We start from the raw sequence: 56482 nt of genomic DNA, 5'->3' as shown, positions 1-56482 counted from the left end.
TGAGTGACACCCTGAGCCGCCTGGCCGAAGTGCTGGAGGCGCGCAAGGGCGCAGCCCCCGACAGCTCCTATGTCGCCAGCCTCTATCACAAGGGCCTGAACAAGATTCTGGAAAAGGTCGGCGAGGAGTCGGTGGAAACCATCCTCGCCGCCAAGGACGCCGCAAGCAGTGGCGACAGCACGGACCTGATCTACGAAACCGCCGATCTCTGGTTCCACAGCCTGGTCATGCTCGCCGCCCTCGGTCAGCACCCGCAGGCCGTGCTGGACGAACTGGATCGCCGTTTCGGCCTCTCCGGCCACGCGGAAAAAGCCGCGCGCCCGCAATCCGAATAACTTTCACAACGGAGAACTCATCATGGGTTTCGGCGGTATCAGCATCTGGCAACTCCTGATCATCCTGCTCATCGTGGTCATGCTGTTCGGCACCAAGCGCCTGAAGAACCTGGGCTCGGATCTGGGTGATGCGATCAAGGGCTTCCGCAAGTCGATGGACAACGCCGAGGCCGACAAGCCGGGCGTGGAAGACGCCAAGGGCCAGACCATCGACGCCCAGGCACGCAAGGTCGAAGAGCCAGCGAAGAAAGACTGAGCCATGTTCGACATCGGTTTCACCGAACTGCTGCTGGTCGGCCTGGTTGCTCTGGTGGTACTGGGCCCCGAGCGCTTACCAGGGGCCGTGCGCACGGCCGGCCTGTGGGTGGGGCGAATCAAGCGCAGCTTCCACTCGATCAAGGCCGAAGTGGAGCGGGAGATCGGCGCCGACGAGATTCGCCGTCAGTTGCACAACGAGCGGATTCTCGAACTGGAGCGGGAGATGCAGGCAATGAAACAGGGGTTGACCGGCTCGCTGGTCGACAAGCCTGATCAGCCTGCCGCACAGCCCCCTGCCGAAACGCCTCAGCCGCCCCAGGACAAGACGCCCCAGCCATGAGCCGACATACGGACGCTGACCAGGAAATGCCCCTGGTCTCCCACCTGACCGAACTGCGCACGCGCCTGTTGCGTTGCGTGGTGATCATCCTGCTGATCTTCGCCGGCCTGTTCTACTTCTCCCAGGATATCTACGCCCTGGTGGCAGCGCCGCTGCGCGCCTACCTGCCAGCCGGGGCGACCATGATCGCCACGGGCGTCGCCTCACCCTTCCTCACGCCCTTCAAGCTGACGCTGATGTGCGCGCTGTTCCTGAGCATGCCGGTGATCCTGCACCAGGCCTGGGGCTTCATCGCGCCGGGGCTGTACACCCACGAGAAACGCATCGCCGTACCGTTGCTGATCTCCAGCATCTTTCTGTTCTACGCCGGCATGGCCTTCGCCTATTTCGTGGTGTTCCCCATCATGTTCGGCTTCTTCGCCAGCGTGACCCCGGAAGGGGTGGCGATGATGACCGACATCGGTCAGTACCTGGATTTCGTCCTCACCCTGTTCTTCGCCTTCGGCGTGGCCTTCGAGATTCCCATCGCCACCTTCCTGGTGATCTGGATCGGCCTGGTCGACGTGGCCACCCTGCGCAAGAGCCGCCCCTACGTGATCGTCGGCTGCTTCATCGTCGGCATGGTGCTGACACCGCCGGACGTGTTCTCGCAGACGCTGCTGGCCGTGCCCATGTGGTTGCTGTTCGAGAGCGGCCTGCTGGCTGGCGCGCTGGTCAAACGCAAGCGCGATGAGCAAGAGGCCGAGGAAGAAGCCAAGCCCGAAGACCAGCCACCCGCACCGCTGTCGTGAACCTGCTGCTGCTGGAAGATGCCGACTTCGTCGGCGTCGATCGGGTGCGTCTCAGTGGCCGGCGTCTCAAGCACCTGCATGAAGTGCACCGCGCCGAGGCCGGCGACCGCCTGCGGGTCGGCCGCCTTGGCGGGGCGATGGGCGAAGGGCACTTGCTCAGCCTGGATGCCGACAGCGCAGAAATCGCGGTCGAACTGAACCAGGCGCCCCCCGCCAAGCTGCCGCTGACCCTGGTTCTCGCCCTGCCCCGGCCGAAGATGCTCAAGCGCACCCTGCAGACCATCGCCAGCATGGGCGTGCCGCGCCTGGTATTGGTCAACAGCTACCGGGTGGAAAAGAGCTTCTGGCAGACGCCTTTCCTGCAGCCCGAGGAGATTCGCGAACAGTTGATCCTCGGCCTGGAGCAGGCGCGCGACACCGTGCTGCCCGAGGTGAGCATCGAGAAACGCTTCAAGCCCTTCGTCGAGGATCGCCTGCCGGCACTGGCAGCCGGCACCCTCGGCCTGGTCGGCCACCCTGGCGACTACCCGGCCTGCCCGCGCGCCGTACAGGAGCCCGTGACATTGGCCGTCGGCCCGGAAGGCGGCTGGATTCCCTACGAGGTCGAGCTGCTGCGCGAAGCCGCAGGCCTGCAACCAGTGCAGCTCGGTGAGCGCATTCTGCGCGTGGAGACTGCAGTGCCGGTGCTGCTGGCCAGGTTGTTCTAAACCCCATAGGCGCGAGCTCTGCTCGCGAAGCTCTTGGGTCTGCGCTATAGGGCGGTCCGGAACGCCGGCCGCTCGTAGCGCCAGCGAACAGTCCGCCAGGCACGCCCGGAGAAATCAAACCTCCAGCAGGAAGGTCACCGGCCCATCGTTGACCAGATGCACCTGCATATTGGCGCCAAAGCGCCCGGTCGCGACCTGCGGGTGCTGAGCGCGCGCCAACTCGACCAGCGCATCGAACAGCGCCGCCCCCTGCACCGGTGGCGCCGCGCTAGAGAAGCTGGGGCGCATGCCGCTTTTGGTATCGGCGGCCAGGGTGAACTGCGAGACCAGCAGCAGGCCGCCGCCGACATCCTTGAGCGAACGATTCATCTTGCCCGCTTCGTCACTGAACACCCGGTAGTTGAGCAGCTTGTGCAGGGCGCGCGTCAGGCTGGCCTGATCGTCCTGCGGCTCGATGCCGACCAGCGCCAGCAGGCCCTGGTCGATGCTGCCCACCACCTCCTCTTCGACTTCGACCCTGGCAGCACTGACGCGCTGGATCAGCAGCTTCATGCGTCCACCGGCGGCAGGTCGAGCAGGCGCTGAGCCATTTGCTCGGCAGCCCGCACCAGGGCATCGGTGATACCCGGCTCGGCCGCCGAGTGACCGGCATCGCGGATGATCTGCAGCTCGCTGTTGGGCCAGGCCTGGTGCAGTGCCCAGGCATTGTCCAGCGGGCAGATCACGTCGTAACGGCCATGCACGATGATGCCTGGCAGATGGGCGATCTGCGCCATGTCACGCAGAAGCTGGTCGGGCTCGAGGAAGGCATCGTTGACGAAGTAGTGACATTCGATGCGAGCGATGGACAGCGCCCGGTGCGCCTCGCTGAAGCGGTCGACCACCTGCGGGTTGGGGCGCAGGGTCGCGGTGCGGCCTTCCCAGGTCGACCAGGCCTTGGCTGCGTGCATCTGGGCGATCTGGTCGGCGCCGGTCAGGCGCTTGTAGAAGGCCTGCATCAGGTCGCCGCGCTCCTCGACCGGAATGGGCGCCACGTAGTCCTCCCAGTAATCGGGAAACAGGCGGCTGGCGCCCTCCTGGTAGAACCAGTGAAACTCCTGCGGCCGGCACAGAAAGATGCCGCGCAGGATCAAGCCAAGCACGCGCTGGGGATGCGCCTGGGCATAAGCCAGCGCCAGGGTCGAGCCCCAGGAGCCGCCGAACAGCACGAATTTGTCGACGCCCAGGTGCTCGCGGATGCGCTCGATATCGGCGATCAACGCTTGCGTGGTGTTGTTCTCCAAGCTCGCGTGCGGCGTGGAGCGACCACAACCACGCTGGTCGAAGGTAACGATGCGGTAGAGATTGGGGTCGAAATAACGTCGGCTGGCCGCATCGCATCCGGCACCTGGGCCGCCATGGATGAACAGCACCGGTAACCCGTCCGCCGAGCCGCTCTCGTCGACATAGAGCACGTGGGGGGGCTCGACCGCCAGTTCATGGCGGGCATAGGGTTTGATCTCCGGATACAAAGTCTGCATGGTGGGCTCCTGGCTGATGGACGCGACTACCGTGTTCCGCTATGCCAGGCATCATAACCATGAAAAGGACGTTCAGCATGTCAGCCAGACTTCTACTCGCCCCTCTGCTGCTTTTCTGCACATTTCTGCTTGCCGCCTGCGGCGCCAAGGAGGATCCACAGGCCGCCCTGGAAGCAGCCGTTCAACAGCTCCAGGACAACCTCGAGGCCAAGCGCAACGGGGCGGTGCTGGAGCAATTGCACCCGGACTTCAAGGCCCAGCAGGAACTCGATCGCGACTGGGCCAAACGCACCATGACCTTGCTCTTCCTGCGCCACAAGAACGTCAAGGTGATCGCCCTGGGCAAGAATAGCTGGATCGACCCGGCCATCAGCAGCAAGGGTTACACCGAAGCGCAGGTCGGCCTGACCGGAGCCGAAGGCTTGATCCCCGACAGCGCGCGGCACTACTCGGTGAAGCTGGAGTGGTGGCTCGATGACGGCGAATGGAAGCTCGCGCGCCTGAATTGGGAGTGACCACCTAGCCCGGATGCAATCCGCGGATCGTTCCCGGATTGCATCCGGGCTACCCAGCTCTCAATCAGCCTTGCGCCAGATCAGCTCGGACGTGTCGTAGCCCTGCTCGCGGGCCACGCTGAGCAGTTTGTCGCGAGTCGCCTGATCCACTTCGGGGGTGCGTGACAGCAACCACAGGTACTTGCGCTCAGGATGGCCGACCAGCGCCACGCGGTAGTCATCGTCGTGGTACAGCACCCAGTAGTCACCCTTGATCGGCAGAATCTTGCTGACCCAGTTGTCGAAACGCACCCAGAGCTTGTCGGTACGGCCCGGAACCTGCGGCTCGGCCGTGCCCTTGGCCTCGATCCACTCGCCGTCCGCGTCGCGGCAGCGGTTGGTGACATCGATGCGGCCATCCTCGCGCAGGTCGTAGTGGGCCTCGGACTGCACGCAATTACGCTGGAAGAACATCGGCAGTCGCGCCAGCTCGTACCAGGTGCCCTGGTAGCGCTGCAGGTCGACCTGCACGGTTTCGGGTGGCTCGACGGCCGCCGGGCCGGTGCCGGAATTGGCGCAGCCGACGAGGGCCAGCATGGCGCCGGCAATGAGGATGGAACGCATGAGATCTCCTGTTACTTGAGCCCCTTGCCGGAGAACATCATCACCTTGTCTCCGGCGTACTGGACGCTGATATAGGCCTTGTCGTCGCCCCAGGTGCAACTGGTCATCCCCAGTGCGCCTGCGCATTCTTCCGGTGCGCCGAGCAGGTGCTCCACCTCGGCCTTGCTCATGCCGGCCTCGAGCTTGGCGTAGTTTTCCTGGTTGACCTTGTTGCAGGCAGCGAGCAGACAGCAGGTGAGCAAGACGAAAGCACGCTTGGACATGGGTGAAACTCCTGATGGGAAGATGCCAGCAAGCTTGGCATAGCCTGCGGCGACTTGCCCGCTTGGAGTTAGAAACTCGAACCGGGTTCCCGCAGGAAGGCCAGTTCCGCGTCCGTGGAAGCGCGACCGAGGATGGCGTTGCGATGGGGGAAGCGGGCAAAGCGCTCGATCACGCGCAGATGGCGTTCGGCATAATCGAGAAAATCCGCGAAGGTGGCCCGCTCCGCTCCCTCGGCCTGCTCCAGCAGCGCGCGAAACAGCGCCACCGCGCGCTGCTGCAGATGCAGGTCTTCGGCATGCTCGAACACCAGATAGGCGAACACCCGCTGGATCGGTGTCAGCTCGCCATCCCAGCCTCGCGCCAGCCCGGCCTCCAGCAAGGGACGAGCCAGGGCGTCGCCGGCAAAGGCCCGCGGCGTGTCGCGAAAGATCATGCGCGGGAGCTGGTCGAGCAGGATCAACTGCGCCAGCCAGCCCTGCGGATTCTCGTCCCAGCCGTGCAGCTCAGCGGCCAGTGCCTGCTCGACCCAGGCGCCAAAGCGCTCGCTGGCCTCGCGATCCTGGCTGTCGCGCTTGCCGAACCACAGGCCTCGGCGCGCTGCCGCCACCTCGCTGGCCGGGGCATCAGCGGCACCGAACCACCAGTCGAGCAGCGGCTGCCAAGCGTTCATCAGCTGCGATGGTAGGCGGTGATGCGCAGCACTTCTTCCTTGGAGCCGAGGAAAACCGGCACCCGCTGATGCAGGGAAGTGGGCTGAATATCGAGGATGCGCTGGCTGCCATCGGTGGCGGCACCGCCGGCCTGTTCGATGATCATCGACATCGGGTTGGCCTCGTACATCAGGCGCAGCTTGCCCGGTTTGTCCGGCTCACGAGCATCCCACGGGTACATGAAGATGCCGCCACGGGTGAGGATACGGTGCACGTCAGCCACCATCGAGGCGATCCAGCGCATGTTGTAGTTGCGCCCCAGCGGGCCGGTTTCGCCGGCCAGCAGTTCGGAGACGTAACGCTGCACAGGCGCCTCCCAGTGGCGCTGGTTGGACATGTTGATGGCGAATTCCTTGGTGGATTCCGGCACCTTGATGTTGTCGTGGGTGAGCACGAAGCTGCCCAACTCGCGATCCAGGGTGAAGCCCTTGACGCCATTGCCCAGGGTCAGCATGAGCATGGTCTGCGGGCCGTAGATGGCATAACCGGCACAAACCTGCTCGGTGCCCGGCTGCAGGAAGGCTTCTTCGCCCAGATCGCCGGTGTCGCCATTGCGCTCGGGGCAGCGCAGCACGGAGAAGATGGTACCCACCGAGACGTTGACATCGATGTTGCTGGAGCCGTCCAGCGGGTCGAACACCAGCAGGTAGGCACCTTTCGGATACTTGCCGGGAATCTGGTAGGCGTTGTCCATTTCCTCGGAGGCCATGCCGGCCAGGTGGCCGCCCCACTCGTTGGCTTCGAGGAGGATCTCGTTGGAGATCACGTCGAGCTTCTTCTGCACCTCGCCCTGCACGTTCTCGCTGTCCAGGCTGCCCAGTACACCGCCAAGGGCACCCTTGGAAACCTGGTGGCTGATCGCCTTGCAGGCCCGCGCCACGACTTCGATAAGGAAACGCAGGTCGGCCGGGGTGTTGTGGCTGCGAGTCTGCTCGATCAGGTAGCGGCTGAGGGTGACACGGGACATGGATGGCTCCGGAAAGGGAAAAAACCCGCGCAGTTTAACCCGAGTCGCCGGGCAATGCTGCCTGCTGGGATGGATGGTGGGATTCGCCGCCCGGCAACTGGCAGCAGACCCGGTTGCGCCCGCTGCGCTTGGCTTCGTACATGGCGGCATCGGCCACCTGCAACAGCTCGTCCAGACGCTGCCCTTGCAATGGCCAATGTGCCAGGCCGGCAGACAGGGTGACACGCTGATCGCCCCCTCGGGTTGGCAGTGCTCGGCTGGCTAGCTGCGCGCAGAGCTGCTGCAGACGCGAGCGAGCCTCGCCGGGGTCGACGCCGGGCATGATCAGCAGGAACTCCTCGCCGCCAATACGAAAGACCGCGTCGGTACTGCGCAGGTTCTCCAGCAGATGCTGGGCGACCGCCTTGAGTACGTCATCACCGACCAGGTGACCGCATTCGTCGTTCAGCCGCTTGAAATGATCGAGATCGATCAGCGCCAGCGCCAAAGGAAGCTTCTCGCGCTGCACCCGGGCGTGTTCACGGTCGAAGAACTCGTCCAGGTAGCGGCGGTTGTAGAGGCCGGTCAGGGGGTCGCACAGTGCCTGCTCGCGCAATTGTTCGTGCAGCAGCGAGATGGTGCGCAGACGTTCCTCGCTCAGCGCCAGCGCCTCGGCCAGCTTGAGCTTGGCCAGATGGCGCTGGGTCACGTCGCGCACGTAGAGCATGCGCCCCAGCAGCACCGGGCCATGACGGGTGATGCGTTCGATGCCGCGCACGCGCACTTCGTAATAGCGCGCGGCGCTGGTCAGGGTCAGCATCTGCTCGCTGGCCTCGCCGCCCTGCGCTTGCAGCAGGTGATGCAGGTCACAGCCGAACACCGGCCAGTCGGCCAGAGCGCGGCCCTGCCAACCCTGTGTCAGGCCAGCCAGTTTCAGCGCAGCCGGGTTGGCCTCGATCACCCGCCCGCGTGGGTCGATCACCAGTACCGGGTCGATCAGCGCCTCCAGCAGCAGATGGCGCGCCACCGGCAGCAGGTCGAACAGACGCACGCCGAGAATCAACCAGGCGAAGGCCAGCAGGGTGAAGGCGAAGCAGAAGGGAGTGGGATCGACACCGAAGAGGGTCCAACCGAAGCCCACGTAGGCCACGTTGGCGACCCAGGGCGCGGCCGTGACCAGCACGAAGCCCAGATAATGACGGCGATGCAGCCCCTTGCTGAGCAGCGCCGCACGCACCACCACCCCCATGCAGAAGGCCATCAGCAGGTAGACGTAGGCCGCTGTGGCATAGAACAGCGGGCCATGCACGTAGCGCACCGGCGCGCCTGGCGTATCGCCGATGGGGGCACTGCTATCGAGGTAGAACAGGCCATGCCAGGGGTTGCTCAACGCCGCGCCCCACACCAGCAGCGGCATCAGGCTCAGCGCCAGCATGCCCAGGCGCGGCATCGGCCGACGCACGCTATTGACGTACTGCCAGAGGAACACCGCCCAGAAGGTGGGCGTGAAAATAATCCCCAACCAGGCGACAGAGGCCCAGAACATCTTGCAATCGGCGGCCATCACGCTCAGTTCCAGCGATGCGCTGGCCATCCACCAGAGGCTCGACAAATGCAGCAGGATGAAGCTGTCGCGCCCCGGAAAGTCACGCTGCCGACTCATCCAGTGCGCCAGCAGGATGACGCCGAAGCACACCAGCGAGGTGACCAGAACGGGGGGCGAAGGCGACCAGCCCGAGGTCATGCAGGCGTACATCAGCGCACCTCTGCGAAATGGCAGCGGCCAGCGATGCGAGCGAGGGTGCGAATCAACGTGGACAAGCTGGCTTTCCAGACCGAAGGATGAAGGGCGCAACGCCCGGAACGGTTTTGCAGATCAACGCCGGTAGCGACGACCTGCAAGCATGATCGCGAACGCCGCCTAAGATACTGCAAAAGCGCCGGCCAGGCAGGTGCTGTTTGCCATAGCCGGCTCAGCTGTCGGGCGCACGCCTGAGCAGACTGAAGGCCATGCCAGCCAGCAGAGCGACCCCTGCCAAGAGCAGGCCCCAGAGCCCCCAGCGGCGCAGGTCGCCCGCGTGGCCATCGGCCTGGCTGGCCGCCTCCGACACGGCTGCTTGGCTGTCATCGGCCTCGGCCGTGCCCAGCATCGCCAGGCGCTCGGGTCGGTAATCCGGAATCAGCATGGTCAGCGGCAGGGCAGCCGAGCTGGCCCCGGCGTTACCCACAGCCAGGGTAAACGGCGGCTCGCCACGGGCCAGGAACACCAACTCGCTGGCGCGCAGGGCAACCTGCAACCGTGGTGGCTGCTGGCCCAGCCCACCTCCACGGGCATCCACCTGCAGGCGCAACTGGCTGACCGGCCAGCCCGGCAGGGCCATCTCGTCCTGGCGTAGCTCGCGGGCACCATCGCTCAAGCGATAGAACAGTCCCGTGGCCAGGGGCTGCCAGCCCGCCTGCTCGTTGGCCCGCCCCTCGAAACGCACTGGCGCCAGGGTATTGGGGGCATCCAGGGTCATACGCAAGCGCTCCAATGGCATGGCCTGGGGCAATTGCCACTGGTACTGGTTCTTGCCCAGGGCCCGTGCCGGCAGCACCGCTGACCACGACAATGGCGCAGCCTGGTTGGCCTGCTGGCGGCTGCGCAGGGTCACCACGTCCAGCGTGGGCGCCTGCCGCGGGCTCTGCCAGAGCAGGCGCAGATAGCGGGCGCGCTGGCCCGGCAGCTCGACCTGGCGCTGGTCGATGCGCTCGCCGGCAAAGCTCAGCCGTGCCACCTGCCCTTCCCCCCAACTGCGCCAGTGTTGCAGGTCGTCGCTGGCCTCGATGCTGAAGCGCTGAAAACCTTCTTCGGCGCCACTCCAGCTCAAACTCAAGCGTACCAAGGGGATCTTGATGCTGCTGGCATCGAGCAGCCAGCCACGCAGTTGCCGCTCGGCCGCTGTCGGTGTCTGATCGCTCAGCTCGATCAATGTACCGTCGCTGCTGCGCTGCACCCGTAACCGCGGCGCGGCGCCGGGCTCATCCTCGGCATACAGGGGGAACCAGCGCACGCCATGTTCCTGGAACTGCTCCTGCGTCTGCGCCTGTCCGGGCAGCAAGGCGTAGGCCTGCGCCTGCCCCAGGCCATCGAACACGCGCACATCGCGCAGGTCGCCATGGCGGGCGGCAAAATAGACGCTGGCGGGCAACGCCAACCGATACCAGGGCCCCTCGCCCTGCAGACTCAACGGCAGATGCTGACGGAAGTCCTGCGCCTGCTCTTCGGCCTGCGCTGCGCCGGCCATGGCCAGCAGCAGGGTCAACAGCGCGGTGCTGATTTTCACGATAACGACTCCTCGTTCGCGGTGGTGGCCTCCTGACCACGTGGCGGCAGCGGCGCGAAATAGCCCACCACCAGCAGCAGTACGCCAACGCCGATGAACGACACGATGCGTTCCAGGCCACCGCGATTGCCCAGCTCGATGAAGAACAGCTTGGCCACCACCAGGGCGATCAATGCAGCGCCCACCAGCCACAGCTCACGGCGTGCACGCAGGTGGCCGAAGAGCATCAGCGCCAGGGCGATCAGCGTCCAAACGATGGACAAACCAGCCTGCACCAGCATCGACTCGAACAGCGCAGCACTCTGCCAGGGTACGCCGCCCCAATGGTGGACGGCGCGCATCACCATCACCGTCAGCAGGGCGAACAGCGACGCCCCGGCCACGACCTGCACCACCTGCAGCGTGCGACTCGGCTGAACGCCAAAACGCGGCAGGGCAAAGCGGCTCCAGACCAGCAGCGCACCGAGGCACAGCAACAGGCCCAGCTCCAGTGGGTTGAACAGGGGCAGGTAAGGCAGCGGATCGCTGTCGCCGGCGCTGTTGGCATTGGCCAGCCAGAACCAGGCGAGCATCAGCGCCGCCAGCGGCGCCGCCGCCCACAGCCGGTACTCACGCTCGAAGCTGAGCACCGGCCAAGGTAGCCGGCGGGCCTGGGCCATCACCCACAAATAGGCGGTCGGCAACAATGCCCAGCCCAACCAGCGCCAGGCGTTGTAGTGTTCGGCCAGGCTCAGCAGCAGATAGCGCAACTCCAGCGCCAGCACGCCAATCAGCAACCAGCAGCCAAGCACATGGGCGACACTGGCCGCGGTGCTCGGCAGCAGTTCGGTGAGCCGCTTCAATATCAACAGGTGCACGACCAGCACGGCAGCCCAGCCCAGCCAGGCGAAATTCGCCAGTGGGTGGTAGTAGGGGTGCCAGGCGAAGGCCAGGATCAATCCCGCCACGGGCGCCAGCAGGCTGCACAGGGTCGCCAGTTCGCGCCAGCGGGTACGCAGGGCCAGCCGCATCCAGACCAGCGCCGACAATGCGGCCAGCACCAGCAATGCACTGCCCTGCAGCTCCGGCGCCATGAAGCGCAGCACTTCACTGGCCAACGCCAGGGCCCACCAGGCTGCGCCCCAGCCCAGCAACAGTTGGCCCAGGCGCTGCAGGCTCACACTGGCGATGCCCGTTTCCTGGCCATTGTGCACCAAGCTATGCAGACGCCAGGCGCCAATCTGCGCGGCCAGGCCAAGCACGGCGGGCGTCCAGAAGCCGGTATGCGCCAGCGGCGACAGGCCCTCGCCACTGATGCCCGCGAGCAATAGCGGCCCGGCGGCGAGGAAGGCCAGGCCGGCGAATACCTGCAGCACCAGGCTGAACAGGAACGCCGCGCGCTGCTGCAGGTAAAGCGCCAGCCAGAGAATCAGCAGCCCCGTGCCGCCCCACACCGCCGCTGCGGCGACCCAGGGCAGCACGAACAGCACCGCCAGATTGATGAACACCAGGCCCACCAGCATCACCATCGACAAGGCGCCGAGCAGGCGGCGATTCTGGCGAATCAGCGGATCACGCGCCGCCAGCAACATGCCGGCGATCAATCCCAGGCCAACCATAGACGCCGCCAGCAGGCCGAACCAGCCGGCACTGAAACCACCACGGCCGAACAGCGAATCCAGGGCCATCTGGCCGAGGAACAACAAACCACCGAGCAACTGAATGGCGAAAGCGCTGTAGACGAAGCTTGGCGCGGCGAGGCGCAGGCCAACGAACAAGGTCGCCAGCCCGGCCAGCGCCCAGGCAATCGCGGTACCGGGTGCCTCGAACAGCAGCGGAGCAATCAGATAGAGAAAGGCCAAGCCGGCCAGCCCCAGCCAGGGCAACAAGCGGTTTTCCCTGGCACTGGCGAGCCCTGGCGCCTGGCGCAGTTGCCAATAGCTGAACAGCAACGCCGCACCGAGCATCAGCGCGCCCAGCGGCGAGCCATCGAGCAGGCTGTCGTAGCCGAAATCCAGGCCAGTGACGAAGGCCAACGCCGCGCCCACCTGTAGCAACAGGGCGAACGCACGTGCCAGCGGCCGCCCTTGACGCAGGCCCAGCCAGAAGATGCCGGCGCCTTCCACGGCCCAGGCCGCACTGGTCCAGCGCGCATCGAGGCCGAGCGGGATGGCCAGGCTGGCGAACACCACGCCGAGTGCCAGGCAGGTTTCCACCAGCAGCAGCGCGCGTTCACCTGCACGTGCCTTGAGCACCCGCGCCAGCAGCAGATAGAACAGCCCCAGGCCGAGGGCGCTGAATGCCGCAGCGAACTCGATATGCCGTACCAACGCCACCTGCAGGCCGAAGCCCACCAGCGGTGGGCCGAACAGCGTGGTGGCATCGACGTAATCGCCACGCCGTAGCGACCAGCGCAGCAGCTCGTCACGCGTCTCGGGCGCGCCCGCCGCGTCGCGCAGGGTGCGGCGGGCGAACAGCAGGCCGATGGCCACGTACATCAGGAAGAACAGCAGCAGGAACGGCTCGGTGCTCCACAGCAGCTCCGGCGTGTAGGAACGCAGGCCCCAGGCGAAACCGATACCGAAGGTACCGACGAAGCCGATCAGGTTGAGCAGGCGCCAGGCCTTGAACCAGGCGATGGCGAAGATGCCGGCGTTGAGCAGGGCGAAGTAGGAGAACAGCGCGACATGGTTGCCACTGCCGGTAGAGGTGAGAATCGGCGCGGCAAAGCCGCCGATCGCCGCCGCAGCCGCCAGGCTCAGCGCATTCTGCTGCACGGCGAGGATGGCCGAGAACGCCGTCACCGCCACCAGCAGGCCGAGGGCCATGCCCGGATCGAGCAGCGGGTGCAGACGCATGGCGGCGAATACCGTCAGGTACAGCACGGCAATGCCGGTACCCTGCAGCACCAGGGCGTACCCCCGATTGCGCCGACGCAGCCACCAGCCCAGCCCCAATAGCGCCAGGGCACTGGCGGCAACGCCCATATAGCGCAGCTCCACCGGCACTTCGACCCCTTCGGTGGCGTAACGCAGGAGGAAGGCCAGGCCGAGAAACAGCAGCACCACGCCGACCCGCAGCACGGTATTGCCACCCAGCAACCAGGCCTTGGCCGCCGCGATACCGCGCTCGAGCAGATTCGGCTCACGTGGCACTGGCTCGCGCCAGGGGCTCTGTTGTGGAGCGGGCTGGGGCTGATGTGCAACCTGGGCAGCCAGCGGTTCCGCCTCATCGGCAGGCCGCGGCGGTTCTATTTCCGGCAAGGGCTCGAGTGTCCAGTCCAGTTCCGGCACAGGCTCTTCGGCAACGATGGGCTCGGACTGAGGTTCGGCCGGCAGATCGACGGCGGGCTCGGCAGGCGCAGGAACCGGCTCGGGCTCGCGGCGCTCGCCCTGCTCCACCTTGAGCAAACGTTCGTGAATGGCCTGGGTGCCGCGCTCGAAGCGTTCGGCGAAGTCCTTGAGCTGCGCGGCCAGTTGCGCGTTACGCGCCTCCAACCCTTGCAGACGTAGCGCCTGGCCCAGCACGAGGCCGAGCAAGGCTCCGAGCAGCGCGCCCGTGACCGATTCACCAGCGCCCGCCCCGAGCACCAAACCGACCAGCATGAAGATCCATTGCATGCGTTATGTCCCAACCCTGAGAAAGAAGTCGCCTCGCGTTCCAGCAGGCCGAGACGGGCACCCAGTATAGGAGTCGCATCGACCAACACACAGAGAGACGACTGCCAAGCCGTTCACAGGCACAACGCAAAGTGGCCAACCGCCAGCCGGTGCTTCACAAACGCCACGCGCCCGCTATCATCGCCGCCCCGTGATCGACGCGGCATAGACCGCCCCAAGCCCACCATGCTCAAGCCCCGCCTGATAGCCGCTGCAGAAATCGACCGCCTGGAAACCTGGGCCAAATACACGGCCGACATGTGCCATAGCTGCATGTCCAGTTGCTGCACCCTGCCGGTGGAAGTACGCCTGAACGACCTGATCCGCCTGGAACTGGTAGACGAGTTCGAGCGCAGCGAGCCGCCGAAGAACATCGCCAAGCGCCTGCAGAAGGAGGGTGTGGTCGAGCGCTTCAACCAGAAGTCGGGCATCTTCACCCTGACGCGCATGTCCAACAACGACTGCCTGTTCCTCGACCGCAAGACGCGCCTGTGCAGCGTCTACGAGAAGCGCCCGGACACCTGCCGTCATCATCCCAAGGTAGGCCCACGGCCGGGATATTGCGCATACAAGCCCAAGTGAGACTCAGCGCCGCAAGCCGATGACCCGCCCCACGCAGGCGGGTTGCGCCAACGCCTGATGCTCCGCAGCCAACCGTGCCACGCTGCCCGCCACTTGCTCATCGAACGGCGCGCCACGACCAGCGGCGCTATCGATGTTCATGAGCATCTGCTCGCTTTCCGCCAGGCTGGCCGCTTCGCCGGGCCGATACAGTGCATGGTGAATATGCAGGCGCTTGGCGTCATGCGCCAGCAACTGGCTGCGCACCTCGACTTGTTCGCCCTCCTTCACTTCCGCCAGGAAGTTGAGGTGGCATTCCAGGGTGTACAGCGTGTGCCCTGTGCGGTCGCGACCGGCCTCGTCCAGGCCCAGCAGGTCCATCAGCGCATCGGTGGCATGGCTGAAGATCAGCAGATAGAAGGCATCGCGCAGATGGCCGTTGTAGTCGACCCAGTCGGAGGGGATGGTGGTTTGGTAGCTGGTCAGCGGCTTGGCTGGCATACAGGCGACTCCTGAAATGCCCCTCTCCCCCAGCCCCTCTCCCGCAAGCGGGAGAGGGGGGCGGTTCGGAGTCGTTGGATATCTCCGCGTAGGGTGCGCTATGCGCACCGAGAATGACTCGGTTACTCGGCAAAGAATGGCTCGGCTACTCGGCGAACTCGAAGCCATGCTTGGCCTTGGTCTGGCGAATCGCCTCCAGCACCGCCAGCAGGCAATCGTCGCGGTAGCGTTCCAGGGCATCCAGGCTGCGCTCGCCCTGCTGCTCGGCCGTGCCTTCGACCACCGCGTCGATCAGTCCCTCGGTCAGTTCCGGCGCCTCCAGGTAAGTCCAGGGCAGCTTCAGCGCCGGGCCGAACTGGGCCATGAAGTGGCGCATGCCGGCCGGGCCGCCGGCCAGGGTGTAGGTGAGAAAGCTGCCCATGAACGACCAGCGCAGGCCGGCGCCGAAACGGATCGCGTCGTCGATCTCGCCGGTGGTCGCCACGCCATCGTTGACCAGGTGCAGTGCCTCACGCCATAGCGCTTCGAGCAGACGGTCGGCGATGAAACCCGGCACTTCCTTGCGCACGTGCAAGGGGCGCATACCCAGCGTTTCATACACCTGCATGGCCGCCTGCAGCGCCTCGGGCGCGGTCTTGGCACCGCCCACCACCTCCACCAGCGGCAGCAGATACACCGGGTTGAAGGGATGGCCAACCACGCAGCGCTCGGGGTGGGCGGCGTCGGCATAAAACTCGCTGGGCAACAGGCCCGAGGTGCTGGAGCCGATCAACACCTCGGGACGGGCGGCAGCGCTGATCCTGGCGTGCAGCTCGCATTTGAGGTCGAGGCGTTCGGGCGCGCTTTCCTGGATGAAATCGGCGTCACGCACGCAATCTTCGATGCTGCTGACGAAGCGCAGGCGCTCCAGCGAGGCGCCGGGTGCCAGGCCCTGCTTCTCCAGCGCGGGCCAGGCATTGGCCAGGCGCGTGCGCAGCGCAGCCTCGGCGCCGGGAGCCGGATCCCAGGCGATCACGTCGAGGCCATGGGCCAGGGCGCGGGCTATCCAGCCAGCGCCGATCACGCCGGTGCCAAGGGCGGCAAAGGTCTTGATATGGGTGACGAAGGTCATCTCGGGTTCCTTGCTGATGTAGCCCGGATGCAATCCGGGGAAATTTCACCTGCCAATCCCCGGATTGCATCCGGGCTACGGGGGATGCTCAAAGGCCCTCTCCCCCGGCCCCTCTCCCATGAATGGGAGAGGGGGAGAAAATCGCTAGCGACGCTTGAGCTTCATCTTTTCCCGCCCCTCGGCCGGGGTCAGGGCGCGGCCGCCGAGGCGTTCGATGATCTCGATGGCGCGCTCGACCAACTGGCCATTGCTGGCGTGTACGCCACGATCCAGCCAGATGTTGTCCTCCAACCCCACGCGTACGTGACCACCGAGCAACATGGCCTGGGCGACCATGGGCATCTGCATGCGACCGATGCCGAAGCCGGCCCAGGTGATACCCGGCGGCAGGTTGTCGGCCATGGCCTTCATGCTGGTGGTGTCGGCCGGCGCGCCCCAGGGAATGCCCAGGCACAACTGAATCAGCGGGTCGTCCAGCAGCCCTTCCTTGATCATCTGCTTGGCGAACCACAGGTGGCCGGTGTCGAAGATTTCCAGCTCGGCCTTCACCCCCAGCTCGTTGATGCGCTTGGCGCCGGCGCGCAGTTGCGCCGGGGTGGAGACGTAGATGAAGTCGCCGTCGCCGAAATTCAGGGTGCCGCAGTCCAGCGTGCAGATTTCCGGCAGCAGCTCCTCGACATGAGCCAGACGGGTGATCGGCCCCACCAGGTCGGTGCCAGAGCCGAACTCCAGCGGCTGCTCGCCGCGGCCGATCTCCAGATCGCCGCCCATGCCGGCGGTGAGGTTGATGATCACGTCGGTGTCGCTCTCGCGGATGCGCTCGACCACCTCGCGGTACAACGCCACGTCACGGCTCGGCTTGCCGGTGTGCGGGTCACGCACGTGGCAGTGGGCGACGGTGGCGCCGGCCTTGGCCGCCTCGATGACGGCGGCCGCGATCTCCTTGGGGGTGACCGGGATCGCCGGGTGCTTGCCGACGGTGTCGCCGGCGCCGGTCACCGCGCAGGTGACGATAACCTCGTAATTCATCTTGGCTGTCCTGTTCAGGGCATGTGGAGGCCTACGGCAGGGCCGCAAGCGTTGAGAGTCAGGGAAGGGGCGCCGACCATGAGCCGGCGCCAAGGGTCAGTTGCCGGCCACCAGCGCCGCGTTGGCCGGTTTGCCGTCGAAAGTGGTGACGCCTTGCAGCCAGGTATCGACCACCTGCGGGTTGGCCTTGATCCAGTCGCGGGCCACCTGCTCCGGAGCCTTGCGTTCCATGATCGGCTGCATCAGCGCAGCCTCCTGCTCGCTGGTGAAGCGCAGGCCGGTCAGCAGGCGGTTGGCATTCGGGCAGCGCTGGGCGTAGTCCGGCGCGGTAACGGTGGACACGGTGGCCGCGCCATCATTGGGGCCGAACACGTCTTCGGTGCCGGTCAAATAGGTAATCTGTATGGACAGGTTCATCGGGTGCGGTTTCCAACCGAAGAACACCACCGGCTTGTGGTTGCGCACGGCGCGACCGACGGCAGCGAGCATGCCCGCCTCGCTGGACTCGACCAGTTTGAAGCCGCCCAGGCCGAACTGGTTGCTGTCGATCATCTTCTGGATCGCCGTATTGGCCCCGGAGCCGGCCTCGATGCCGTAGATCTTGCCGCCCAGCTCGTCCTTGAATTTGGCGATATCGGCCAGGGTCTTGAGGCCCTTGTCCGCGGTGTAACTGGGCACCGCAAGCACTGCCACGGCATCGCTCAGCGACGGTTCGGCGGCGACCTTCACGGCGCCGTCATCGAGGAAAGGCTTGATGTTGTCGTCCATGATCGGCTTCCAGTAGCCGAGGAAGGCGTCGAGCTGCCCCTTCTGGATGCCGGCGAAAATGATCTGCTGCGAGGCCTGGGTCTGCTTGGTTTCATAGCCAAGGCCATGCAGCAGCTCGCTGGCGACGGCGGTGGTGGCGACCACGTCGGTCCAGCCGACGGCGCCGATACGGACGGTCTTGCAACTGGCGTCATCGGCCAGCAGGGAGGTACTGAACAGGCTCAGGGTGCAGCACGCGACCAGCGCGGAAAGACCTTTCATCTGGGTGCTCCTCATCGTGTCACAGCGGTTTTATTTCGTTTTTCTAGAGGCCTTAGAACCTGTTCACGATCTCGCGAGCTAGAGCGATACAAGGCAAAAACAAGTGAGGAACGGTCGGAGTCGCGCTCGACTTTACGAATGGTAAATGAGCATGACTCGCTCCACTCGCCCCTACGGGGCCGCACCATAGGTGCGTTAGCCGCAAGCGGCTTTCCGAACTTGTTTTTAACGCAGTAGCGCCGACGCGCAGCAGATCGTGGATGGGTTCTCGGCCCCCACCGTGCTCGGGGATTTTCCTCCCGCGATGAAAACACCTTACGCTTGGCTTCGGCGCCTGATTCGCACTTTTTCGACCATTCGTTGACCTATACCGACTTTCTGCTTAGATGAAAGCCATGTCTCGGCATGCGTAGCCCGGATGCAATCCGCGAATCCCGCTCCCGGATTGCATCCGGGATACCCGCCATCCTGCAATCTGTCCTGACCTCTATGCCCCAGACCTTCTGCTTCCTGTTGCTGCCCGGCTTCTCGATGATGGGCCTGATGTCGGCCATCGAGCCGTTGCGTGTGGCCAATCGTTTTCGCGGCGAGCTGTATCGCTGGCGCCTGCTCAGCCAGGACGGCAACGCCGTGCAGGCCAGCAATAGCATGTCGCTCAATGTCGACGACAGGCTGCAACTACCGGATGACACCTATGCGCTGTTCGTGGTGGCCGGTTTCGAGCCGCTGGCGCACTACGACCACCACCTGGCGCACTGGCTGCAGCGGCGCGAGGCCGAGCTGGCCGTGCTCGGCGGTATCGATACCGGCAGCTTCGTCCTGGCCGAGGCCGGGCTGTTCCAGCACCAGCGCCTTACCCTGCACTGGGAGGCCATCGAGGCCTTTCGCGAGCGCTACCCGGCGCTACTGGTCACCCAGGAGCTGTTCGAGATCGACGGCAAGCGCATCACCAGCGCCGGTGGTACCAGCAGCCTGGATCTGATGCTGGGGCTGATCGGCCAGGCGCACGGCGAATCACTGGCGGTGCAGGTGTCGGAACAGTTCGTGGTCGGCCGCATCCGCACGCGCCTGGATCACCAGCGCATGCAGGTGGCCAGCCGCTACGACCTGCACAACAAGAAGCTGGTACGGGTGATCGGTGAGATGGAGCGCGAGTGCGAGCAACCGCTGTCCAGTGAGGCCCTGGCCAACAAGGTCGGCATCAGCCTGCGCCAACTGGAGCGGCTGTTCCGTCATCATCTGCACACCACACCATCGGCCTTCTACCTCGGCCTGCGCCTGGACAAGGCGCGCCAGTTACTACGGCAGAGCGATCTGAGCGTGCTGGAGGTGAGCCTGGCCTGCGGCTTCGAGTCGTCGAGTTATTTCTCGCGCTGCTACAAGGCGCATTTCGACGTGACGCCGAGCGAGGACAGGCACGAACGCCTGCCCCACGGCTGAAAGAAGCGTGCCCGGAACCGGGCACGCACTGGTATCAGGCCGAGCGGCCCATCTCGGTAAGCGCCGACTGCACCAGAGGGTGCAGGTTCTCCCCCCGGCGCTCCAGTTGCCAGGCCATCAGCTCGATGCGCATGGCTGGCGTCCAGAAGCTCTGAATGTGCTGCTGAACGCCCTTGACCGCCTGTTCCTGGTCCGGCTCGGTGGCGAAGAACTGGGCGATCTGATTGGCCATCTTGACCAGGTTTTCCGCACTCATCGACGCACCTCGGCTTTCTCTCGTTTACGGCGCTCGCTGAGCAGACGCTGCTGCTCGTCGCTGAAGGCCTGGTAGCGTTTCTGCCATTCCGACGGCTGGTACACGCGCGTCACTTCCACCGCCGTGACCTTGTATTCGGGGCAATTGGTCGCCCAGTCGGAGTTGTCGGTGGTGATCACGTTGGCACCGGACTCGGGGAAGTGGAAGGTGGTGTACACCACCCCCGGCGCCACCCGCTCGCTGACCTTGGCGCGCAGCACGGTCTGCCCGGAGCGGCTGCCCACGCCGACCCAGTCGCCGTCGGCGATGCCGCGGCTTTCGGCGTCGCTCGGGTGGATCTCCAGGCGATCCTCCTCGTGCCAGGCGACGTTATCGGTACGCCGTGTCTGCGCGCCGACGTTGTACTGGCTGAGGATGCGGCCGGTGGTGAGCAGCAGCGGGAAGCGGCTGTTGACCTTCTCCTCGGTCGGCACGTAGCCGGTGAGCATGAAGCGCCCCTTGCCACGCACGAACTCTTCGATGTGCATGGTCGGCGTGCCGTCCGGCGCCTCGTCGTTGCACGGCCACTGCAGGCTGCCGTGGCGATCCAGCTTGTCGTAGCTGACGCGGGTGAAGGTGGGCGTCAGGCTGGCGATCTCGTCCATGATCTGCGACGGGTGCTGGTAATCCATCTTGTAGCCCAGCGCTTCGGCCAGGGCGATGGTGGCTTCCCAGTCGGACTTGCCCGCCAGTGGCTCCATCACCTTGCGCACGCGCGAGATGCGCCGTTCGGCGTTGGTGAAGGTGCCGTCCTTCTCGAGGAAGGAGCTACCCGGCAAGAACACGTGGGCGAACTTGGCGGTTTCGTTGAGGAAGATGTCCTGCACCACCACGCATTCCATCGCCGACAGCGCGGCCGTGACGTGCTGGGTGTTGGGGTCGCTCTGGGCGATGTCCTCACCCTGGCAGTACAGCGCCTTGAAGGTGCCGCCGAGCGCCGCCTCGAACATGTTGGGGATGCGCAGGCCCGGATCGGGCTGCAGGGTCACGCCCCAGGCCTGCTCGAACTGGGCACGCACCTCGTTGTTGGACACGTGACGATAGCCCGGCAACTCGTGCGGGAAGGAGCCCATGTCGCAGGAACCCTGCACGTTGTTCTGCCCGCGTAGCGGGTTGACGCCCACGCCTTCGCGGCCAATGTTGCCGGTGGCCATGGCCAGGTTGGCGATGCCCATGACCGTGGTGCTGCCCTGGCTGTGTTCGGTGACACCCAGGCCGTAGTAGATGGCCGCGTTGCCGCCAGTGGCGTAGAGGCGTGCTGCCTCGCGGATCAGTTGCGGGTCGACGCCGCAGATCGGCCCGAGCACTTCCGGCGAGTTCTCCGGCTGGCTGACGAAGGTGCTCCAGCGGGCGAAATCGGCCGCCTCGCAGCGCTCGTCGACGAACGGCTGGTTGACCAGGCCCTCGGTGACGATGACGTGGGCCAGGGCGTTGAGCATGGCCACGTTGGTGCCCGGGCGCAGTGCCAGGTGGTAGTCGGCACGAGCGTGCGGCGAGTCCACCAGATCGATGCGCCGTGGGTCGATGACGATCAACCGTGCGCCCTGGCGCAGGCGACGTTTGAGCTGCGAGCCGAATACCGGGTGCGCGTCGGTGGGGTTGGCGCCCATCACCAGAATCACGTCGGCCAGCATCACCGAGTCGAAGCTCTGGGTACCGGCAGACTCACCCAGAGTCTGCTTGAGGCCGTAGCCGGTCGGCGAGTGGCAGACGCGCGCGCAGGTGTCGACGTTGTTGTTGCCGAAGCCGGCACGTACCAGCTTCTGCACCAGGTACACCTCTTCGTTGGTGCAACGGCTGGAGGTGATGCCACCAATGGAATCGCGCCCGTACTTGAGCTGGATGCGGCGGAACTCGCTGGCGGCGTAGGTCACCGCCTCGTCCCAGCTGACTTCCTGCCAGGGGTCGTTGATGCTCTTGCGGATCATCGGCTTGGTGATGCGATCCGGGTGGGTGGCGTAGCCCCAGGCGAAGCGGCCCTTGACGCAGGAGTGGCCATGGTTGGCCTGGCCGTTCTTGTCCGGCACCATGCGCACCAGTTCGTTGCCCTTCATCTCGGCGCGGAACGAGCAGCCGACGCCACAGTAGGCGCAGGTGGTGATCACGCTGCGCTCGGGCTGGCCCTTCTCGACCACGCTCTTTTCCATCAGCGTCGCCGTCGGGCAGGCCTGCACGCAGGCGCCGCAGGACACGCACTCGGAGCTGAGGAAGTCGTCGCCGCCGGCAGCCGCCACGCGCGACTCGAAGCCACGGCCCTCGATGGTCAGGGCGAAGGTGCCCTGGGTTTCCTCGCAGGCGCGCACGCAGCGGTTGCAGACGATGCACTTGCTCGGGTCGTAGTCGAAGTAGGGGTTGGAAACGTCCTTGGCTTCGCTCAGGTGGTTGGCGCCGTCGTAGCCGTAACGCACCTCACGCAGGCCAACCTGACCGGCGACTGTCTGCAGTTCGCAGTTGCCGTTGGCCGAGCAGGTCAGGCAGTCCAGCGGGTGGTCGGAGATGTACAGCTCCATCACGTTGCGGCGCAGGGTGGCCAGTTTGGAGGTCTGGGTGCGTACCACCATGCCTTCACTGACCGGCGTGGTGCAGGAGGCCGGGTAGCCGCGCATGCCGTCGATCTCCACCAGGCACATGCGGCAGGAGCCGAAGGCTTCCAGGCTGTCGGTGGCGCAGAGTTTGGGGATGGTGGTGCCGAGCATGGCGGCAGCGCGCATCACCGAGGTGCCGGCCGGCACGCTGATGCTACGCCCGTCGATGCTCAGGCTGACCTGCACCTCGCTCTCGCGAGCGGGGGTGCCGAAGTCGGTGTCAGTGGCGGGGTCGAAATAGCTGATCATTGTTCTGCCTCCGAGGTCTTGAGCCCGAAGTCGCCAGGGAAGTGCTTGAGCGCACTGCTGACAGGGAAGGCGGTCATGCCGCCGAGTGCGCACAGCGAGCCGTGCGTCAGGGTATCGCAGAGATCCTTGAGGATGATCACCTGCTCGTCGCGCGCGGCATCGTCGGGCGCCGCCAGCAGGCGGTCGACCACCTCGACGCCACGGGTCGAGCCGATGCGGCAGGGGGTGCATTTGCCGCAAGATTCCTCGGCGCAGAACTCCAGGGCGAAACGCGCCATCTGCGCCATATCCAGGCTGTCATCGGCCAGTACCACACCACCGTGACCGAGCATCGCGCCCATGGCGGCGAAGGCTTCGTAGTCCAGCGGGGTGTCGAACTGCGAAGGCGGCACCCAGGCGCCCAGCGGGCCACCGATCTGCGCCGCCTTGATCGGCCGGCCACTGGCGGTACCACCGCCATAGCCTTCCACCAGCTCGCGCAGGGTCAGGCCGAAAGCGCGCTCGACCAGGCCACCCTGGCGGATGTTGCCGGCCAATTGGAAGGGCATGGTGCCCAACGAACGGCCCATGCCGAAATCACGGTAGAACGCCGCGCCACGTGCCAGGATCACCGGGATCGAGGCCAGGGTGAGCACGTTGTGCACCAGGGTCGGCAGGCCGAACAGGCCTTGCAGAGCCGGCAGCGGCGGCTTGGCGCGCACGGTGCCACGCTTGCCTTCCAGCGATTCCAGCAGCGAGGTTTCCTCACCGCAGATATAGGCGCCAGCGCCGACACGCACTTCCATGTCGAAGGCGCGACCGCTGCCGGCCACATTGGCACCGAGCAGACCGGCCGCGCGGGCGACTTCGATGGCCTCACGCAGCGCCTGCACGGCTTGCGGGTATTCGGAACGCACGTAGACGTAACCCATGGTGGCTTCGACCGCCAGGCCGGCAATCGCCATGCCCTCGATCAGCACGAAGGGGTCGCCTTCCATCAGCATGCGGTCGGCGAAGGTGCCAGAGTCGCCTTCGTCGGCGTTGCACACCACGTATTTCTGCGCGGCCTGGGCGCCGCGCACGGTGCGCCATTTGATGCCGGCCGGGAAGGCAGCGCCGCCACGGCCACGCAGGCCGGATTCGAGCACTTCGGCGACGATGCTGTCACCGTCCATGCCGATGGCGCGGGTCAGCCCCTCGAAGCCGCCCGTGGCGCGGTAATCGTCCAGCGCGGTGGGGCGGGTGATGCCGGCGCGGGCGAAGATCAGGCGCTGCTGGCTCTTGATGAAGGGTAGTTCCTCCACCAGGCCCACGGCGCTCGGGTGTTGATTACCGCCATTGGTCAGGGCATCTAGCAGACTACCGGCCTGGTCGGCGCTCAGCGGGCCGAAACCGAGACGGCCTTCGCCGCTGTCGACTTCCAGCAGAGGCTCCAGCCAGTACATGCCGCGCGAGCTGGTGCGTTGGATCTCGACTGCCAGTTGCCGACGTTCGGCCTCGTCACGCAGGGCGTCGGCCAGTTGGTCGGCACCCACGGCGCGGGCGATGGAGTCGCAAGGTACATAGAGCTTCAGCATGGCGTTTTCTCCAGGCAGCCCTCGACCAGTTGCTGCAGGCGCTCGGGGGTTACCCGGGCGTGTAGTTGGCCGTCGAGCTCCAGGGCCGGCGAGCAGGCGCAGGCGCCCAGGCAATAGACCGGGCGCAGGCTGATCTGGCCGTCCTCGCTGGTGCCGTGGTCATCCAGCCCGAGGTGCTCGCGCACCTGTGCGGCCAGTTGCTTGGCACCGCGGCTCTGGCACGACTCGGCCAGGCACAGGCGCAGGATATGCTTGGCCGGCTCACTGGTGCGGAAGTCATGGTAGAAGCTGATCACCCCACGCACTTCGGCCTGGGTCAGGTTCAGGGCATGGGCGATTTCGGCGATGGCGACATCGGGCACATGGCCGATGCCTTCCTGGATGGCATGCAGGACGGGCAGCAGGGCACCGGGGGTGTCCTTGTGTTCGTCCAGCACGCCTCGAATCAAAGGCAGGTGAAGCGTCTCATCAGGCATTACAGCGTTCCTCGGTCACAGGCCATGCGTGGCGTCATCGCAGCCTGGAGGTTTCGGCTGTGGCGATCCGGCTTGCCACGGCAGCAGCGCGATCACCAACTAGAAAGGCCAAAGCCGGGCGTCTGCGCGCACGTGCCTGGGCATTAGCGGAGCTTGCCATTCCCGCGCCAGAAAAATTGCACTCCTGCGACGCCATGCATACTGAAACCGACGCCGCAGACGAACAGCGCCCCCTTCATCCTTTATAGACCCTCGCGCTTCGACTCACCGCCCGGGCGCCCCACTTCGCCCAAATGACAGGCAGCCTGCGTACCCTGAGCGGGCACGAAAGCGACGTACCGAAGCCCACATGTCCATCCGCGACCGGCTTGACGTTTTCGGCAATCCCCCAGTCGTTTTTGCACGATAGCGGCCAAATCCCCAGGGATATGCTCCCCCCAAAGCGCCGACAGCCGATTCGGCGCAGCAGAACCCAAGGGGACAGCCTGATGAGCCCAGCCGAATTGCACGCCGACAGCATCGTCATCGACGGTCTGATCATTGCCAAGTGGAACCGCGAACTCTTCGAGGACATGCGCAAAGGGGGCCTGACCGCCGCCAACTGCACCGTGTCCGTGTGGGAGGGTTTCCAGGCCACCGTCAACAGCATCGCCGCCAGCCAAAAGCTGATTCGCGAGAACAGCGACCTGGTGATGCCGGTACGCACCACCGCCGACATCCGCAAGGCCAAGGAGCTGGGCAAGACCGGCATCCTCTTCGGCTTCCAGAACGCCCATGCGTTCGAGGATCAGATTGGCTACGTCGAGGTGTTCAAGCAGCTCGGCGTGGGCATCGTGCAGATGTGCTACAACACCCAGAACCTGATCGGCACCGGCTGCTACGAGCGTGACGGCGGCCTGTCCGGCTTCGGTCGCGAGATCGTCGCCGAGATGAACCGCGTCGGCATCATGTGCGACCTGTCCCACGTCGGCAGCAAGACCTCCGAGGAAGTCATCCTCGAGTCGAAGAAGCCGGTGACCTACTCGCACTGCCTGCCTTCCGGCCTGAAAGAGCACCCGCGCAACAAGTCCGACGAAGAGCTGAAGTTCATCGCCGATCATGGCGGTTTCGTCGGTGTGACCATGTTCGCCCCCTTCCTGGCCAAGGGCATCGACTCGACCATCGACGACTACGCCGAGGCCATCGAGTACGTGATGAACATCGTCGGTGAAGACGCCGTCGGTATCGGTACCGACTTCACCCAGGGCCACGGCCAGGATTTCTTCGAGTACCTGACCCACGACAAGGGCTACGCCCGCCGCCTGACCAGCTTCGGCAAGATCATCAACCCGCTGGGTATCCGTACCGTCGGCGAGTTCCCCAACCTCACCGAAACCCTGCTCAAACGCGGCCATTCCGAGCGCGTTGTACGCAAGATCATGGGCGAGAACTGGGTGCGCGTACTGGCCGACGTCTGGGGCGAATGATGAACACCCGCGGAGCCTACTGCGCCCACCGATAGCTGCGTCGCGTCCTCGCGACAAGCTCGCCGTACAGTCGTACTGCTCTCGCTTGTCGCTGCGGGTCTCCTTGCTCTCGGCGTGCTCGCTACGGCTCCACAGGCATTCATCCGCATTTTTAAACACGCAAGATAACGAATTCTGGAGTTTGAACACATGGCCACCCACGCCCCCGAAATGCCCATCCTGGTCGACGACGAAACCGGCGTTTGGACCACCGACGCCCTGCCGATGCTGTACGTGCCGCGGCATTTCTTCGTCAACAACCATATCGGCATCGAGGAAGTGCTCGGCGCCGAGAAGTACGCCGAAATTCTCTACAAGGCCGGCTACAAATCCGCCTGGCACTGGTGCGAGAAGGAAGCCGAGTGCCATGGCCTGTCCGGCGTGGCGGTATTCGAGCACTACATGAAGCGCCTGTCGCAGCGCGGCTGGGGCCTGTTCAAAATCCAGTCGATCGACCTCGACGCCGGCACCTGCGAAGTGCGCCTGGATCACTCGGCCTTCGTCTACGTCTACGGCAAGTGCGGGCGTCCGGTCGACTACATGTTCACCGGCTGGTTCGCCGGCGCCATGGATCAGATTCTGCAGGCTCAGGGCAGCAGCATCCGTACCGTGGCCGAGCAGGTCTACGGTGCCTCGCAGGAAGGCCATGACCACGGTCTGTTCCGCGTCAAACCGCTGTAAACAATAAAAGGTATTCGCGAGGGCTTCAGCCGCGACCAATCGCCACTGAAGCCCCTCTCGACAAAAGGCCCCAGGCCGCTTTTCCGTGAGGGTGCCGCAATGGCTTTCGAAGCAATGTTCCAGCCGATCCAGATCGGCAAACTGACCATCCGCAACCGCGTGCTCTCCACTGCGCACGCCGAGGTCTACGCCACCGACGGCGGCATGACCACCGAGCGCTACGTCAAGTATTACGAAGAGAAGGCCAAGGGCGGCATCGGCCTGGCCATCTGCGGCGGTTCGTCCGTGGTCGCCATCGACAGCCCGCAGGAATGGTGGAGTTCGGTCAACCTGTCCACCGACCGCATCATCCCGCACTTCCAGAATCTCGCTGACGCCATGCACAAGCACGGCGCCAAGATCATGATCCAGATTACCCACATGGGCCGCCGCTCGCGTTGGGACGGTTTCAACTGGCCGACCCTGATGTCGCCGTCCGGCATCCGTGAACCCGTGCACCGCGCCACCTGCAAGACCATCGAGGTGGAGGAAATCTGGCGCATCATCGGCAACTATGCCCAGGCCGCGCGCCGGGCCAAGGAAGGCGGCCTGGACGGCGTCGAGCTGTCCGCCGTGCACCAGCACCTGATCGACCAGTTCTGGTCGCCGCGCGTGAACAAGCGTACCGATGAATGGGGCGGCACCTTCGAGGGCCGCATGAAGTTCGGCCTGGAAGTGCTCAAGGCCGTGCGCGCCGAAGTCGGCGACGACTTCTGCGTGGGCATGCGCATCACCGGTGACGAGTTCCACCCGGACGGCCTGTCCCACGAGGACATGAAGCAGATCGCCGCCTACTACGACGCCACCGGCATGCTCGATTTCATCGGCGTGGTGGGTTCGGGCTGCGACACCCACAACACCCTGGCCAACGTCATCCCCAACATGAGCTTCCCGCCGGAGCCCTTCCTGCACCTGGCGGCCGGCATCAAGGAAGTGGTCAAGGTACCGGTGCTACACGCGCAGAACATCAAGGACCCGAACCAGGCCACCCGTATCCTCGAAGGCGGCTACGTGGACATGGTCGGCATGACCCGTGCGCACATGGCCGACCCGCACCTGATCGCCAAGATCAAGATGGGCCAGATCGACCAGATCAAACAATGCGTCGGCGCCAACTACTGCATCGACCGTCAGTACCAAGGCCTGGACGTGTTGTGCATCCAGAACGCCGCGACTTCCCGTGAGTACATGGGCGTACCGCACATCATCGAGAAAACCACCGGCGCCAAGCGCAAGGTGGTGATCGTCGGCGGTGGCCCTGCCGGTATGGAAGCGGCACGCGTCGCCGCCGAACGTGGCCACGACGTGACCCTGTTCGAGAAGCAGGAGCAACTGGGCGGGCAGATCACCCTGGCGTCGAAGGCGCCGCAGCGTGATCAGATCGCCGGTATCACCCGCTGGTACCAGTTGGAGCTGGCGCGTCTGGGCGTCGATCTGCGCCTGGGCACCGCGGCCGATGAAGCCACCATCCTCGACCTCAAGCCCGGCATCGTGGTGCTGGCCAACGGCGGTCACTCCTTCATCGAGCAGAACGAGCACTGGGGCGCCGCCGAAGGTCTGGTGGTGAGCAGCTGGGATGTGCTGGCCGGCAAGGTCGCGCCGGGCAAGAACGTGCTGGTGTACGACACCATCTGCGAATTCACCGGCATGTCGGTCGCCGACTTCCTCGCCGACAAGGGCTCTCAGGTGGAGATCGTCACCGACGACATCAAACCGGGCGTGGCCATGGGTGGCACCACCTTCCCCACCTACTACCGCAGCCTGTACCCGAAAGAAGTGATCATGACCGGCGACCTGATGCTGGAAAAGGTCTACCGCGAAGGCGACAAGCTGGTCGCCGTGCTGGAGAACGAATACACCGGGGCCAAGGAAGAACGGGTGGTCGACCAGGTGGTGGTGGAGAACGGCGTGCGTCCTGACGAAACGCTGTACTACGCCCTCAAGGACGGCTCGCGCAACAAGGGTCAGATCGACGTCGAGGCGCTGTTCGCGATCAAGCCGCAGCCCTGCCTGTCCGAGTCGGGCGACGGCTACCTGCTGTTCCGCATCGGTGACTGCGTGGCCCAGCGCAACACCCACGCGGCGATCTACGACGCCTTGCGCCTGTGCAAGGACTTTTAAGCAGCCGCATGCCACAAGCTGCAAGCTGCAAGCAGAGGCGCCCGTCGCTTTCAGCTTGAGGCTTGCAGCTTGAAGCTTGTAGCTGCCCCTCGGGGGCTCTCATGCTGAACGTAATCCTTCCCATCCTGCTCTTCGCCGCCCTGGCCCTTGCGGTCATTGGCGCGGCCAAGCGCTTCTTCATGTGGCGTCGCGGTCGGCCAGCCAAGGTCGACTGGATTGGCGGCCTGCTGAAGATGCCGCGCCGCTATCTGGTGGATCTGCACCATGTGGTCGAGCGCGACAAGTACATGTCCAAGACCCACGTGGCCACCGCCGGCGGTTTCGTCCTGGCGGCCGTGCTGGCCATCGTCGTGCACGGTTTCGGCCTGCATAACCGCATCCTCGGTTTCGCCCTGCTGGCGGCCACGGCGCTGATGTTCGTCGGTGCCCTGTTCGTCGCCAAGCGCCGCCTCGACCCACCGTCGCGCCTGTCGAAAGGCCCGTGGATGCGCCTGCCCAAGAGCTTGCTGATGTTCGCGGCGAGCTTCTTCATCGCCACGCTGCCGGTGGCCGGGATTCTGCCGGTCGGTTTCGGTGGCTGGGTGCTGGCGGCCATTCTCGCCGTTGGCGTGGCCTGGGGTGTGTCCGAGCTGTTCTTCGGCATGACCTGGGGCGGGCCGATGAAGCACGCCTTCGCCGGTGCCCTGCACCTGGCCTGGCACCGCCGCGCCGAGCGTTTCGGCGGCGGTCGCTCCACGGGTCTGAAAGCGCTGAACCTGGACGACCCGAAAGCCCCGCTGGGGGTGGAAAAACCCACCGACTTCACCTGGAACCAGTTGCTCGGCTTCGACGCCTGCGTGCAGTGCGGCAAGTGCGAGGCCATGTGCCCGGCCTTCGCCGCCGGCCAGCCGCTGAACCCGAAGAAGCTGATCCAGGACATGGTTATCGGCCTGGCCGGTGGCAATGACGCCAAGTTCGCCGGTTCGCCCTACCCGGGCAAACCGCTGGGCGAGCACAGCGGCGGCCCGCACCAGCCCATCGTCGACCTGAACGGCAAGGCCCTGGTGGATGCCGAGACCCTGTGGTCGTGCACCACCTGCCGCGCCTGCGTCGAGGAATGCCCGATGATGATCGAGCACGTCGATGCCATCGTCGACATGCGCCGTCACCTCACCCTGGAAAAAGGCGCCACGCCGAACAAGGGCGCCGAGGTGCTGGACAACCTGATCGCCACCGACAACCCGGGCGGCTTCAACCCCGGCGGTCGCCTGAACTGGGCGGCCGACCTGAACCTGCCGCTGCTGGCCGACAAGGGTGAAACCGATGTGCTGTTCTGGGTCGGTGACGGTGCCTTCGACATGCGCAACCAGCGTACCCTGCGTGCTTTCGTGAAGATCCTCAAGGCAGCGGGCGTCGACTTCGCCGTGCTCGGCCTGGAAGAACGCGACAGCGGCGACGTGGCTCGTCGCCTGGGTGACGAAGCGACCTTCCAGCACCTGGCCAAACGCAATATCGCCACCCTGGCCAAGTACCGCTTCAAGCGCATCGTCAGCTGCGACCCGCACAGCTTCCACGTGCTGAAGAACGAGTACGGCGCCCTCGGCGGCAACTACCAGGTACTGCACCACAGCACCTTCATCGAAGAGCTGGTGCGCAAGGGTTCGCTGAATCTCGGCCAGAGCAAGGCCGCCAGCGTGACCTACCATGACCCCTGCTACCTCGGCCGTTACAACGGCGAGTACGAGGCGCCCCGCGCCGTGCTCAAGGCCATCGGTATCGAGGTCAAGGAGATGGAACGTTCCGGTTTCCGTTCGCGCTGCTGTGGCGGCGGTGGCGGTGCACCGATCACCGACATCCCCGGCAAGCAGCGGATTCCCGACATGCGTATGGTCGACATCAAGGAAACCGGTGCCGAGGTGGTGGCCGTGGGTTGCCCGCAGTGCACCGCGATGCTCGAAGGTGTGGTCGCACCGCGCCCGGAGATCAAGGACATCGCCGAGCTGGTGGCCGAGGTGTTGATCGAAGCCACCGAAGTGCCGGCCAAACGCCCGGCCAGCAAGCGCGAACTGGCGGAGGCGCAGTGATGAAACGACACTCCCAGCCCATTCAGGAGGCCCAGGCATGAGCGATATCATCCGCCGCGACCCTCGTGCCGAGTGGATCGCCCGCAACCGCCTGCACCCGCTGCATGCGGCCATGCAGAGCCAGAACCAGACCAGCTGGATGGGCCCCAACGGCCTCATCCGCAAGAACCCGCACGCCATCGCCGCCGGCTTCGTCGGCCCGGCCGGGCTCAAGCGCATCGACCGCAGCGGCGCCCAGCAAGGCACCGGCGGCAAGCGCAGCAGTGCCAGCGCCGAGGTGCAACTGCCGCTGCACGTGGTCGAGCAACCGGCCTTCCACGTCTGCGTGGTGCCGGACATGGTCGGCGGACGCCTGTCCAGCCATGACAAGGACCTGCTCGGCCTGGCTCGCAACCTGGCCGGTGCCAACGGCGCCGTGGTGGCCGTGGTGTTCGGCGAGGACAAGGAAAGCGCCTTCGACACGGCCGGCGTCGATCGCCTGCTGCGCATCAGTGGCGAGGCCTTCGACGGCTACGCCCCGGAAACCCGCGTGCTGGCGCTAAGCGCCGTGGAAAGCCAACTGGCGCCACGTCATTGGCTGCTGCCCGACAGCCGCACCGGTGGCGGCGAACTGGGTCGGCGCCTGGCCGCCAAACTGGGCGAGCGCCCGGCCACGCGCGTCTGGCAGGTGGCCGGCGAGCAGGCCATCGGCCGTGCCGGCAGTGGCCAGCAGGACATCCAGCGCGCCCTGCCGCGACTGATCCTGGCGGCAGTCGAGTGCGCCGAGCCGGTCAGCGAGACCCGTCACGAAGTCCGTCCGTTGGAGCTGGAGGCGAAAGTCGCCCACAGTCTGCCGCGCATCGAGGATCTCGGCCCGGTGGCCGTGGATCCGGCGCAGATTCCCATGGCCGAGGCCGAATTCATCCTCTCCGGCGGCAACGGCGTGAAGGACTGGAACCTGTTCCACCAGGCCGCCGTCGCCCTCGGTGCCACCGAAGGCGCCTCGCGCGTGGCGGTGGACGATGGTTTCATGCCGCGTGATCGCCAGGTTGGCGCCACCGGCACCTGGGTGACCGCACGCGTCTACCTGGCCGTCGGCATTTCCGGCGCCATCCAGCACCTGCAGGGCATCGGTGCCTGCGACAAGGTGGTGGCAGTGAACATGGATCCTGGCTGCGACATGATCAAACGTGCCGACCTGTCGGTGATCGGTGACTCGGCGGCTATCCTTGCGGCCCTGATGGAACGTGTCGCCGCCTGGCGCCAGGAGGGCAAGCGTGAAGCGGCCTGAACCCTGCACGGCGCGGATGCACAGCGCAACCCTCAACACCCATCCCCGGATTGCATCCGGGCTACGGGGGAGCCATGACTGATCTGAATATCGTTGCCCTGATCTCGGTCGGCGCCCACCCGACCTCGGGTCGCCCGCGTCGCGCCGAACAGGACGCCCGCGCCGTGGAGCTGGGCCTGCGCCTGAGCGGGCAGAAGCTGCAACTGCTGCACGCCGGCGACCCACAGGCCGAAGCCCTGCGTGGCTACCTGGGCATGGGTCTGGAACAAATCGACGTGCTGGAACAACCCGAAGGGGCCGATGCCCTGCCACTGCTGGTGGACTACCTGCAAGGCAGTCGCACCCAGCTCGTGCTCACCGGCAGCCAGGCGGAAACCGGCGAAGGCTCCGGCATGCTGCCGTTTCTGCTGGCCGAGCGCCTGGGCTGGCCCATGGTGGTCGGCCTGGCCGAGGTGGAAAAGGTGGAAAACGGCGTGGCTCAGGTGCTGCAAGCCTTGCCGCGGGGTCAGCGACGCCGCCTCAAGGTGCGTCTGCCCTGCGTCGCCAGTGTCGACAACGCCGCCCCGGTCGCCCGCCAGAGCGCGTTCGGCCCGGCCCGCCGCGGCCAGATCGAAGCGCATGAGGTCACAGTGGTGGACGACGTGCTGCTGGCCGAGGCCAGCCTGCAACCGGCCAAACCGCGGCCCAAGCGTCTCAAGGTGATCAAGGCCAAGACCGGCGCGGAGCGCATGAAAGCCGCCACGGCCAAGGCCAGTGGTGGGGGTGGCAAGGTACTCAAGGACGTCTCGCCGCAGGAAGGCGCGGAGGCCATCTTCAAGTTGCTGGTCGAAGAAGGCGTACTGCGCTAACAGGTGCCAGCACGACAGCCAGTCCTGACAGGCTGGAACAGGGGGTCGCTCGAAGCTAAGGCTTCGAGCCCACCGCCGAGTGAAGGAAACGCGTAATATCCTGGGTACCCTGTCGACTCGCCTGGGTTTTCAAACGCTTGCCTTGTCATAAGGAGCCACGACCATGATGCATGCCGACCTGATCGACCAGGAAGACTTCCGCGAGCGCCTGGTGGCGCTGGGCCTGAGCATTCCTCCGGGCGCCTCGCCGGAGCAGGCCTGCGAGCTGGCCGTCAGCGGCCTCAGCGCCGAACGCGCGGTAGCCCTGCGCCGCTTGGTGGAAGAGATGCTCGGCGGCAGCGCCACGTTGCTGCCCAACGTACGCGAAGCCATCAGCAAGCATCTGCTGCCGGCACTGGTGCCAAAGCCTGCCTGAGCGATGGTTTCCCCGGTGCGCCTACAGGCGCTGGTGTCAAAGCCGGCCTAAGCGACAGTTTTCCCGGTGCGCACAGCGCACCCTAGGGGCCTGAACAGCCCGACAAGGGTTCGAGCCATGTGGGAGGGGCTTGAGCCGCGACCTCAAAAAAAACGGGGCGCCAATGGCGCCCCGTTTTCATTGCGGCTCGACTCAGATCCGCACGCTGGCGAAGGTCGATTCGCCCTGGGCACGGCTGAGCGCCAGCACAGCGCTGGAGTTGACCTGATGCTCGGGAATCGGCAGCAACATCACCAGGTTGTTGCCCTGCTGGCCAGCACGCTCATCCCGTGGCGGAATGCCGAAGTATTCGCGGTAGCACTTGGAGAAGTGCGGCGTGGAGACGAAGCCACACACCGAGGCCACTTCGATGATCGACATGCTGGTCTGCTTGAGCAGTTGGCGCGCACGGATCAGGCGCAGCTTGAGGTAGTAGCGCGACGGTGAGCAGTGCAGGTACTTCTGGAACAGACGCTCGAGCTGACGCCGGGAGATGTCGACGAAGCAGGCCAGCTCGTCGAGGTCGATCGGCTCTTCCAGGTTGGCCTCCATCAGCGCGACGATCTCCTGCAGCTTCGGCTGGTTGCTGCCGAGCATGTGCTTGAGCGGCACGCGCTGGTGATCCTGCTCGTTGCGGATACGCTCGTAGATGAACATCTCGGAGATGCCGGCGGCCAGTTCGCGACCATGCTGCTGGCCGATCAGGTGAAGCATCATGTCCATCGGCGCGGTGCCGCCGGACGAGGTGTTACGATTGCGGTCGATGGAGAACAGACGGGTGGTGATGGCCGCACGCGGGAAGGCTTCCTGCATCGAGGCCAGACACTCCCAGTGCACGCTGCAGTCGTAACCGTCGAGCAGCCCGGCCTTGGCCAGCGCCCAGCTACCGGTGCACACCGCGCCGAGCTGACGGCCCTGACGTGCCTGCAATTGCAGCCAGCTGACATGCTCACGCTTGACCGCGTGCTGGATGTCCACGCCACCGCAGACGATCACCGCGTCCAGCGCCGGCGCGTTGCTCATGGCGGCATCCGGGGTGATCTGTAGGCCGTCGCTGGCCACCACCGGCTGGCCGTCGTGGGTGAGCGTATGCCAGCGATACAGTTCCTTGCCGGAAAGCTGATTGGCCATGCGCAGAGGTTCTACCGCCGAGGCGAGCGAGATCAGAGTGAAATTGTCCAGCAGCAGAAAGCCGACGGATTGCACACGGTTTTGGGGCTGTGCCCCTTGGCTGAACTGCGACATCGGTGTAGCCCTCACGCTAAAGCACGGTAACTACCCGCCAAAGGCGGGTGGCTGTTTTGTTATGGCGCCGGTTCTAGACCAGCTGGTCATGAATATCAGGCAAAGCCCGTGCCTAAATTGATCATGCCTTCAATAAAAAATCAGACGCGCGCCGCTCGGGCTTTCCAAGCCGTCGAAAGACGCCCGCCACAGACATGCAATGACCCATTCCAGGGAGCCCTGTGCATTTCGGTAGCACTGCCAAAGGTATCCCCTGCATGGGCACTCAAGGGCAGTAACGGATGAGCGGTAACAGATGGTGTTACAGCCTGCACGCAGGCGCATTCGTCACGCACCAAAAACTGGCGAAAAAAGCACCACTCGCCCCAGTAAGATTCAAGGACAAGGGTCGCTGCGCGAGCGTTCTGCCATCACTGCAAGGCCCGGCCTAGACAGCCTGAGCTGCGCGGCAGCGGATCGACCATCAAGCCACGACAGGCTCCTGAGACCAAGGCGCCAGGCCTCCCTGCCAGACGACGGCAAACCAGCCGAGCTGCGCCCGTTTCGATCGATTACGCCACGCAAGCGACGCAGCGCGTCTGTCCTGGATATGTGGAGGTCGTTTTTCGCCCGACAGACGGCCCATCAATTGCTTTGCAGTCAGCCTTCGACTCACGTCCTCTCGAACCAGGCAGGAGTGCTCCATGCAAAGATTCGCTCATTGGTTGTTCGCGTTTGCTCTGCTGTATGTCGCTCACCTGCAGGCCGCCGAAGCCGAGCGCTGCGAACTGGTCACCTTCGCCGACGTCGGCTGGACCGATATCACCATGACCACGGCCGTTGCCCGCCTGGTGCTCAACGACCTGGGCTATCGCACCAGGGTCAAGCGCATGCTCCTTCCGCAGACCTACCAGGCGCTCTCGGACGGCCAGATCGATGTCTTTCTCGGTAACTGGATGCCGGCGCAGGCGCAACTGATAGAACCCCACCTGCAAAGCGGTCGCATCGAAAAGCTGCACACCAATCTGCCAACCGTTCGCTACACCCTCGCGGTACTGGAACCGGCCTATAACGCCGGTCTGCATGATTTCGCCGACATCCAGCGCTTCAAGGATGAGTTGAGCGGGCAGATCTTCGGTATCGAACCCGGTAACGAGGGCAACCAGATGGTCAAGAACATGATCCGCGACAACGTCTTCGGCCTGGGTGGCTTCACCCTGGTGGAAAGCAGCGAAAAAGGCATGCTCAACCATGTCGAACGCGCCCAGCAGCTAGGCAAGTCGGCCGTGTTCCTCGGCTGGGAGCCGCACCCGATGAACGATCGCCTGCGCATGTTCTACCTCTCCGGTGGTGACCAGTATTTCGGTCCCAACTACGGAGCCGCTCAGGTCAATACCGTGGCGCGTGGCGGCTTCAGCAGCGAATGCCCGAACCTGGCCCGCTTGTTTCGCAACATGACCTTCACCATCGCGGCGGAAAATAAGTTGATGAGCGGTGTGTTGGAAGGCAATACCAACCGCCGGCGGGTGGCCAAGGAGTGGCTGGAGAACAATTCCGCAATGGTCAGCACTTGGCTCGAGGGCGTGCAGCGACGGCCCTGATGAACGACATTACAAAGGCGGCAAAGATAGTCCCAGGTGCGAATTAAGGCCGTCTTCGCTCAGCCGGTTTTTCACTGCGGCCATGTCAGCGAACACCTGAGCTCGGTCACCCTGACAATGGACTGCAGCAAGGACTTTTTTCGCGGCGAGATGACCTTTTGCGGCCTGTCACTGTCAATTTTTTTCAACACAAGCGCAGCCCCCATGAGACGGCGCCTGCAGCCCCAGGAGCGGTCTCCGAACCGCGCCGCACGGGGCTTCCAGGCTTGACCTGGGGGTAAAAAGATCTGTTAAGGTTTTTAAGGTGTTCATCAGAACCACTCATTCGGTCTCAGGTACAAGTGGTATCCGGCGTCCTGGAGCGGTCGCTGGCCGGCGGCTCCTCAGCGGCGAAAAGGCAGATACGCAGTGAACAGCGTCATGTCGTCGCCCACTACGTCAGAGTCGTAATTCGATAATTGCGCAGCCTCCAAGGCTATATCGTTGAGTCAGCCGACAACGTCGCTGCCGACTCCCGAAGAGGAGCGGCAGACCAGGGCCCACAACCCTGGACCGAAGAATACAAGCGCTGGCCCAGCACCCATGCGATGCCAGCCCAACAAGAAATTTCGGATGTACGCATGCTTCAGGAAGAAGCATGAAACCCCAAGGGATTGGATTTCGAAACACTGCCAGAGGGTTTGGAAAGCGGTTTGCAGCACGGCAAGGCGACCATCACTCATCGACACGATTCAACGGCGCGACGGACGGCAGCAGCAGCCGCCAACGTGCCGACCGCGTGTGTTCGAGTATCAGCTCCCCGCCAGCGCAGCGAAACGTTCGCCAACCTCGACTTTCAGAAAACACCCACAGATATCAGAGGCCTGTCATAGCTGTTCTACGCTCAGATGACGCGTGCCCAGCCGTGCCGGTGCCGAAAGACTATCGCCTGAAGGGGAAACGTCCCATGCAGTCTGGAAAGATCGTGGTCGAGCACCTGTACAAGGTTTTCGGCTCCAACCCACAAGAAGCCATCGACCTGCTCAAGGAAGGCTGGAGCAAGGAGAAGATCCTTGCCGAGAAAGGCGCGGTGATTGGTGTCAGTGACGTGTCGTTCAGCGTCGAAGAGGGCGAGATCTTCGTCCTCATGGGCCTGTCCGGCTCTGGTAAATCAACGCTCATCCGCCTGATCAATCGCCTGGTCGAGCCCAGCGCCGGCGACGTTTACATCGATGGGCAGAACGTGGCCAAGCTGCCGGAGTCGCAACTGATCGACCTGCGCCGTCGCGACATGAGCATGGTCTTCCAGTCCTTCGCCCTGATGCCCTCGCGCAGCGTGCTGGACAATGCCGCCTTCGGCCTGGAAGTGGCCGGGGTCAGTCGCAAGGAGCGCGAAAAACGCGCCATGGACGTGCTCGAGCAGGTCGGCCTGGACACCTTCGCCCACAAATACCCGAACGAGCTGTCCGGCGGTATGCAGCAACGTGTCGGCCTGGCCCGTGCCCTGGCGGTGAACCCGTCGATGATCATCATGGACGAGGCCTTCTCCGCCCTCGACCCGCTCAAGCGCCGCGAGATGCAGGACGTGCTGCTGGAGCTGCAGAAGACCCATCGCCGCACCATCATCTTCGTCTCCCACGACATCGAAGAAGCCATGCGCATCGGTAGCCGCATCGGCATCATGGAAGGCGGCAAGCTGATCCAGGTCGGCACCCCGCAGGAGCTGATCGAGAACCCTGCCAACGAATACGTGCGCAACTTCTTCGATACCGTCGACACCAGCCGCTATCTCACTGCCGGCCAGCTCAAGGCCGACAGCGTGCCCACCTACGTGTACAACGGCAAGGCGCCGGATGCCACGCGCATCTGCAAGGAATTGCAGGCGCTGGACAAGCACTATGCGTTCATCGTCGACGAGAACAATCACTTCCAGGGCTCCATCAGCCTGGAGAAGATCGCCTTGATGGTCGATGGCGACGAACCCCGGCCGCTGGAGAACGACGCCCTCAAGCAGGTCATCCCGGTACCGGAAGACATGCCGCTGGAGGACGTCATCAGCCGCCTGGTGGACAACGAAGGGCCGATCCCGGTGGTGGACGCCGAAGGTCATTACTGCGGTGCCATCAGCAAGGGCCGTCTGTTGACCCGCCTGCAGGGAGAATCCTATGAATGACAGCAAACTCGACCTGGGTAGCTGGGTCAACGACGTCGTCCAGCACCTGCTGGACAACTACAGCGGTGTATTCGACAACATCGGCAAGGTGGTCAGTGGCTTCTCCGAAGGCATCGAAAGCCTGCTGATGCTGCCGCCGGCCTGGCTGCTCATCGCCATTTTCGTCGGTCTTGGCCTGTGGCGCATCGGCGTGCGCTTCGCGGTCTTCACGGCGGTGGCCTTCATCCTCATCGTCATGACCGGTTTCTGGGAGCAGACGGTGGTGACCCTCGGGCTGACCTTCTCCTCGACGCTGATCAGCCTGCTGCTGGGCATCCCCCTGGGCATCTGGGCGGCGCGCAGCGAGCGCGTGGCCACCATCATCCGGCCGATCCTCGACTTCATGCAGACCATGCCGGCGTTCGTCTACCTGATTCCGGCGGCCATGCTCTTCGGCCTGGGCCGCGTACCCGGCATCATCGCCACGGTGATCTTCGCCATGCCGCCGGCCGTGCGCCTGACCAGCCTGGGGATTCGCCAGGTGAACAAGGAGATCGTCGAGGCCGGCCAATCCTTCGGCTGCACCAGCCGTCAGTTGCTGTTCAAGGTGCAACTGCCCAACGCCATGCCGTCGATCATGGCCGGGGTCAACCAGACCATCATGATGGCTCTGTCCATGGTGATCATCGCCTCCATGGTCGGTGCCGGCGGTCTGGGTAACGACGTACTGGCGAGTATCCAGCGTCTGGATATCGGTCTAGGCTTTGAGAGCGGCATGGCCGTGGTGTTGCTGGCGATCATCCTCGACCGCATCACCGAGAGTTTCGGCACCAAGCAGCCTGCCAAGCGTGGCGTGTTCGCCTGGTTCAGCGGCAAGCTGCAGCGCCAGTCCACCTAATTCGTTTCACTTCACAGGGAACCGCTAGATGAAATCGTTCAAGACCACCGCCGCCATCGGCCTGCTGTCGTGCGCACTGATGCAGGGCGCCATGGCCGCAGAGCCGGCGAGCTGCAAGCAGGTGCGTTTCGCCGAGATCGGCTGGGCCGACATCGCCGCCACCACCGGCGTGGCCATGACCCTGACCGAAGGCCTGGGCTATCAGCCGCGCAAGATCATGGCCTCGGTGCCCATCGCCTTTACGGGTGTGAAGAGTGGCCAGGTCGATGTATTCCTCGGTTACTGGGCCCCTTCGATGGACTCGGTGATCGAGCCCTTCCTCAAGAACGACGGGGTCAAGGTACTGCCCAAGGCCAACCTCGAAGGGGCCAAGTACACCCTGGCAGTGCCCACCTATGCTGCCGAGGCTGGCCTCAAGAGCTTCCAGGACATCGCCAAGTTCAAGGATCAACTGGGCGGCAAGATCTATGGCATCGAGCCGGGTAACGACGGCAACCTGCTGATCGACGGCATGATCAAGAAGAACCAGTTCGGCCTCGGCGACTTCCGCATGGTCGAGTCCAGCGAAGCCGGCATGCTGGTACAGGTGTCGCGCGCCATCAAGAAGAAGGAGCCGGTGGTGTTCCTCGGCTGGGCGCCGCACCCGATGAACACCCAGTACGACATCACCTACCTGGCCGGTGGCGATGACGTGTTCGGCCCCGATTACGGCGCGGCCAAGGTCTACACCGTGGTACCGCCGGATTACGAAGCACGCTGCGAGAACGTCGGCAAACTGCTGAACAACCTGCAGTTCACCGTCGAAATGGAAAGCCAACTGATGGAGAAGGTACTGGAGAAGGAAGACCCGCAGAAAGTCGCCAAGGCCTGGATCAAGGCCAACCCGGCGGTGCTGGACAAATGGCTGAGCGGCGTGACCACCTTCGATGGTCAGGATGGCGTCGCCGCCGTGAAGAAATACGTCGGGCTGTAACAGGCCACGACCCGATTCGGGCACGTACCCCAGGGTGCGAGCCCGGAAACCTCCTCGCTTGACGCTAGCGGCCGATTCTCGGCCGTGACGGGGGAGACCTTGCCCGCGAACCCACACACTGCTGCGCAACCGGGTTTCGCAAGGCCCGCAATGAGAACGAGCCAGTCAACGATTTTGCAACTGCCACTCACTGATGGAGCACAACAAACATGCGCGTATTGAAAAACCTCTGCCTTGGCGCTGCAGCCCTGGCCATCGGCATGGGCAGCGCCCTGGCTGCCGACAAACCCACTCTGAAGATCGGTTACGTGAACGGTTGGGACGATAGCGTCGCCGTCACCTATGTCGCCGGTGAAATCCTCGAAAGCCGCCTCGGCTACAAGGTCGAGCTCAAGCCGGTCGAACCCGCCATCATGTGGCAGGGCGTGGCCCGCGGCGACCTCGACGCCACCCTCTCCGCCTGGCTGCCGGCCACCCACGGTGAGTACTACGAGAAGCTCAAGGACAAGGTGGAAATCCTCGGCACCAACTATGAAGGCGCCAAGATCGGCCTGATCGTGCCGGACTACGTGCAGGCCAAGAGCATCGAAGACCTGGAGAAATACGCCAAGGACTTCGACGGCAAGATCACCGGCATCGACGCCGGTGCCGGCGTGATGCGCCGCACCGAAGACGCCATCAAGCAATACAACCTCTCCAGCATCCGCCTGATGCCGAGCTCCGGCCCGGCCATGGCCACCGCCCTGGCTCGCGCCGAGAAGTCGCAGAAGCCGATCGTGGTCACCGGCTGGATTCCGCACTGGATGTTCGCCAAGTGGAAACTGCGCTTCCTGGAAGATCCGAAGAAGGTCTTCGGTGACGACGAGCATGTCGACACCGTGGCCAACCCCGATCTGAAGGCCAAGGCCGCCGACGCGGCTGCCTTCCTCAGCAAGATCTCCTGGAGCGGTGAGGAAGTCGGCTCGGTCATGCTCGCCATCCGCGAAGGCGCCAAGCCGGATCAGGCCGCCAAGGACTGGATCGCCAAGCACCCGGATCGCGTGGAAAGCTGGCTGAAATAAACCTCTGCCCCGGTAACAGCACAGAGCGGGCTTCGGCCCGCTCTGTCGTTTCTGCTCGCAGCACACATCGCCTATTGGCAAGGCGGTGCGCACGGCGCACCCTACGCCATGTAATTGATCGCTCAATCAAAAACCGCCTAGACTGCGCCCTCCTGTTTCCCATGGAGAGCCCCATGCCCAAGGTCGGCATGCAGCCCATTCGTCGTTCGCAACTGATCGCCGCCACCCTGGAAGCCGTCGACCAGGTCGGCATGGCCGATGCCAGCATCGCCTACATCGCCCGTCTGGCCGGTGTCTCCAACGGCATCATCAGCCACTACTTCAAGGACAAGAACGGCCTGCTCGAGGCCACCATGCGCCACCTCATGCAAGCGCTACGCGATGCCGTGGCCGAACGCCGCAAGGAGCAGGTCGAGGACAGTCCGCGCGCCCATCTGCGCGCCATGATCGATGGCAACTTCGACGACAGCCAGGTCAGCGGCCCGGCGATGAAGACCTGGCTGGCGTTCTGGGCCAGCAGCATGCACCAGCCGGCATTACGGCGCCTGCAGCGGGTCAATGATCATCGCCTCTACTCCAACCTCTGCGGCCAGTTCCGTCGTACCCTGCCACAGGATCAGGCGCGCCTTGCCGCCCGTGGCCTGGCCTCGCTGATCGATGGCCTGTGGTTGCGCGGCGCGCTGTCCGGCGAAGCCTTCGACACCGAACAGGCCCGCCGTATCGCCTACGACTACCTCGATCTGCAACTGCGCAAAGCCTCGTAGGGTGCGCTGCGCGCACCATCTGCGTATCCCTTCGCCGACTCGTGCCAGCTCTGCAATGCCTTGCGGGCAGGCCGCTTCCTGACGTTTTAGCGGCTCCAGATCACCCGGTGCGCACAGCGCACCCTACGGACGACCCTGTGCCCTGACTGCGTGTCGTGTTTGGCTGCGCGCCGTCGTTTTTATTGATTGATCGTTCAATTTAAATAAAATAGGCTGTTCTCCAAGCAAATCGAAGACAGAGGACAGCCCATGCCACGTTTCGCCGAACAGCAGCTCTATATCGGTGGCCAGTACGTCGCCGCCAGCAGTGGAGCGACCTTCGACAGCATCAACCCGGCCACCGGCGAGGTGCTGGCCAAGGTGCAGTGCGCCAGCCAGGCAGACGTGGATCGCGCCGTGGCCAGCGCCGCCGAGGGGCAGAAGCAGTGGGCGGCGATGACCGCCATGCAGCGCTCGCGCATCCTGCGCAAGGCGGTGGACATCCTCCGTGCGCGCAACGATGAGCTGGCCGAGCTGGAAACCCTCGACACCGGCAAGCCGCTTTCCGAAACCCGCTACGTCGACATCGTCACTGGCGCCGACGTGCTGGAGTACTACGCCGGCCTGATCCCGGCCATCGAGGGCGAGCAGATTCCGCTGCGCGAAACCGCCTTCGCCTACACCCGCCGCGAACCGCTGGGGGTGGTCGCCGGCATCGGCGCCTGGAACTACCCGATCCAGATCGCCCTGTGGAAATCCGCGCCGGCCCTGGCTGCCGGCAACGCCATGATCTTCAAGCCCAGCGAGGTCACCTCGCTGACCGCACTGAAACTGGCCGAGATCTATACCGAGGCCGGACTGCCCGCAGGCGTGTTCAACGTACTCACCGGCAGCGGCGCCGAAGTGGGCCAATGGCTGACCGAGCATCCGGGCATCGAGAAGATTTCCTTCACCGGCGGCACCGTCACCGGCAAGAAGGTGATGGCCAGCGCCTCCAGCTCCAGCCTCAAGGAAGTGACCATGGAGCTGGGCGGCAAGTCGCCCTTGATCATCTTCGAGGACGCCGACCTGGATCGCGCCGCCGACATCGCGCTGATGGCCAACTTCTACAGCTCCGGCCAGGTGTGCACCAACGGCACCCGCGTGTTCGTGCCGCGCATGCTGCAGGCGCGCTTCGAGAGCAAGGTGCTGGAGCGGGTCAAGCGCATCCGCCTCGGCGACCCGCTGGATGAGGCCACCAACTTCGGCCCACTGGTGAGCTTCGCCCATATGGAGCGGGTGCTCGGTTACATCGAAAAAGGCCGCAGCGAAGGGGCGCGCCTGCTGATCGGCGGCGCGCGTGTCAGCGACGGCGACTATGCCAAGGGGGCCTACGTGGCGCCGACCGTGTTCACCGACTGCCGGGACGACATGACCATCACCCGCGAGGAAATCTTCGGCCCGGTGATGAGCATTCTGATCTACGACGACGAAGAGGAAGTGATCCGCCGCGCCAACGACACTACCTACGGCCTGGCCGCCGGCGTGGTGACCCGTGACCTGAACCGCGCGCACCGGGTGATCCACAAGCTGGAAGCCGGCATCTGCTGGATCAACACCTGGGGCGAATCGCCAGCCGAGATGCCGGTGGGCGGCTACAAGCAGTCCGGCGTCGGCCGCGAAAACGGCCTGGTCACCCTCGGCCACTACACCCGCATCAAGTCGGTGCAACTGGAAATGGGCGATTACGCCTCGGTTTTCTGACGAAAACAGCCACAAGCGGCAAGCCACAAGCTGCAAGAAAAACCAAAGCGGCATCTGCTTCTACTTGCAGCTTGAAGCTCGCCGCTTTCACCCGGAGGGTGCTGCTCTTATGGAATACGACTACATCATCATCGGTGCCGGCTCGGCCGGTAATGTGCTGGCCACTCGCCTGACCGAGGACGCAGACGTCAGCGTATTGCTGCTGGAAGCCGGCGGCCCCGACTACCGCCTGGATTTCCGCACCCAGATGCCCGCCGCCCTGGCCTTCCCGCTGCAGGGCCGGCGCTACAACTGGGCCTACGAAACCGACCCCGAACCCTACATGAACAACCGCCGCATGGAATGCGGACGCGGCAAGGGCTTAGGCGGCTCGTCGCTGATCAATGGCATGTGCTACATCCGTGGCAACGCCATGGACTTCGACAGTTGGGCCAAGGCCAAGGGCCTGGAAGACTGGAGCTACCTCGACTGCCTGCCGTATTTCCGCAAGGCGGAAAGCCGCGACATCGGCCCCAACGATTACCACGGCGGCGACGGCCCGGTCAGCGTGACCACGCCCAAGACCGGCAACAACCCGCTGTTCCACGCCATGGTCGAGGCTGGCGTGCAGGCCGGTTATCCGCGCACGGATGACCTCAACGGCTACCAGCAGGAAGGCTTCGGCCCGATGGATCGTACCGTGACCCCGGAAGGTCGCCGCGCCAGCACCGCCCGTGGCTATCTGGATCAGGCGCGGGCGCGGCCCAACCTGACCATCGTCACCCATGCCACCACCGACCGCATCCTCTTCGACGGCAAGCGCGCCAGCGGCGTCGCCTATCTGCTCGGCAAGGCCAATGACGCGACCATCGCGTACGCCCGTCGTGAAGTGCTGCTGTGTGCCGGCGCCATCGCCTCGCCGCAGATCCTCCAGCGCTCCGGCGTTGGCCCCGCCGCATTGCTGCGCGAGCTGGACATCGCCCTGGTGCACGAGCTGCCCGGCGTCGGCCAGAACCTGCAGGATCACCTGGAAATGTACCTGCAGTACGCCTGCACCCAGCCGGTGTCGCTGTACCCGGCGCTCAAGCTGCTCAACCAGCCGGGCATCGGCGCGCAGTGGCTGTTCACCGGCAACGGCATCGGCGCCAGCAACCAGTTCGAGGCCGGCGGCTTCATCCGTACCCGTGAGGAATTCGCCTGGCCCAATATCCAGTTCCACTTCCTGCCGGTGGCGATCAACTACAACGGCAGCAACGCGGTGAACGAGCATGGCTTCCAGGCCCACGTCGGCTCGATGCGCTCGCCCAGCCGTGGCCGCGTGCACCTGAAGTCGAAGGATCCGCGCCAGCACCCGAGCATCCTGTTCAACTATATGAGTCACGAACAGGACTGGCAGGAGTTCCGCGACGCCATCCGCATTACCCGCGAGATCATGGCGCAGCCAGCGCTCGACCCTTACCGTGGGCGTGAGATCAGCCCGGGCATCGATTGCCAGAGCGACGCCGAACTGGATGCCTTCATCCGCGAACATGCGGAAACCGCCTTCCACCCGTCCTGCTCGTGCAAGATGGGCGAGGACGACATGGCGGTGGTGGACGGCCAGGGCCGTGTGCATGGTGTGCAGGGCCTGCGTGTGGTGGACGCCTCGATCATGCCGGAGATCATCACCGGCAACCTCAACGCCACCACCATCATGATGGCCGAGAAGATCGCCGACCGGATTCGCGGGCGCCAGCCGCTGCCGCGCAGCACCGCCCCCTACTTCGTCGCCGGCGAGCGGCCGGTGCGCGGGCAACCGCAACGAGAGGTCTCGGCAGCCTGACATTGGCGGGGGCCTGGGCCCCCTATCGCCAATGAATTCGCTCCTACACAGGCGAACTGTAGGAGCGAATTTATTCCCGCTGGCGTCGTCGAAGCAGAGCATTGCCCGTGATAATGGCGCACAGGCCATAGTCGCCAACCACTGCCGGACGCCTCATGCAGACCACCCTCCCTCAACTCGACCCACGCACCGCCCGCCTGCTGCCCTGGATCGTCGCCATCGCCTTCTTCATGCAGACGCTGGACGGCACCATCCTCAATACCGCCCTGCCGGCCATGGCCCATGACCTGGGCGAGAACCCGCTGCGCATGCAGTCGGTGGTGATCGCCTACATGCTCACCGTGGCGCTGCTGATTCCCGCCTCGGGCTGGATCGCCGACCGCTTCGGCACGCGGCGCATCTTCTATGGCGCCATCGCCCTGTTCAGCCTCGGCTCGCTGCTGTGTGCGCTGTCCGACTCACTCGCCATGCTGGTGGGCGCGCGGGTCATCCAGGGCCTCGGCGGCGCCCTGATGATGCCGGTGGGGCGTCTGGTGGTGCTACGCGCCTACCCGCGAACCGAGCTGGTGCGAATCATGAGCTTCATCACCCTGCCCGGCCTGCTCGGCCCGCTGATCGGCCCCACACTGGGCGGCTGGCTGGTGGAGGCGGCGAGCTGGCACTGGATCTTCCTGATCAATCTGCCGGTCGGCCTGCTCGGCTGCTGGGCGGCGATGCACTACATGCCGGACCTGCGCGGGGCTCAACGCAGCCGCTTCGATACTCAGGGCTTCCTCCTGTTCGGCGCCGCCATGCTGCTGATCACCGTGGCACTGGAAGGCCTTGGCGAGCTGAACCTGCCCACCTTGCGCGTGACCCTGCTGCTGGTCGGCGGCCTGGCCTGCCTGGCGGTGTACTGGCTGCGCGCGGCGCGCATCGCCGAGCCGCTGTTCTCGCCCAGCCTGTTCACCACCCGCACCTTCGCCACCGGCATTCTCGGCAACCTGTTCGCCCGCCTGGGCAGCGGCGCCCTGCCGTTTCTCACCCCGCTGCTGCTGCAGGTGGCCATGGGTTACTCCCCTGCCCAGGCCGGCATGAGCCTGATTCCCCTTGCGCTGGCCGCCATGGCCGCCAAGCCGCTGGCCAAACCATTGATCGACCGCCTCGGCTATCGCCGCATCCTGACCAGCAACACCCTGCTGCTCGGCGCCCTGATCGCCAGCCTGGCGCTGGTCGACAAGGACACCTCGACGCTGCAACTGATCGTGCAACTGAGCCTGATCGGTGCCTGCAACTCGCTGCAGTTCACCGCCATGAACACCGTCACCCTGATCGACCTGGACAACGACGAGGCCAGCAGCGGCAACGGCCTGCTGTCGGTGGTGGTGCAACTGGCCATGAGCCTTGGGGTGGCGTCGGCGGCTGCACTGCTCAGTGGCTTCAGCCGTGAGCTGAGCGAGGTGCAGCAGGCCTTCCAGGCCACCTATCTGTGCGTGGGGCTGCTGTCGATGCTGGCGGCGGCGATCTTCCTCCAGCTCGACCCGATGGATGGCCGGCGCAGCCGTCTGGTCGAGGTACCACCGGAAGACTGAGGCGGCCTGCTACACTGCCGCCCCAATCCTTCCAGCCGGACACCCTCGTCGTGAGCGCCACCGCCTTTTCCAGCCTGCCCCTGTCCGCCGCCATGCAGGCCAACCTCGCCGCCCTCGGCTACAGCGAGATGACCGCCATCCAGGCCGCCAGCCTGCCGCTGATCCTCAAGGGCCGCGACCTGATCGCCCAGGCCAAGACCGGCAGCGGCAAGACCGCCGCCTTCGGCATCGGCCTGCTGCACCCGCTCAACCCGCGTTATTTCGGCTGCCAGGCGCTGGTGCTGTGCCCGACCCGCGAACTGGCCGACCAGGTGGCCAAGGAGCTGCGCCGCCTGGCCCGCGCCGCCGACAACATCAAGGTGTTGACCCTCTGCGGCGGCGTGCCCTTCGGCCCACAGATCGGCTCGCTGGAGCACGGCGCGCACGTCATCGTCGGCACCCCCGGGCGGGTGCAGGAACACCTGCGCAAGGGCACGCTGAAGGTGGACGGCCTCAACACCCTGGTGCTCGACGAAGCCGACCGCATGCTCGACATGGGCTTTATCGACAGCATCGCCGAGATCATCGAGCAGACCCCGACGCGCCGGCAGACCCTGCTGTTCTCCGCCACCTATCCGGCCAGCATTGAACAGCTCGCCGCACGCTTTCTGCGCAGCCCGGAACGGGTGGAGGTGCAGGCCCTGCACGACGACGGGCAGATCGAGCAGCGCTTCTACGAGATTGCCCCAACACAGCGCCTGGATGCCGTCGCCGCCCTCTTGCGGCACTTTCGCAAGCAGCCGGCGGTGGCCTTCTGCGCCACGCGCCAGCAATGCAGCGAACTGGTGGAACGCCTGGAAGCCGAGAAGATTTCCGCCGCCGCGCTGCATGGTGACCTGGAGCAGCGCAAGCGCGACCAGGTGCTGGCGCTGTTCGCCGGGCGTAGCCTGAGCGTGCTGGTGGCCACCGACGTGGCCGCCCGTGGCCTGGATATTGCTGGGCTGGAGCTGGTGATCAACGTCGAGCTGGCGCGTGACGCCGAGGTGCATATCCATCGCATCGGCCGTAGCGGTCGCGCTGGCGAGAAGGGTCTGGCGGTGAGCCTGGTGACGCCGGCCGAGGCAGGGCGCGCGCAAGCCATCGAAGCCCTGCAGGGTCAGCCCCCGGCCTGGTATCCGCTGCCAGCGGACAACCCCAGCGTCAGCCTGCTGCCGCCGATGCACATGCTGTGCATCGGCGCCGGACGCAAGGACAAGCTGCGCCCCGGCGACATTCTCGGCGCGCTGACCGGCGACGCCGGCCTGAGTGGCGAGCAGGTGGGCAAGATCGCCCTGTTCGAGCATCAGGCCTATGTCGCGGTACAACGCGACGCGGCGAGAAAAGCCTTGCAGCGCCTCACAGAAGGCAAAATCAAAGGCCGCTCGCTCAGGGTGCGCATGATCTAGCAGGCTGTTGAAAAACTACCTGCGTTGCCATTGCTACGTTAAAAACAGCCTCAAAATGCTCATTTACAACTCGTAAACTGCGCTTTTTCGCCTGTTTTTGCCTTGCACTGGCTGCCTCGCCTACGTTCTTCAACGGCCTGCTAATCTGTAACAATCATTGGCCGGCACCAGGCCGAGAAGGGGCAGGATCCACTCAATGCGCAATATCCTGGTTATCGAGGACAGCCCGCTGGTTCTGAAGATCCTCGCCCACCTGTTCCGCCACGAACCGGACCTGGAGCCGGTCTTCTGTGCCTCGCTGGCCGAAGCCGAGGTGATGCTGGAAACCTCGGCCGGGTTGTTCTTCGCCGCCATCGTCGACCTGCACCTGCCGGACGCCCCCGATGGCGAGAGCGTCGACCTGGTGATGCGCTACCGCCTGCCGTGCATCGTGCTCAGCGGCAGCTACAACGAGCAGCGCCGCGACGAGTTGCTGATGAAGGGCGTGGTCGACTACGTGCTCAAGGAGAGCCAGCACTCCTACGAGTACGCCTTTCGCCTGTTGCACCGGCTGGATCACAACAGCCACATCAAGATTCTCATTGCTGACGATTCCAACGCCCAGCGTCGCTATATCCGCCACATCATCGAACCGCATCATTACCAGATACTCGAAGCCACCGATGGCCAGGAGACCCTGCGCCTGCTCGCCGAGCAGCCGGACATCGACCTGTTGATCCTCGACCACGCCATGCCCGGGGTCAGTGGTTTCGATCTGGTGAAGATGCTGCGGCAGAAACTCAGGCTCAGCGAGCTGATCATCATTGGCGTGTCGGCCGACCCCAAGGGCTCGCTCAGCGCGCAATTCATCAAGCACGGCGCCGATGACTTCCTGCGCAAGCCGTTCTGCCCCGAGGAACTGAACTGCCGGGTGATGAACACTCTGGAGCGTCGTGACCTGCTGCAGGCCCTGAAGAAGGCTGCGGAGTACGATGCCCTCACTGGCCTGCGCAATCGCCGCTCCTTCTACGAGCGTGGCATACGCATGATCCAGCAGGCACAGCAGGCTGGGCAGCCTCTGAGCGTGGCCATGCTCGACATCGACCACTTCAAGCACATCAACGACGGTTTTGGTCACGCCAGCGGCGACAGCGCCCTGGTGGTGTTCGCCAAGGCCTTCGCCAGCACCTTCCCCGACGTGCTGACGGGGCGCCTGGGCGGTGAAGAGTTCGCCCTGCTCAGCCAGCTCGATACGGCCAGGCTCTGCGAGATGCTCGAACAATTACGCCAGCGCTGCGCCACCCTGCACTACGCCAAGGAAGCACCGCCGCTATCCTTCAGTGCCGGGCTCTATCATGGCCCGACCGAGGATCTGGAAAGCATGCTGCACGAGGCCGACCAGCGCCTGTACAAAGCCAAGCAACTTGGCCGGGCGCGCACCGTCACCGACTGATCAGGGCCCCATGCCATGGCGGCGAAAGGTTTCGGCGTAACGGCCGTCGGCCTGCATCGCCTGGATCGCCTGATCGAAGCGCGCGGTGATCTCGGCATGCTGTGGATGGCTGAGGCGCACCAGAATATGCAAGCCGTTCTCGCTCAGTGGTGTGGGCAGAAACTCCAGCTCATCGCGCAGGGGAGCCAACTCACGCCCCAGGTGATAACGCGCCACCCATTCGTCCTCCAGGGTTAGCTGCACGCGCCCGGCGTGCAACATGCGCGCAGCGCTCTCGAAACCACCGACGCCGATGCGCTGCAAATGCTCGTCGTGGTCGAATTCGGGCGAGTAGGCATAGCCACGCACTACGGCAATGCGATAGGGATAGAGGTCGGCGAGCCGGGTAAAGGCGATATTCGCCCCCTTGCGCTGGATCAGCCGAATACGATTGAACAGGTAAGGCTGGGAGAAGTAGCCGAACAGGGTGCGCTCGTCACTGAACCAGGCATTGATCAGCACATCCTGCTCACCACGCTTGAGGCCCAGCACGGCTCGCTGCCAGGGTGCTTCGCTGTAGACCGTGCGATAACCGGCCTGGTGCAACGCCTGCTGCACCAGATCACTGGCCAGGCCATTGTTCGGCAAGCTGTGGTCGTTGAACGGCGGCCAGGGGTCGGCCACCAGACGTAGCAACTCACCGGCGACCAGCGGCGGCGACAGCAGCGCCAGCAGAAACAGGGCACGCACGCTGGGCATGTTCGGAGCGGCTCCTTTTTTCCATGGCAGGGTCTTTAACTCATAGCAGGTGCTGTGCCACAAGTCATATCCAGGTGGTGTCCTGGGGTAAGATGCGCGCACTTTAGCCCAGATCGAACCCTCGGGGAGTCCATCCGTTGCAAACCGACGTACTGATCATCGGTGCCGGTGCCGCCGGCCTGATGTGCGCCGCCAGCGCTGCGGCGCGAGGGCGCTCCGTGCTGGTGCTGGATCACGCCAACAAGGCGGGCAAGAAGATCCTCATGTCCGGTGGCGGGCGCTGCAACTTCACCAACCTGTATTGCGAACCGGGCAACTTCCTCTCCGGCAATCCGCACTTCTGCAAGTCGGCCCTGGCGCGCTTCACCCAGTGGGATTTCATCGGCCTGGTGGCCAAGCACGGCGTGCCCTATCACGAGAAGAAACTCGGCCAGCTATTCTGCGACAACAAGTCCAGCGACATCCTCGAACTGCTGCTGGCCGAATGTGCCGAGGCCGGCGCCGAGATTCGCCTGAACACGGCCGTGCACGGCATCGAGAAAACCGCAGATGGCTTTCACCTGGCCAGTGACATCGGCGAGCTCGACTGTCAGTCGCTGGTGATCGCCACCGGCGGGCTGTCGATTCCCACCCTGGGCGCCACCGGCTTCGGTTACCAGGTGGCCAGGCAGTTCGGCCACGAGGTGCTGCCGACCCGCGCCGGCCTGGTGCCCTTCACCCTCACCGATCCACAACTCAAGGCGCTGTGCACGGAGCTGTCTGGCACTTCGGTGGAGGACTGCCGGGTGAGCTGCAATGGCCAGAGCTTCGTCGAGAACATCCTGTTCACCCACCGCGGCCTGTCCGGCCCGGCGATCCTGCAGATTTCCTCCTACTGGCAACCTGGCGACACCCTGCATATCGACCTGCTGCCGCATATCGACCTGCCCGAGTGGCTGGCCACGCAGCAGCGCGAACGCGGCAACAGCGAGCTGAAAACGCTGCTGGCCGAACTGTTCACCAAGAAGATGGCGGCCCTGCTGGCGGACGCCTGGTTCGCCAACAAAGCGCTCAAGCAGTACAGCCCGGGCGAGCTCAAGGCCATCGCCGAACGCCTGGGCGACTGGCAACTGGTGCCAGCCGGCACCGAGGGCTACCGCACCGCCGAGGTCACCCTGGGCGGGGTGAACAGCGATGAGGTGTCGTCCAAGACCATGCAGTCGCTCAAGGTGCCCGGGCTGTATTTCATCGGCGAGGTGCTGGACGTCACCGGCCATCTCGGCGGCTTCAACTTCCAGTGGGCCTGGGCCTCGGGTTACGCCGCCGCGCAATACGTCTGAGGCCAGGATTCCTGCCGCTTCCACGGCATGGGAACTGCCGAGGCGGCGCGAACTCTGCTATGAACAGCAGCCGCGAAGCTGCGCACAACAAGGACGCCCCGCCTCATGACCTTCGCCCAAGGCCAGATATTCCTCATTCTCGTCACCAGCATGGGCTTGTTCATCTGGGGCCGCTGGCGCCATGACGTGGTGGCCCTGGGCGCCCTGTTGGCCTGCGTCATCGCCGGCCTGGTGCCCGAACGCGAAGCCTTCACCGGTTTCGGCCACCCGGCCGTGATCACCGTTGCCTGCGTGCTGGTGCTCAGCCATGGCTTGCAACGCACCGGCGCAGTCAGCCGCCTGGCGCAATGGCTGCTGCCCAGCGGCGCCGGCCTGCTGCTTTCCATCACCGCACTGACCGGCCTGGGCGCCTTGCTCTCGGCGTTCATGAACAATGTCGGCGCGCTCGCCCTGCTGATGCCCATCGCCCTGCAGATTGCCGCGCGCCTGGAATTGCCGCCGGGGCGTGTGTTGATGCCGCTGGCCTTCGGCACCATCCTCGGCGGCATGACCACGCTGATCGGCACACCGCCGAACCTGATCGTCTCCAGCTTCCGCGCTCAGCATGGCGACGGGCCTTTCACCATGTTCGACTTCAGCGCGGTCGGCGTCGCCGTGGCGCTGGCCGGCATCAGCTTCATCGTCCTGCTCGGCTGGCGCCTGGTGCCCAGGCGCGAAGTGGGTAACGCCGCCAGCTTCGACACCGGCCATTACCTGACCGAGGCGCGCGTGCAGGAAGGTGGCAAGGCGCAGGGCAAGACCCTGCGCGAGATCGAGCAATTGCTCGATGAGGTCGACGCCCAGGTGGTGGCCATGGTGCGCAACAAGCTGCGCCTGACCGCGCCCAATCCGCGGCGCGTGCTACAGGCGGATGACGTGCTGGTGATCGAGGCCGACCCGCAGGAGCTGGGTGAAGTGCTCGGCCAGCTGGATCTGTCGCTGGAGGCCGAGCGCGAAGCCAAGGAGGAGGCCGACAAGGACGGCGAAGCGGAGAAAAAGACCAGCAACGGCGACGAGCGCGCCCTGCTGGAACTGCTGGTCAAGCCCGACTCCTCGCTGATCGGTCGCTCCGCCAGCAGCACCCGCCTGCGCAGCCGCTACTCCATCAACCTGCTGGCCATCTCCCGACAGAGCCACCGCTCCATCAAACGCCTGCGCTCGACCCTGATCCAGGGTGGCGACGTGCTGCTGATGCAGGGCAGCGCCGAGGATATCGGCGAGTTCGCCAACGACTACGACTGCGTGCCGCTGGCTGCCCGCGCCATCAACATTCCCGACCCAAGCCAGGCCAACCTCGCGCTCGGCATCATGCTGCTGGCCATTGCCGCGGCCGCCTTCGGCCTGCTCTCGGCGGCCATCGCCTTCGCCAGCGGCGTGCTGGCCTACATGCTGCTGCGCCTGGTGCCACTGCGCGCCGTTTACGAGTCCATCGACTGGCCGGTGATCGTCCTGCTCGGCGCCCTGATTCCGGTGGCCGGCGCGATGTCCGCCGCGGGCGCCGCCGACCTGTTGGCCCAGCTGTTGATGAAGCACCTGGCACAGGGCAACGCCATCATCACCCTGACCCTGCTACTGGTGGTCACCATGACCCTGTCGGACTTCATGAACAACGCGGCGACCGCCGCGGTGATGTGCCCCATCGCCCTGAGCGCCGCCAGCCAGCTCGGTGTCAGCCCGGATGCGCTGCTGATGGCCGTTGCCATCGGCGCTTCCTGCTCCTTCCTCACCCCCATCGGCCACCAGAACAACACGCTGATTCTCAGCCCGGGCGGCTTCCGCTTCGGTGACTACTGGCGCCTGGGCCTGCCCCTGGAAATACTCGTGGTGCTGATCAGCGTGCCGCTGCTGCTGTGGGTATGGCCGCTTTGAAGCGGCGCATTACCTTGCCTGCTGCACTCAGAACGAGGCCCGCCTGATCGGGCCGTGGTCGCGCTCATAGGCCAGACGGATGCGCGTGAACCAGGCCCCCAAGGCCGACTCCTCGGCCCAGGGCTGCGCGCCCAAGCACCAGGCCCATAGCAGCATGCCGGCCAGCAGATAGTCGCAAGCGCCGGGAGCCTGGCCTTCGAGGAAGGGCTGATCACGCAGCCACATTTCCAGCGGCGCAACGCCTTCGCGGAACAGCCGCTCGCCGCCCTGTGGGTCGGCGAAGTCTTCCAGGCTCATGCCCAGCATCTGTTCGCGGCTGCTGCGGAAATACTCACGATCAGCCGGGTCGATCACCTGCCCGATCCGTGGGAGCAGGATTTTCAGCAGCGGTAGACGCACCATGTGAAAGCTCAGGCGCTCCACCAGGCGTGCGCGCTCGGCCGCCAGCCCATCGCCGAGCAGTGGCCGCTCTGGGTAGCGCTGATCCAGGTAGGCGAAGATGGTCAGGCTGTCATGTACCGACTGGCCGTCATCGACCAGCACCGGCACCAGCTTCTGCCCGGAGAATTCGATCAGCGCCTTCTCGCCGAAGCGGATCGGCCGGCTGTGGAACTCCAGCCCCTTGTGCGCCAGGGCCAGGCGTACCCGCCAGCAATAGGGGGAAAACAGCAACTCACGATCGGCACCGCATAGCTCATACAGCTCTCGCATGGTCTTCTCCTCGATGTTCAGAGTGAACGGCTCTTCGTTGGCAAAGAACATATCGCAGGCTCATCGTGCAACCAGCGCCGCTATCACCACCTCGGCAAGGCTGGCCCGATGGACGAGCGAGGTGAGTCAAAACGCTCGGAGTATTGATAGCGGACTGGCAAATTTGTGTTGGCGTGTTGGCGTGTTGGTTGTTCGGGTGCTTGTTCCGAATTGCCGCGTTTTTGCTGATGTCTTTGGTTTCGCCCTCCCGGGCGAGTCACTTTTGCCCGGATGGCCGGCCCGACAAAAGTAACCAAAACCTCCGCCCTTTCATCCGGCCCTCGCTGCGCGAGGGTTCGCTCACTCCATCGCCGCTCCAGAGGCCCGCCGCGGCATCCATGCCGCTCGACCTCTTCCACGACGATTCCGTTCGCCCTCCTGGGCGGGCTCTGCACGCGCCTGAACCCGAGGTAACCCAGAAGTAGCGCGGAGTGTTTGAAAGGGCAGCCGTAGGGCGGACTCAGGAGCGCCAGCGAACAGTCCGCCGGGCCATGCCGAGTTCGGCACCACAATCTACATCCAATACTCCCCACGGCGTACTGCTTCCGAGCGGCCGGCGTCCCGGTACGCCCTTGTATCTCGACCAAAGCCTTTCAGTGAGGCTATGGTTCCCGACTGATCATCGGGGGAGGAGTTGCAAGCCGAGTACGCCCTGAAGCCTTGAGCCTGTAACGTAGATTGCGCTGCGCTCCTCCGCACTCATCCAGTAAGTCCGAACGGTATCCAGAGCCTCGAGCTCGCATAAACAAGGTTGGACGGATGCAGTGACGATCAGCTACCCAAAGGAGGAGGAGATGAGCACAGTTGTGGGTATCGACATCGCCAAGCACACCTTCGACATCGCGACCCTTCAGGCCAATGGCAAGCATCGCACCAAGGCCAAGCTGAGCAACGACCCGAAGGGCTTTAAAGTTCTGCTGCAATGGTTGGGCAAGCATGCTGAACCGCAGGCTTGGATCGTGATGGAGGCGACCGGCATCTATCACGAAGCGCTGGCTGAATGGTTGTACGAGCATGACTATAAGATCTGCGTATTGAATCCGACGCAGATTGCGCTTTATGCCCGCAGCCAGTTGCAGCGCGTGAAGACCGACAAGGTGGACGCCAAGCTGATTGCCGATTATGGCCATCTGCATCAGCATAAGTTGCGTGCCTGGAAGCCCGAGCAACCGGAGATCAAGCGCCTCAAAGCCCTGAATCATCGTCTGAAGGATCTTCAGGAGTTGGAGCGCATGGAACAGAACCGTCTGGACGTGACCAGCGATGTCAAAGTCGCTGCGTCGATTCGGTCGGTACTTGAGCATATTCGCCAGCAGATCGCTGAGACGCTGAAAGCGATCAAGCAGCACTTCGATGACAACGATGACCTACGAGGCCAGCGCGACTTGCTTAAAAGCAT

The 56482-nt window shown here is 64.7% G+C and carries 50 protein-coding genes (2 of these 50 running past the window's edge); 30 read left to right on the top strand and 20 right to left on the bottom strand.

The genetic code is table 11. The features are described 5' to 3' along the window. On the top strand, positions 1–7 hold the 3' end of the coding sequence (hisI, locus tag ACSVIK_RS08580; protein ID WP_442443923.1) for a phosphoribosyl-AMP cyclohydrolase. It extends 392 nt beyond the left edge of the window; the window shows 7 of its 399 coding nt (coding positions 393–399); its start codon lies off the left edge, out of view; its stop codon occupies positions 5–7. After that, on the top strand, positions 1–335 hold the 3' portion of the coding sequence (locus ACSVIK_RS08575) for a phosphoribosyl-ATP diphosphatase (RefSeq protein ID WP_442443922.1). 1 nt of this gene lie to the left of the window's left edge; the window shows 335 of its 336 coding nt (coding positions 2–336); only part of the start codon is in view: it crosses the left edge, with 2 bases visible at positions 1–2; its stop codon occupies positions 333–335. Before hisI ends, ACSVIK_RS08575 begins: the two co-directional genes overlap by 8 nt. A gap of 22 nt (positions 336–357) precedes the next feature. Next, positions 358–591 (top strand): twin-arginine translocase TatA/TatE family subunit, encoded by a 234-nt coding sequence (gene tatA, locus ACSVIK_RS08570; protein ID WP_268180879.1) that lies wholly within the window; start codon positions 358–360, stop codon positions 589–591. 3 nt (positions 592–594) lie between these two features. After that, complete coding sequence (tatB, locus tag ACSVIK_RS08565; protein WP_442443921.1) at positions 595–933, top strand: Sec-independent protein translocase protein TatB; 339 nt, start codon at positions 595–597, stop codon at positions 931–933. Next, positions 930–1724 carry a twin-arginine translocase subunit TatC gene (gene tatC, locus ACSVIK_RS08560; protein ID WP_442443920.1) on the top strand — a complete coding sequence of 265 codons (795 nt, stop codon included), beginning with the start codon at positions 930–932 and terminating at the stop codon, positions 1722–1724. Before tatB ends, tatC begins: the two co-directional genes overlap by 4 nt. After that, positions 1721–2431 (top strand): 16S rRNA (uracil(1498)-N(3))-methyltransferase, encoded by a 711-nt coding sequence (locus ACSVIK_RS08555; protein ID WP_442443919.1) that lies wholly within the window; start codon positions 1721–1723, stop codon positions 2429–2431. The genes tatC and ACSVIK_RS08555 overlap by 4 nt, the downstream gene beginning before the upstream one ends. Before the next feature lie 114 nt (positions 2432–2545). Here ACSVIK_RS08555 and dtd read toward each other — a convergent pair whose 3' ends face one another. Next, positions 2546–2983: a D-aminoacyl-tRNA deacylase gene (gene dtd / locus ACSVIK_RS08550; RefSeq protein ID WP_442443918.1), complete on the bottom strand. Its 438-nt coding sequence runs from the start codon at positions 2981–2983 to the stop codon at positions 2546–2548. Then, a complete protein-coding gene (gene pip, locus ACSVIK_RS08545) occupies positions 2980–3951 on the bottom strand; it encodes a prolyl aminopeptidase (RefSeq protein ID WP_442443917.1) in 972 nt (323 codons plus the stop codon). The genes dtd and pip overlap by 4 nt, the downstream gene beginning before the upstream one ends. A gap of 77 nt (positions 3952–4028) precedes the next feature. Here pip and ACSVIK_RS08540 point away from each other — a divergent pair, with 77 nt between their 5' ends. Then, complete coding sequence (locus ACSVIK_RS08540) at positions 4029–4466, top strand: hypothetical protein (protein ID WP_442443916.1); 438 nt, start codon at positions 4029–4031, stop codon at positions 4464–4466. Positions 4467–4526: 60 nt separating this feature from the next. Here ACSVIK_RS08540 and ACSVIK_RS08535 read toward each other — a convergent pair whose 3' ends face one another. The 7 genes from ACSVIK_RS08535 to ACSVIK_RS08505 form a co-directional block, all read right to left on the bottom strand. Beyond that, complete coding sequence (locus ACSVIK_RS08535) at positions 4527–5069, bottom strand: lipocalin family protein (protein ID WP_442443915.1); 543 nt, start codon at positions 5067–5069, stop codon at positions 4527–4529. A gap of 11 nt (positions 5070–5080) precedes the next feature. After that, on the bottom strand, positions 5081–5332 hold the full coding sequence (gene bamE / locus ACSVIK_RS08530) for an outer membrane protein assembly factor BamE domain-containing protein (RefSeq protein ID WP_277373619.1): 252 nt from the start codon (positions 5330–5332) through the stop codon (positions 5081–5083). Positions 5333–5400: 68 nt separating this feature from the next. Beyond that, positions 5401–6003 (bottom strand): DUF924 family protein, encoded by a 603-nt coding sequence (locus tag ACSVIK_RS08525; protein ID WP_442443914.1) that lies wholly within the window; start codon positions 6001–6003, stop codon positions 5401–5403. After that, positions 6003–7010 (bottom strand): class 1 fructose-bisphosphatase, encoded by a 1008-nt coding sequence (locus tag ACSVIK_RS08520; RefSeq protein ID WP_442443913.1) that lies wholly within the window; start codon positions 7008–7010, stop codon positions 6003–6005. The genes ACSVIK_RS08525 and ACSVIK_RS08520 overlap by 1 nt, the downstream gene beginning before the upstream one ends. Before the next feature lie 34 nt (positions 7011–7044). Next, entirely contained in the window at positions 7045–8745 is a 1701-nt protein-coding gene (locus ACSVIK_RS08515) for a histidine kinase N-terminal 7TM domain-containing diguanylate cyclase (protein WP_442443912.1), read from the bottom strand. 217 nt (positions 8746–8962) lie between these two features. After that, positions 8963–10315 carry a DUF3999 domain-containing protein gene (locus ACSVIK_RS08510; protein ID WP_442443911.1) on the bottom strand — a complete coding sequence of 451 codons (1353 nt, stop codon included), beginning with the start codon at positions 10313–10315 and terminating at the stop codon, positions 8963–8965. Then, positions 10312–13914, bottom strand: a complete 3603-nt coding sequence (locus ACSVIK_RS08505) for a DUF2339 domain-containing protein (RefSeq protein ID WP_442443910.1) — start codon at positions 13912–13914, stop codon at positions 10312–10314. The genes ACSVIK_RS08510 and ACSVIK_RS08505 overlap by 4 nt, the downstream gene beginning before the upstream one ends. 225 nt (positions 13915–14139) lie before the next feature. On the opposite strand from ACSVIK_RS08505, the gene ACSVIK_RS08500 reads away from it, so the two are divergent. Then, the gene (locus ACSVIK_RS08500; RefSeq protein ID WP_442443909.1) at positions 14140–14535 is read left to right on the top strand and encodes a YkgJ family cysteine cluster protein; all 396 of its coding nucleotides are present in this window, start codon (positions 14140–14142) and stop codon (positions 14533–14535) included. Positions 14536–14538: 3 nt separating this feature from the next. Here the strand turns inward: ACSVIK_RS08500 and ACSVIK_RS08495 are convergent, their stop codons facing one another. The 4 genes from ACSVIK_RS08495 to choX all read right to left on the bottom strand — a co-directional run bounded on the left by ACSVIK_RS08495 (position 14539) and on the right by choX (position 18184). Beyond that, positions 14539–15015, bottom strand: coding sequence for a thioesterase family protein (locus tag ACSVIK_RS08495; RefSeq protein WP_442443908.1), 477 nt, complete (start codon positions 15013–15015; stop codon positions 14539–14541). Between the two features lie 145 nt (positions 15016–15160). Continuing rightward, a complete protein-coding gene (locus ACSVIK_RS08490) occupies positions 15161–16126 on the bottom strand; it encodes an L-carnitine dehydrogenase (RefSeq protein ID WP_442443907.1) in 966 nt (321 codons plus the stop codon). A gap of 144 nt (positions 16127–16270) precedes the next feature. Next, a complete protein-coding gene (locus ACSVIK_RS08485; protein WP_442443906.1) occupies positions 16271–17155 on the bottom strand; it encodes a 3-keto-5-aminohexanoate cleavage protein in 885 nt (294 codons plus the stop codon). Positions 17156–17251: 96 nt separating this feature from the next. Continuing rightward, positions 17252–18184 (bottom strand): choline ABC transporter substrate-binding protein, encoded by a 933-nt coding sequence (gene choX / locus ACSVIK_RS08480; RefSeq protein ID WP_442443905.1) that lies wholly within the window; start codon positions 18182–18184, stop codon positions 17252–17254. 489 nt (positions 18185–18673) lie between these two features. Here choX and ACSVIK_RS08475 point away from each other — a divergent pair, with 489 nt between their 5' ends. Beyond that, positions 18674–19624 carry a GlxA family transcriptional regulator gene (locus ACSVIK_RS08475; RefSeq protein WP_442443904.1) on the top strand — a complete coding sequence of 317 codons (951 nt, stop codon included), beginning with the start codon at positions 18674–18676 and terminating at the stop codon, positions 19622–19624. Positions 19625–19658: 34 nt separating this feature from the next. Here the strand turns inward: ACSVIK_RS08475 and ACSVIK_RS08470 are convergent, their stop codons facing one another. From ACSVIK_RS08470 to ACSVIK_RS08455, 4 genes are read right to left on the bottom strand one after another with little or no spacing between them, the layout of a single operon-like run. Further along, entirely contained in the window at positions 19659–19880 is a 222-nt protein-coding gene (locus ACSVIK_RS08470; protein ID WP_268180859.1) for a formate dehydrogenase subunit delta, read from the bottom strand. Continuing rightward, positions 19877–22753, bottom strand: a complete 2877-nt coding sequence (fdhF, locus tag ACSVIK_RS08465; RefSeq protein WP_442443903.1) for a formate dehydrogenase subunit alpha — start codon at positions 22751–22753, stop codon at positions 19877–19879. Before fdhF ends, ACSVIK_RS08470 begins: the two co-directional genes overlap by 4 nt. Beyond that, positions 22750–24309 carry a formate dehydrogenase beta subunit gene (locus ACSVIK_RS08460; protein ID WP_442443902.1) on the bottom strand — a complete coding sequence of 520 codons (1560 nt, stop codon included), beginning with the start codon at positions 24307–24309 and terminating at the stop codon, positions 22750–22752. Before ACSVIK_RS08460 ends, fdhF begins: the two co-directional genes overlap by 4 nt. After that, complete coding sequence (locus ACSVIK_RS08455; protein ID WP_442443901.1) at positions 24303–24785, bottom strand: formate dehydrogenase subunit gamma; 483 nt, start codon at positions 24783–24785, stop codon at positions 24303–24305. Before ACSVIK_RS08455 ends, ACSVIK_RS08460 begins: the two co-directional genes overlap by 7 nt. Positions 24786–25273: 488 nt before the next feature. Here ACSVIK_RS08455 and ACSVIK_RS08450 point away from each other — a divergent pair, with 488 nt between their 5' ends. The 7 genes from ACSVIK_RS08450 (at position 25274) to ACSVIK_RS08420 (ending at position 33727) form a co-directional block, all read left to right on the top strand. Further along, positions 25274–26251, top strand: coding sequence for a dipeptidase (locus ACSVIK_RS08450; RefSeq protein WP_442443900.1), 978 nt, complete (start codon positions 25274–25276; stop codon positions 26249–26251). A gap of 189 nt (positions 26252–26440) precedes the next feature. Next, entirely contained in the window at positions 26441–26971 is a 531-nt protein-coding gene (locus ACSVIK_RS08445) for a 4-vinyl reductase (protein ID WP_268180855.1), read from the top strand. A 99-nt stretch (positions 26972–27070) separates the two neighbouring features. Further along, complete coding sequence (dgcA, locus tag ACSVIK_RS08440; protein ID WP_442443899.1) at positions 27071–29131, top strand: dimethylglycine demethylation protein DgcA; 2061 nt, start codon at positions 27071–27073, stop codon at positions 29129–29131. A 101-nt stretch (positions 29132–29232) separates the two neighbouring features. Then, a complete protein-coding gene (dgcB, locus tag ACSVIK_RS08435) occupies positions 29233–31194 on the top strand; it encodes a dimethylglycine demethylation protein DgcB (RefSeq protein WP_442443898.1) in 1962 nt (653 codons plus the stop codon). A gap of 37 nt (positions 31195–31231) precedes the next feature. Next, on the top strand, positions 31232–32464 hold the full coding sequence (etfA, locus tag ACSVIK_RS08430; RefSeq protein WP_442443897.1) for an electron transfer flavoprotein subunit alpha: 1233 nt from the start codon (positions 31232–31234) through the stop codon (positions 32462–32464). Positions 32465–32538: 74 nt separating this feature from the next. Beyond that, complete coding sequence (etfB, locus tag ACSVIK_RS08425) at positions 32539–33312, top strand: electron transfer flavoprotein subunit beta (protein WP_442443896.1); 774 nt, start codon at positions 32539–32541, stop codon at positions 33310–33312. Between the two features lie 163 nt (positions 33313–33475). Next, complete coding sequence (locus tag ACSVIK_RS08420) at positions 33476–33727, top strand: hypothetical protein (RefSeq protein WP_442443895.1); 252 nt, start codon at positions 33476–33478, stop codon at positions 33725–33727. Positions 33728–33919: 192 nt separating this feature from the next. Here the strand turns inward: ACSVIK_RS08420 and ACSVIK_RS08415 are convergent, their stop codons facing one another. Then, positions 33920–35011, bottom strand: a complete 1092-nt coding sequence (locus tag ACSVIK_RS08415; RefSeq protein WP_268180848.1) for a GlxA family transcriptional regulator — start codon at positions 35009–35011, stop codon at positions 33920–33922. Positions 35012–35694: 683 nt separating this feature from the next. On the opposite strand from ACSVIK_RS08415, the gene ACSVIK_RS08410 reads away from it, so the two are divergent. From ACSVIK_RS08410 to ACSVIK_RS08360, 11 genes are all read left to right on the top strand, one after another. Then, complete coding sequence (locus ACSVIK_RS08410) at positions 35695–36591, top strand: glycine betaine ABC transporter substrate-binding protein (RefSeq protein WP_442443894.1); 897 nt, start codon at positions 35695–35697, stop codon at positions 36589–36591. Between the two features lie 946 nt (positions 36592–37537). Further along, positions 37538–38743, top strand: coding sequence for a quaternary amine ABC transporter ATP-binding protein (locus tag ACSVIK_RS08405; RefSeq protein ID WP_442443893.1), 1206 nt, complete (start codon positions 37538–37540; stop codon positions 38741–38743). After that, positions 38736–39620, top strand: a complete 885-nt coding sequence (locus tag ACSVIK_RS08400; RefSeq protein ID WP_268180844.1) for an ABC transporter permease — start codon at positions 38736–38738, stop codon at positions 39618–39620. The genes ACSVIK_RS08405 and ACSVIK_RS08400 overlap by 8 nt, the downstream gene beginning before the upstream one ends. A gap of 28 nt (positions 39621–39648) precedes the next feature. Then, entirely contained in the window at positions 39649–40593 is a 945-nt protein-coding gene (locus tag ACSVIK_RS08395; RefSeq protein ID WP_442443892.1) for a choline ABC transporter substrate-binding protein, read from the top strand. Between the two features lie 209 nt (positions 40594–40802). After that, entirely contained in the window at positions 40803–41654 is an 852-nt protein-coding gene (locus ACSVIK_RS08390; RefSeq protein ID WP_442443891.1) for a glycine betaine ABC transporter substrate-binding protein, read from the top strand. Positions 41655–41827: 173 nt separating this feature from the next. Continuing rightward, the gene (betI, locus tag ACSVIK_RS08385) at positions 41828–42418 is read left to right on the top strand and encodes a transcriptional regulator BetI (RefSeq protein ID WP_442443890.1); all 591 of its coding nucleotides are present in this window, start codon (positions 41828–41830) and stop codon (positions 42416–42418) included. A 249-nt stretch (positions 42419–42667) separates the two neighbouring features. After that, positions 42668–44140, top strand: coding sequence for a betaine-aldehyde dehydrogenase (betB, locus tag ACSVIK_RS08380; protein ID WP_442443889.1), 1473 nt, complete (start codon positions 42668–42670; stop codon positions 44138–44140). Between the two features lie 109 nt (positions 44141–44249). After that, positions 44250–45941 carry a choline dehydrogenase gene (gene betA, locus ACSVIK_RS08375; protein ID WP_442443888.1) on the top strand — a complete coding sequence of 564 codons (1692 nt, stop codon included), beginning with the start codon at positions 44250–44252 and terminating at the stop codon, positions 45939–45941. 155 nt (positions 45942–46096) lie between these two features. Beyond that, a complete protein-coding gene (gene mdtD / locus ACSVIK_RS08370; protein WP_442443887.1) occupies positions 46097–47512 on the top strand; it encodes a multidrug transporter subunit MdtD in 1416 nt (471 codons plus the stop codon). 50 nt (positions 47513–47562) lie between these two features. After that, complete coding sequence (dbpA, locus tag ACSVIK_RS08365) at positions 47563–48936, top strand: ATP-dependent RNA helicase DbpA (protein ID WP_442443886.1); 1374 nt, start codon at positions 47563–47565, stop codon at positions 48934–48936. Positions 48937–49132: 196 nt separating this feature from the next. Further along, positions 49133–50368, top strand: a complete 1236-nt coding sequence (locus ACSVIK_RS08360) for a diguanylate cyclase domain-containing protein (RefSeq protein ID WP_442443885.1) — start codon at positions 49133–49135, stop codon at positions 50366–50368. Here ACSVIK_RS08360 and ACSVIK_RS08355 read toward each other — a convergent pair whose 3' ends face one another. Beyond that, positions 50369–51106 (bottom strand): substrate-binding periplasmic protein, encoded by a 738-nt coding sequence (locus ACSVIK_RS08355; RefSeq protein WP_442443884.1) that lies wholly within the window; start codon positions 51104–51106, stop codon positions 50369–50371. Positions 51107–51243: 137 nt separating this feature from the next. Between ACSVIK_RS08355 and ACSVIK_RS08350 the strand changes: the two genes are divergently transcribed. Both ACSVIK_RS08350 and ACSVIK_RS08345 read left to right on the top strand, forming a co-directional pair. Next, entirely contained in the window at positions 51244–52425 is a 1182-nt protein-coding gene (locus ACSVIK_RS08350; RefSeq protein WP_442443883.1) for an NAD(P)/FAD-dependent oxidoreductase, read from the top strand. A gap of 105 nt (positions 52426–52530) precedes the next feature. Beyond that, positions 52531–54333 (top strand): SLC13 family permease, encoded by a 1803-nt coding sequence (locus ACSVIK_RS08345; RefSeq protein ID WP_442443882.1) that lies wholly within the window; start codon positions 52531–52533, stop codon positions 54331–54333. 27 nt (positions 54334–54360) lie between these two features. On the opposite strand, the gene ACSVIK_RS08340 is transcribed toward ACSVIK_RS08345, so the two are convergent. Then, entirely contained in the window at positions 54361–55095 is a 735-nt protein-coding gene (locus ACSVIK_RS08340; RefSeq protein ID WP_442443881.1) for a glutathione S-transferase family protein, read from the bottom strand. 782 nt (positions 55096–55877) lie between these two features. On the opposite strand from ACSVIK_RS08340, the gene ACSVIK_RS08335 reads away from it, so the two are divergent. Next, positions 55878–56482, top strand: a 605-nt coding sequence (locus ACSVIK_RS08335) for an IS110 family transposase (RefSeq protein WP_442443880.1), incomplete at its 3' end; no start/stop codon positions are given.

Origin of the sequence: Pseudomonas sp. NCHU5216 (assembly GCF_052156495.1) — a bacterium.
Lineage (GTDB): Bacteria > Pseudomonadota > Gammaproteobacteria > Pseudomonadales > Pseudomonadaceae > Aquipseudomonas.
The sequence above is the reverse complement of the archived record's forward strand: the minus strand, read 5'-3'. Positions and strand labels throughout refer to the sequence as shown.

What these genes read in the sequence shown, in the direction of transcription:
- tatA (WP_268180879.1), top strand. Translation starts at nt 358, where the DNA reads ATGGGTTTCGGCGGTATCAGCATCTGGCAACTCCTGATCATCCTGCTC.
- tatB (WP_442443921.1), top strand. Translation starts at nt 595, where the DNA reads ATGTTCGACATCGGTTTCACCGAACTGCTGCTGGTCGGCCTGGTTGCT.
- tatC (WP_442443920.1), top strand. Translation starts at nt 930, where the DNA reads ATGAGCCGACATACGGACGCTGACCAGGAAATGCCCCTGGTCTCCCAC.
- dtd (WP_442443918.1), bottom strand. Translation starts at nt 2,983, where the DNA reads ATGAAGCTGCTGATCCAGCGCGTCAGTGCTGCCAGGGTCGAAGTCGAA.
- pip (WP_442443917.1), bottom strand. Translation starts at nt 3,951, where the DNA reads ATGCAGACTTTGTATCCGGAGATCAAACCCTATGCCCGCCATGAACTG.
- ACSVIK_RS08540 (WP_442443916.1), top strand. Translation starts at nt 4,029, where the DNA reads ATGTCAGCCAGACTTCTACTCGCCCCTCTGCTGCTTTTCTGCACATTT.
- ACSVIK_RS08535 (WP_442443915.1), bottom strand. Translation starts at nt 5,069, where the DNA reads ATGCGTTCCATCCTCATTGCCGGCGCCATGCTGGCCCTCGTCGGCTGC.
- bamE (WP_277373619.1), bottom strand. Translation starts at nt 5,332, where the DNA reads ATGTCCAAGCGTGCTTTCGTCTTGCTCACCTGCTGTCTGCTCGCTGCC.
- ACSVIK_RS08525 (WP_442443914.1), bottom strand. Translation starts at nt 6,003, where the DNA reads ATGAACGCTTGGCAGCCGCTGCTCGACTGGTGGTTCGGTGCCGCTGAT.
- ACSVIK_RS08520 (WP_442443913.1), bottom strand. Translation starts at nt 7,010, where the DNA reads ATGTCCCGTGTCACCCTCAGCCGCTACCTGATCGAGCAGACTCGCAGC.
- ACSVIK_RS08515 (WP_442443912.1), bottom strand. Translation starts at nt 8,745, where the DNA reads ATGTACGCCTGCATGACCTCGGGCTGGTCGCCTTCGCCCCCCGTTCTG.
- ACSVIK_RS08505 (WP_442443910.1), bottom strand. Translation starts at nt 13,914, where the DNA reads ATGCAATGGATCTTCATGCTGGTCGGTTTGGTGCTCGGGGCGGGCGCT.
- ACSVIK_RS08500 (WP_442443909.1), top strand. Translation starts at nt 14,140, where the DNA reads ATGCTCAAGCCCCGCCTGATAGCCGCTGCAGAAATCGACCGCCTGGAA.
- ACSVIK_RS08495 (WP_442443908.1), bottom strand. Translation starts at nt 15,015, where the DNA reads ATGCCAGCCAAGCCGCTGACCAGCTACCAAACCACCATCCCCTCCGAC.
- ACSVIK_RS08490 (WP_442443907.1), bottom strand. Translation starts at nt 16,126, where the DNA reads ATGACCTTCGTCACCCATATCAAGACCTTTGCCGCCCTTGGCACCGGC.
- ACSVIK_RS08485 (WP_442443906.1), bottom strand. Translation starts at nt 17,155, where the DNA reads ATGAATTACGAGGTTATCGTCACCTGCGCGGTGACCGGCGCCGGCGAC.
- choX (WP_442443905.1), bottom strand. Translation starts at nt 18,184, where the DNA reads ATGAAAGGTCTTTCCGCGCTGGTCGCGTGCTGCACCCTGAGCCTGTTC.
- ACSVIK_RS08475 (WP_442443904.1), top strand. Translation starts at nt 18,674, where the DNA reads ATGCCCCAGACCTTCTGCTTCCTGTTGCTGCCCGGCTTCTCGATGATG.
- ACSVIK_RS08470 (WP_268180859.1), bottom strand. Translation starts at nt 19,880, where the DNA reads ATGAGTGCGGAAAACCTGGTCAAGATGGCCAATCAGATCGCCCAGTTC.
- fdhF (WP_442443903.1), bottom strand. Translation starts at nt 22,753, where the DNA reads ATGATCAGCTATTTCGACCCCGCCACTGACACCGACTTCGGCACCCCC.
- ACSVIK_RS08460 (WP_442443902.1), bottom strand. Translation starts at nt 24,309, where the DNA reads ATGCTGAAGCTCTATGTACCTTGCGACTCCATCGCCCGCGCCGTGGGT.
- ACSVIK_RS08455 (WP_442443901.1), bottom strand. Translation starts at nt 24,785, where the DNA reads ATGCCTGATGAGACGCTTCACCTGCCTTTGATTCGAGGCGTGCTGGAC.
- ACSVIK_RS08450 (WP_442443900.1), top strand. Translation starts at nt 25,274, where the DNA reads ATGAGCCCAGCCGAATTGCACGCCGACAGCATCGTCATCGACGGTCTG.
- ACSVIK_RS08445 (WP_268180855.1), top strand. Translation starts at nt 26,441, where the DNA reads ATGGCCACCCACGCCCCCGAAATGCCCATCCTGGTCGACGACGAAACC.
- dgcA (WP_442443899.1), top strand. Translation starts at nt 27,071, where the DNA reads ATGGCTTTCGAAGCAATGTTCCAGCCGATCCAGATCGGCAAACTGACC.
- dgcB (WP_442443898.1), top strand. Translation starts at nt 29,233, where the DNA reads ATGCTGAACGTAATCCTTCCCATCCTGCTCTTCGCCGCCCTGGCCCTT.
- etfA (WP_442443897.1), top strand. Translation starts at nt 31,232, where the DNA reads ATGAGCGATATCATCCGCCGCGACCCTCGTGCCGAGTGGATCGCCCGC.
- etfB (WP_442443896.1), top strand. Translation starts at nt 32,539, where the DNA reads ATGACTGATCTGAATATCGTTGCCCTGATCTCGGTCGGCGCCCACCCG.
- ACSVIK_RS08420 (WP_442443895.1), top strand. Translation starts at nt 33,476, where the DNA reads ATGATGCATGCCGACCTGATCGACCAGGAAGACTTCCGCGAGCGCCTG.
- ACSVIK_RS08415 (WP_268180848.1), bottom strand. Translation starts at nt 35,011, where the DNA reads ATGTCGCAGTTCAGCCAAGGGGCACAGCCCCAAAACCGTGTGCAATCC.
- ACSVIK_RS08410 (WP_442443894.1), top strand. Translation starts at nt 35,695, where the DNA reads ATGCAAAGATTCGCTCATTGGTTGTTCGCGTTTGCTCTGCTGTATGTC.
- ACSVIK_RS08405 (WP_442443893.1), top strand. Translation starts at nt 37,538, where the DNA reads ATGCAGTCTGGAAAGATCGTGGTCGAGCACCTGTACAAGGTTTTCGGC.
- ACSVIK_RS08400 (WP_268180844.1), top strand. Translation starts at nt 38,736, where the DNA reads ATGAATGACAGCAAACTCGACCTGGGTAGCTGGGTCAACGACGTCGTC.
- ACSVIK_RS08395 (WP_442443892.1), top strand. Translation starts at nt 39,649, where the DNA reads ATGAAATCGTTCAAGACCACCGCCGCCATCGGCCTGCTGTCGTGCGCA.
- ACSVIK_RS08390 (WP_442443891.1), top strand. Translation starts at nt 40,803, where the DNA reads ATGCGCGTATTGAAAAACCTCTGCCTTGGCGCTGCAGCCCTGGCCATC.
- betI (WP_442443890.1), top strand. Translation starts at nt 41,828, where the DNA reads ATGCCCAAGGTCGGCATGCAGCCCATTCGTCGTTCGCAACTGATCGCC.
- betB (WP_442443889.1), top strand. Translation starts at nt 42,668, where the DNA reads ATGCCACGTTTCGCCGAACAGCAGCTCTATATCGGTGGCCAGTACGTC.
- betA (WP_442443888.1), top strand. Translation starts at nt 44,250, where the DNA reads ATGGAATACGACTACATCATCATCGGTGCCGGCTCGGCCGGTAATGTG.
- mdtD (WP_442443887.1), top strand. Translation starts at nt 46,097, where the DNA reads ATGCAGACCACCCTCCCTCAACTCGACCCACGCACCGCCCGCCTGCTG.
- ACSVIK_RS08360 (WP_442443885.1), top strand. Translation starts at nt 49,133, where the DNA reads ATGCGCAATATCCTGGTTATCGAGGACAGCCCGCTGGTTCTGAAGATC.
- ACSVIK_RS08355 (WP_442443884.1), bottom strand. Translation starts at nt 51,106, where the DNA reads ATGCCCAGCGTGCGTGCCCTGTTTCTGCTGGCGCTGCTGTCGCCGCCG.
- ACSVIK_RS08345 (WP_442443882.1), top strand. Translation starts at nt 52,531, where the DNA reads ATGACCTTCGCCCAAGGCCAGATATTCCTCATTCTCGTCACCAGCATG.
- ACSVIK_RS08340 (WP_442443881.1), bottom strand. Translation starts at nt 55,095, where the DNA reads ATGTTCTTTGCCAACGAAGAGCCGTTCACTCTGAACATCGAGGAGAAG.